Annotated in this window: 46 protein-coding genes and 2 pseudogenes; 29 read left to right on the plus strand and 19 right to left on the minus strand. The window is 72.5% G+C overall.

Annotated features, from left to right (window positions below):
- Positions 1–154: 154 nt before the first annotated feature.
- Together ABZU25_RS28165 and coxB are read right to left on the minus strand one after the other, a co-directional pair.
- Positions 155–580 (minus strand): cytochrome c oxidase subunit 4, encoded by a 426-nt coding sequence (locus ABZU25_RS28165; protein WP_355032381.1) that lies wholly within the window; start codon positions 578–580, stop codon positions 155–157.
- A 9-nt stretch (positions 581–589) separates the two neighbouring features.
- Positions 590–1,561 (minus strand): cytochrome c oxidase subunit II, encoded by a 972-nt coding sequence (coxB, locus tag ABZU25_RS28170; RefSeq protein ID WP_355032382.1) that lies wholly within the window; start codon positions 1,559–1,561, stop codon positions 590–592.
- A 171-nt stretch (positions 1,562–1,732) separates the two neighbouring features.
- Between coxB and ABZU25_RS28175 the strand changes: the two genes are divergently transcribed.
- The 4 genes from ABZU25_RS28175 (at position 1,733) to ABZU25_RS28190 (ending at position 4,383) form a co-directional block, all read left to right on the plus strand.
- Positions 1,733–2,884 (plus strand): aminotransferase class V-fold PLP-dependent enzyme, encoded by a 1,152-nt coding sequence (locus ABZU25_RS28175; RefSeq protein WP_355032383.1) that lies wholly within the window; start codon positions 1,733–1,735, stop codon positions 2,882–2,884.
- Positions 2,881–3,114 carry a sulfurtransferase TusA family protein gene (locus tag ABZU25_RS28180; protein ID WP_355032384.1) on the plus strand — a complete coding sequence of 78 codons (234 nt, stop codon included), beginning with the start codon at positions 2,881–2,883 and terminating at the stop codon, positions 3,112–3,114. The genes ABZU25_RS28175 and ABZU25_RS28180 overlap by 4 nt, the downstream gene beginning before the upstream one ends.
- A gap of 262 nt (positions 3,115–3,376) precedes the next feature.
- Complete coding sequence (locus ABZU25_RS28185) at positions 3,377–3,919, plus strand: phosphoribosyltransferase family protein (RefSeq protein WP_355032423.1); 543 nt, start codon at positions 3,377–3,379, stop codon at positions 3,917–3,919.
- On the plus strand, positions 3,916–4,383 hold the full coding sequence (locus ABZU25_RS28190; RefSeq protein ID WP_355032385.1) for a GNAT family N-acetyltransferase: 468 nt from the start codon (positions 3,916–3,918) through the stop codon (positions 4,381–4,383). Before ABZU25_RS28185 ends, ABZU25_RS28190 begins: the two co-directional genes overlap by 4 nt.
- A 156-nt stretch (positions 4,384–4,539) precedes the next feature.
- Here the strand turns inward: ABZU25_RS28190 and ABZU25_RS28195 are convergent, their stop codons facing one another.
- The 3 genes from ABZU25_RS28195 to ABZU25_RS28205 all read right to left on the minus strand — a co-directional run bounded on the left by ABZU25_RS28195 (position 4,540) and on the right by ABZU25_RS28205 (position 7,382).
- Positions 4,540–5,517, minus strand: coding sequence for a carbohydrate kinase family protein (locus ABZU25_RS28195; RefSeq protein WP_355032386.1), 978 nt, complete (start codon positions 5,515–5,517; stop codon positions 4,540–4,542).
- Positions 5,518–5,704: 187 nt separating this feature from the next.
- Positions 5,705–6,073 (minus strand): iron-sulfur cluster insertion protein ErpA, encoded by a 369-nt coding sequence (gene erpA, locus ABZU25_RS28200; protein ID WP_355032387.1) that lies wholly within the window; start codon positions 6,071–6,073, stop codon positions 5,705–5,707.
- A gap of 169 nt (positions 6,074–6,242) precedes the next feature.
- Positions 6,243–7,382 (minus strand): glycerate kinase, encoded by a 1,140-nt coding sequence (locus tag ABZU25_RS28205; RefSeq protein WP_355032424.1) that lies wholly within the window; start codon positions 7,380–7,382, stop codon positions 6,243–6,245.
- Between the two features lie 68 nt (positions 7,383–7,450).
- Here ABZU25_RS28205 and nadA point away from each other — a divergent pair, with 68 nt between their 5' ends.
- From nadA to ABZU25_RS28235, 6 genes are all read left to right on the plus strand, one after another.
- Positions 7,451–8,650, plus strand: coding sequence for a quinolinate synthase NadA (gene nadA, locus ABZU25_RS28210; protein ID WP_355032388.1), 1,200 nt, complete (start codon positions 7,451–7,453; stop codon positions 8,648–8,650).
- Between the two features lie 213 nt (positions 8,651–8,863).
- Complete coding sequence (gene murA, locus ABZU25_RS28215) at positions 8,864–10,219, plus strand: UDP-N-acetylglucosamine 1-carboxyvinyltransferase (protein ID WP_355032389.1); 1,356 nt, start codon at positions 8,864–8,866, stop codon at positions 10,217–10,219.
- A gap of 74 nt (positions 10,220–10,293) precedes the next feature.
- Positions 10,294–10,887: a DUF3043 domain-containing protein gene (locus ABZU25_RS28220; RefSeq protein WP_355032390.1), complete on the plus strand. Its 594-nt coding sequence runs from the start codon at positions 10,294–10,296 to the stop codon at positions 10,885–10,887.
- A gap of 186 nt (positions 10,888–11,073) precedes the next feature.
- Complete coding sequence (locus ABZU25_RS28225) at positions 11,074–11,634, plus strand: XRE family transcriptional regulator (RefSeq protein WP_355032391.1); 561 nt, start codon at positions 11,074–11,076, stop codon at positions 11,632–11,634.
- Positions 11,635–12,020: 386 nt separating this feature from the next.
- The gene (locus ABZU25_RS28230) at positions 12,021–16,697 is read left to right on the plus strand and encodes a WG repeat-containing protein (protein WP_355032392.1); all 4,677 of its coding nucleotides are present in this window, start codon (positions 12,021–12,023) and stop codon (positions 16,695–16,697) included.
- Between the two features lie 44 nt (positions 16,698–16,741).
- The gene (locus ABZU25_RS28235) at positions 16,742–17,740 is read left to right on the plus strand and encodes an aldo/keto reductase family protein (RefSeq protein ID WP_355032393.1); all 999 of its coding nucleotides are present in this window, start codon (positions 16,742–16,744) and stop codon (positions 17,738–17,740) included.
- A 70-nt stretch (positions 17,741–17,810) separates the two neighbouring features.
- On the opposite strand, the gene ABZU25_RS28240 is transcribed toward ABZU25_RS28235, so the two are convergent.
- Both ABZU25_RS28240 and ABZU25_RS28245 read right to left on the minus strand, forming a co-directional pair.
- Entirely contained in the window at positions 17,811–18,608 is a 798-nt protein-coding gene (locus ABZU25_RS28240; protein WP_355032394.1) for a site-2 protease family protein, read from the minus strand.
- Positions 18,608–18,808 (minus strand): hypothetical protein, encoded by a 201-nt coding sequence (locus ABZU25_RS28245; protein ID WP_030337978.1) that lies wholly within the window; start codon positions 18,806–18,808, stop codon positions 18,608–18,610. The genes ABZU25_RS28240 and ABZU25_RS28245 overlap by 1 nt, the downstream gene beginning before the upstream one ends.
- 144 nt (positions 18,809–18,952) lie before the next feature.
- On the opposite strand from ABZU25_RS28245, the pseudogene ABZU25_RS28250 reads away from it, so the two are divergent.
- From ABZU25_RS28250 to ABZU25_RS28265, 4 genes and pseudogenes are all read left to right on the plus strand, one after another.
- A pseudogene (locus tag ABZU25_RS28250) lies at positions 18,953–20,338 on the plus strand (serine/threonine-protein kinase); the annotation flags it as partial.
- A gap of 703 nt (positions 20,339–21,041) precedes the next feature.
- On the plus strand, positions 21,042–22,922 hold the full coding sequence (locus tag ABZU25_RS28255) for a bifunctional adenosylcobinamide kinase/adenosylcobinamide-phosphate guanylyltransferase (protein ID WP_355032395.1): 1,881 nt from the start codon (positions 21,042–21,044) through the stop codon (positions 22,920–22,922).
- A complete protein-coding gene (locus tag ABZU25_RS28260; protein WP_355032396.1) occupies positions 22,912–23,685 on the plus strand; it encodes an adenosylcobinamide-GDP ribazoletransferase in 774 nt (257 codons plus the stop codon). Before ABZU25_RS28255 ends, ABZU25_RS28260 begins: the two co-directional genes overlap by 11 nt.
- Before the next feature lie 67 nt (positions 23,686–23,752).
- Positions 23,753–25,042, plus strand: a complete 1,290-nt coding sequence (locus ABZU25_RS28265) for a DUF2314 domain-containing protein (protein ID WP_355032397.1) — start codon at positions 23,753–23,755, stop codon at positions 25,040–25,042.
- 140 nt (positions 25,043–25,182) lie between these two features.
- Here the strand turns inward: ABZU25_RS28265 and gcvT are convergent, their stop codons facing one another.
- On the minus strand, positions 25,183–26,313 hold the full coding sequence (gene gcvT / locus ABZU25_RS28270; protein WP_355032398.1) for a glycine cleavage system aminomethyltransferase GcvT: 1,131 nt from the start codon (positions 26,311–26,313) through the stop codon (positions 25,183–25,185).
- A gap of 162 nt (positions 26,314–26,475) precedes the next feature.
- Here gcvT and ABZU25_RS28275 point away from each other — a divergent pair, with 162 nt between their 5' ends.
- Complete coding sequence (locus ABZU25_RS28275; RefSeq protein WP_355032399.1) at positions 26,476–28,050, plus strand: leucyl aminopeptidase; 1,575 nt, start codon at positions 26,476–26,478, stop codon at positions 28,048–28,050.
- 52 nt (positions 28,051–28,102) lie between these two features.
- On the opposite strand, the gene ABZU25_RS28280 is transcribed toward ABZU25_RS28275, so the two are convergent.
- Positions 28,103–28,429, minus strand: coding sequence for a hypothetical protein (locus ABZU25_RS28280; protein ID WP_355032400.1), 327 nt, complete (start codon positions 28,427–28,429; stop codon positions 28,103–28,105).
- Positions 28,430–28,608: 179 nt separating this feature from the next.
- Here ABZU25_RS28280 and lpdA point away from each other — a divergent pair, with 179 nt between their 5' ends.
- Positions 28,609–30,000 (plus strand): dihydrolipoyl dehydrogenase, encoded by a 1,392-nt coding sequence (gene lpdA / locus ABZU25_RS28285; RefSeq protein WP_355032401.1) that lies wholly within the window; start codon positions 28,609–28,611, stop codon positions 29,998–30,000.
- A 67-nt stretch (positions 30,001–30,067) separates the two neighbouring features.
- Entirely contained in the window at positions 30,068–31,912 is a 1,845-nt protein-coding gene (gene sucB, locus ABZU25_RS28290; protein WP_355032402.1) for a 2-oxoglutarate dehydrogenase, E2 component, dihydrolipoamide succinyltransferase, read from the plus strand.
- Positions 31,913–31,976: 64 nt separating this feature from the next.
- On the opposite strand, the gene ABZU25_RS28295 is transcribed toward sucB, so the two are convergent.
- The gene (locus ABZU25_RS28295) at positions 31,977–32,912 is read right to left on the minus strand and encodes an SDR family NAD(P)-dependent oxidoreductase (protein WP_355032403.1); all 936 of its coding nucleotides are present in this window, start codon (positions 32,910–32,912) and stop codon (positions 31,977–31,979) included.
- Between the two features lie 209 nt (positions 32,913–33,121).
- On the opposite strand from ABZU25_RS28295, the gene ABZU25_RS28300 reads away from it, so the two are divergent.
- Both ABZU25_RS28300 and ABZU25_RS28305 read left to right on the plus strand, forming a co-directional pair.
- Positions 33,122–34,459, plus strand: a complete 1,338-nt coding sequence (locus ABZU25_RS28300; protein WP_355032404.1) for a low temperature requirement protein A — start codon at positions 33,122–33,124, stop codon at positions 34,457–34,459.
- Between the two features lie 90 nt (positions 34,460–34,549).
- On the plus strand, positions 34,550–35,053 hold the full coding sequence (locus tag ABZU25_RS28305) for a hemerythrin domain-containing protein (protein ID WP_355032405.1): 504 nt from the start codon (positions 34,550–34,552) through the stop codon (positions 35,051–35,053).
- Here ABZU25_RS28305 and ABZU25_RS28310 read toward each other — a convergent pair.
- Positions 35,043–35,456, minus strand: coding sequence for a MerR family transcriptional regulator (locus ABZU25_RS28310; RefSeq protein ID WP_355032406.1), 414 nt, complete (start codon positions 35,454–35,456; stop codon positions 35,043–35,045). The two genes, ABZU25_RS28305 and ABZU25_RS28310, sit on opposite strands and share 11 nt — an antisense overlap.
- Before the next feature lie 56 nt (positions 35,457–35,512).
- On the opposite strand from ABZU25_RS28310, the gene ABZU25_RS28315 reads away from it, so the two are divergent.
- A complete protein-coding gene (locus tag ABZU25_RS28315) occupies positions 35,513–36,511 on the plus strand; it encodes an aldo/keto reductase (protein ID WP_355032407.1) in 999 nt (332 codons plus the stop codon).
- A gap of 70 nt (positions 36,512–36,581) precedes the next feature.
- The gene (locus ABZU25_RS28320; RefSeq protein ID WP_355032408.1) at positions 36,582–37,481 is read left to right on the plus strand and encodes a TIGR01777 family oxidoreductase; all 900 of its coding nucleotides are present in this window, start codon (positions 36,582–36,584) and stop codon (positions 37,479–37,481) included.
- Positions 37,482–37,564: 83 nt separating this feature from the next.
- Here the strand turns inward: ABZU25_RS28320 and ABZU25_RS28325 are convergent, their stop codons facing one another.
- A complete protein-coding gene (locus ABZU25_RS28325; protein WP_355032409.1) occupies positions 37,565–38,818 on the minus strand; it encodes a PHB depolymerase family esterase in 1,254 nt (417 codons plus the stop codon).
- Positions 38,819–39,044: 226 nt separating this feature from the next.
- Between ABZU25_RS28325 and ABZU25_RS28330 the strand changes: the two genes are divergently transcribed.
- The 4 genes from ABZU25_RS28330 (at position 39,045) to ABZU25_RS28345 (ending at position 43,395) form a co-directional block, all read left to right on the plus strand.
- Positions 39,045–40,877, plus strand: a complete 1,833-nt coding sequence (locus ABZU25_RS28330) for a DUF2079 domain-containing protein (RefSeq protein ID WP_355032410.1) — start codon at positions 39,045–39,047, stop codon at positions 40,875–40,877.
- Positions 40,878–40,933: 56 nt separating this feature from the next.
- Complete coding sequence (locus tag ABZU25_RS28335; RefSeq protein ID WP_355032411.1) at positions 40,934–42,178, plus strand: hypothetical protein; 1,245 nt, start codon at positions 40,934–40,936, stop codon at positions 42,176–42,178.
- Between the two features lie 134 nt (positions 42,179–42,312).
- The gene (gene lipB / locus ABZU25_RS28340; RefSeq protein WP_355032412.1) at positions 42,313–42,954 is read left to right on the plus strand and encodes a lipoyl(octanoyl) transferase LipB; all 642 of its coding nucleotides are present in this window, start codon (positions 42,313–42,315) and stop codon (positions 42,952–42,954) included.
- 48 nt (positions 42,955–43,002) lie between these two features.
- Positions 43,003–43,395 (plus strand): VOC family protein, encoded by a 393-nt coding sequence (locus tag ABZU25_RS28345; protein WP_355032413.1) that lies wholly within the window; start codon positions 43,003–43,005, stop codon positions 43,393–43,395.
- A 50-nt stretch (positions 43,396–43,445) separates the two neighbouring features.
- Here ABZU25_RS28345 and aspS read toward each other — a convergent pair whose 3' ends face one another.
- The gene (gene aspS / locus ABZU25_RS28350; RefSeq protein ID WP_355032414.1) at positions 43,446–44,732 is read right to left on the minus strand and encodes an aspartate--tRNA(Asn) ligase; all 1,287 of its coding nucleotides are present in this window, start codon (positions 44,730–44,732) and stop codon (positions 43,446–43,448) included.
- A 445-nt stretch (positions 44,733–45,177) separates the two neighbouring features.
- Between aspS and lipA the strand changes: the two genes are divergently transcribed.
- A complete protein-coding gene (lipA, locus tag ABZU25_RS28355) occupies positions 45,178–46,173 on the plus strand; it encodes a lipoyl synthase (RefSeq protein ID WP_355032415.1) in 996 nt (331 codons plus the stop codon).
- A gap of 146 nt (positions 46,174–46,319) precedes the next feature.
- Here lipA and ABZU25_RS28360 read toward each other — a convergent pair whose 3' ends face one another.
- The 3 genes from ABZU25_RS28360 to ABZU25_RS28370 form a co-directional block, all read right to left on the minus strand.
- Positions 46,320–47,384, minus strand: coding sequence for a hypothetical protein (locus ABZU25_RS28360; RefSeq protein ID WP_355032416.1), 1,065 nt, complete (start codon positions 47,382–47,384; stop codon positions 46,320–46,322).
- A gap of 77 nt (positions 47,385–47,461) precedes the next feature.
- Positions 47,462–48,034, minus strand: coding sequence for a sigma-70 family RNA polymerase sigma factor (locus ABZU25_RS28365; protein ID WP_355032417.1), 573 nt, complete (start codon positions 48,032–48,034; stop codon positions 47,462–47,464).
- Positions 48,035–48,486: 452 nt separating this feature from the next.
- The gene (locus ABZU25_RS28370; protein WP_355032418.1) at positions 48,487–48,636 is read right to left on the minus strand and encodes a hypothetical protein; all 150 of its coding nucleotides are present in this window, start codon (positions 48,634–48,636) and stop codon (positions 48,487–48,489) included.
- An 80-nt stretch (positions 48,637–48,716) separates the two neighbouring features.
- Between ABZU25_RS28370 and ABZU25_RS28375 the strand changes: the two genes are divergently transcribed.
- The gene (locus ABZU25_RS28375; RefSeq protein ID WP_355032419.1) at positions 48,717–49,661 is read left to right on the plus strand and encodes an alpha/beta hydrolase; all 945 of its coding nucleotides are present in this window, start codon (positions 48,717–48,719) and stop codon (positions 49,659–49,661) included.
- Between the two features lie 70 nt (positions 49,662–49,731).
- Here the strand turns inward: ABZU25_RS28375 and ABZU25_RS28380 are convergent.
- Positions 49,732–49,887: pseudogene (locus ABZU25_RS28380) on the minus strand (IS30 family transposase); the annotation flags it as partial.
- Between the two features lie 406 nt (positions 49,888–50,293).
- Between ABZU25_RS28380 and ABZU25_RS28385 the strand changes: the two are divergent.
- Entirely contained in the window at positions 50,294–52,000 is a 1,707-nt protein-coding gene (locus ABZU25_RS28385; protein ID WP_355032425.1) for a hypothetical protein, read from the plus strand.
- 165 nt (positions 52,001–52,165) lie between these two features.
- Here the strand turns inward: ABZU25_RS28385 and ABZU25_RS28390 are convergent, their stop codons facing one another.
- Positions 52,166–55,177, minus strand: coding sequence for an AAA family ATPase (locus ABZU25_RS28390; RefSeq protein ID WP_355032420.1), 3,012 nt, complete (start codon positions 55,175–55,177; stop codon positions 52,166–52,168).
- Entirely contained in the window at positions 55,174–55,344 is a 171-nt protein-coding gene (locus ABZU25_RS28395) for a hypothetical protein (protein ID WP_355032421.1), read from the minus strand. Before ABZU25_RS28395 ends, ABZU25_RS28390 begins: the two co-directional genes overlap by 4 nt.
- Positions 55,345–55,550: 206 nt before the next feature.
- Here ABZU25_RS28395 and ABZU25_RS28400 point away from each other — a divergent pair, with 206 nt between their 5' ends.
- Positions 55,551–56,237: a DUF4191 domain-containing protein gene (locus ABZU25_RS28400; RefSeq protein ID WP_355032422.1), complete on the plus strand. Its 687-nt coding sequence runs from the start codon at positions 55,551–55,553 to the stop codon at positions 56,235–56,237.
- The last annotated feature ends 237 nt before the right edge of the window (positions 56,238–56,474 follow it).

The following is a 56,474-nucleotide window of genomic DNA, read 5'->3' on the forward strand; positions in this document are numbered from 1 at the left end:
GCCAGCCCCGCACCGCCCGGCCACCGCACCGCCCGGCCAGCCCCGCACCGCCCGGCCACCGCACCGGCTGGGGCGCGCGACGACGAAGGCCCGCTCCCCAGTGGGATGCGGGCCTTCGTGGCGGACGGGTCGGTCGCGACGGCGACCGGGTGGATCAGTGTTCGGCGGTGCGCCGGGTGCCGCTGTAGTACTCGAACAGCAGCCCGCAGGCGGAGAAGACGACCGCCAGCAGGCCGGCGCCGATCAGCCAGTACTGCCAGAACACCATGCCGAGCGCGGCGGTCGCGGCGGCCAGTGCCAGACCGAACGGCCAGTAGCTGCCCGGACTGAAGAAGCCGACCTCACCGGCGCCGTCGGCGATCTCGGCGTCCGGACGGTCCTCGGGGCGCAGGTCGATGCGGCGGGAGACGAACCAGAAAAAGCCACCGCACATCGAGCAGAGCAGGAACGACAGCAGCAGGGCCACGGTGCCCACCCACTCGACGCCGCCGGACTCACCGTTGGTCCACGCGCCGTAGAGGATGGTGGCACCGAAGAGGAACCCGGCGATGATCAGGAAGATACGCCACTCGGTCTTCATGCGGCTGCCTCAGCTTCCCGTGCTGGCCGGAACTTTGTCCGGGTTGAAGTTGTCCTGCGTCCGCCGGGTGTCGAACGGCTGCGTGGTCTCCGCGTACGGCTGCTCGCCGATCTGGGCCAACGCGTCCTGGGTCGACTTGCCGCTCTGCTTGGCTGCCAGGAACTGGTCGTACTTCTCCGGCGAGACCACCCGCAGCTCGAAGTTCATGAACGCGTGGTAGCTGCCGCACAGTTCGGCGCAGCGTCCGACGTAGGCGCCCTCGGCGTCCAGACTGGAGACCTCGAACACGTTGCGGATCTTGCCCGGCATGACGTCCCGCTTGAACAGCAACTCCGGCACCCAGAACGAGTGGATGACGTCGCGGCTGGTCTCCTCGAAGCGGATGGACCGGCCGGTCGGAAGCACCAGCACCGGAATGACCTCGCTGGTGCCGAGCGTCGACGCGGTGGTGCGGGCCTCCGTGCCCTGGCCGTCGCGGTAGTTGAACTGCCAGTTCCACTTGAAGGCGACGACCTCGACAGTGACGTCCGGGTTCTTCGACAACTTGTCGACGTCGGTCTGCACGATCGCCGTGTAGTAGAAGAGCACGGAGACGATCAGGATCGGCGCGATGGTGTAGAGGAACTCCATCGGCAGGTTGTAGCGGGTCTGCACCGGCAGCGCGTTGCCACGCTTGCGGTAGCGCACGACGCACCAGAAGATCAGGCCCCACACGAAGACGCCGACCGCGAGCGCGGCGATGCAGGAGGCGATCCACAGGTCGTACATCCGCTTGGACTCCGCCGAGATGCCGCCCTGCGGCCAGCCGAAGCCGTCAAACGCCTGGCCCACATCACAGCCCGTGAGCAGGATCAGCAGCGCGACGCCACTGAGACCGAGCCCGGCCAACCGACCAGCACCACGCCCCCGGCGTCCACCGACCCCTGGCGAAGCGCTGTGCCGTACGGCCGACGGCCGTACCTCCGAACTCCTTGCGACCACCTGGTCCTGCCTCCCTAGCGCGCCGCGGTGCGTCTTTCCTCAGCACCGGCGGCAAAGGCGTCACCGACGGTCGCAGATTACTCGACCATGACGGACTCGACAGTGGTGGGGTCACTGTCCGCCCCCCATTGGGGGGATGATGGGCATACCGCCGCGATAGCGTGTCGATCTGTGAGCGCATCCCCGGTCTACCTGGACGCGGCGACCGCCGCGCCGATGCATCCGGTCGCGCGGCAGGCCCTGCTGGCGGCCTTCGACGACGGCTGGGCCGACCCGGGCAAGCTCTACGCCCAGGCCCGCCGGGCACGACAACTGCTCGACGCCGCGCGCGAGGCCACCGCGCTGACGCTCGGCGTCCGCGCGGACGAGGTGTCCTTCACCCCCAGCGGTACGACCGCGGCGCACGGCGCGGTGCTCGGTGGCCTGGCTGCCCGGCACCGGGTCGGGTCGACGCTTGTGCACTCGGCGATCGAGCATTCGGCGGTGCTGCACGCGGCGGAGCGACACGTGGCGGCGGGTGGGACCGCGACCGGCGTGCCGGTCGACCGGTTGGGCCGGCTGGACCTGACCGCGTGGTCGGCCGCCGTTCGCGCGCCCGGAGTCGCGCTGGCCGCGCTGATCACTGCGAGTCACGAGGTGGGGACGGTGCAACCGGTCGCCGAGGCGGCCGCCGCCTGCGCCGAGGTGGGGGTGCCGCTCTACGTGGACGCCGCGCAGTCGGTCGGCCGGGTGCCCCTGCCGGTCGGCTGGTCGGTACTCAGCGCGAGCGCCCACAAATGGGGTGGCCCTCCCGGGGTGGGGGTGCTGGCGGTGCGCAAGGGCACCCGCTGGGAGTCCCCCTGGCCGGCCGACGAGCGGGAGGGTGGGCGTACCCCGGGGGTGGTGAACCTCCCGGCGGTGGTGGCGGCGGCGGCGAGCCTGCGGGCGGCGGCGGCGGACGCGGCGGCCGAGGCGACCCGGCTGGCCGCGCTGGTGGACCGGATCCGGACGCGGGTCGCGGTGGAGGTGCCCGACGTGGAGGTGGTCGGCGACCCGGTGCTCCGACTCCCCCACCTGGTCACCTTCTCGTGCCTGTACGTCGACGGGGAGGCGCTGCTGCACGCGCTGGACCGGCGGGGCTTCGCCGTGTCGTCCGGTTCGTCCTGCACGTCGTCCACGCTGCGTCCGTCACACGTGCTGGAGGCGATGGGGGTGCTCTCGCACGGCAACGTGCGCGTCAGCCTGCATCGGGAGACCACCGAGGCGGACGTCGAGCGGTTCCTCGGCGAGTTGCCCGGGATCGTCGCCGAGTTGCGTGCCGAGGCTGGGGTGGTGGGGCTGTGACGATGCCGGACGAAGTGATCGACTGTCGGGGGCAGCGTTGCCCGCTACCCGTGATCGCGGCGGCCCGGCGGCTGCCGCAGGTGCCGGTCGGCACTGTGGTCCGGGTGCTCGCCGACGACCCGGCGGCAGCGGTCGACATCCCCGCCTGGTGCCGGATGCGCGGTCAGGAGTTCCTCGGGTCGGTCGACGGACCCGACGGACCGGCGTACGACGTCCGCCGCTCGCACTGACCCGGCGGTTCGCGCCACGCACGCCCGCCGTTTCTGGCACTCATCACCACCGGCGGCGACCCACGATGGTCACCGCCGGCGATAGGTGACTCGTCGGGTCGCTTCCGCCTGTCCCGACGGCGGGGAAACAGCAATATCCGACAATGCCTCGGCTGTCAACCTTGCCGAGAATTCGCCGATTGTCGCGGCAGAGTGCGCTTCCCTGCGGTCGGTTACGATGCTGCGTCTACCTGAGCCTCAGACGGAGGACCCAGTGGCGATAATGAACGTGGTGTCATTGGTCATTTCGAGCATCGCCGGCCTCATCTCCATCTTCTTCTCGATCAGACTTGTGCGGGAGCGAAACAAGATCTCGTGGAGAATGGTCGAGACGTGCACCAGATCGCTGTTGGAAGAGATACAGGCGTCGAGCTTCGATCCCGACGTGGTGATCGGAGTGGGACGCGGCGGCGCCATCCTGGGCGGCATGTTGGCGGGGAACATGGGCCACCTCCCCTTGTTCGTGGTGGACACCATTCTCGACAGGACGGACGGAGTCAGCGCCGCCCATATCCGTTATCCGGGAGTGTTGCCCGATCTTGCCGGCAAAAAGCTGTTACTTGCCGTCGGGGAGCTGTATTCGGGTCAGGATCTCCGGGCGGCCCTTGACCTCGCCAAGTCCAAGTCACCGAGTATGATCAAGACGGTCTCACTCTTCTCACACCCGGCGAGTTCGATCAGACCGGACTATGTGGGACGGGAGACAAGGCAGCCACTGAGCGCCCCGTGGAGGATGAGCGATGTGTATCGAACGAGGCGTCTATGAGTCCTGACCTCACCGTACGTGCGGCTCAGCTGTCGGATGTCGACGACCTGGTCCGTCTGCTCGAACTGATGCACGACGGCGTTCGCGAGACACCCGCCTCCGCTCGTGAGGTCGAGTTACTCGAGGAGATCCTGAGCCAGCAGAATCGCCAACTGTTCGTAGCCGTCACGGGCGGGCAGACCGTCGGGACAGTCGACATCGTGGTGGTCAGCAATCTCTCCAGAGACGGCAGCCCGTGGGCCGTCGTCGAGAACCTGGTGGTGGACCCGAGCAAGCGACGGTTGGGCATCGGACGTGCCCTGATGACTGCCGCCATCGACTATGCGGAGGGCAGCGGCTGCTACAAGATCCAACTGGTTTCCAACAGCGCCCGCGCCAACGCTCAGGCGCTCTACCGATCCCTCGGATTCAGCGCACCGGTCGACGGGTTCCGGCGATACCTGAAGACGGTAGCCGTGGTCTGAACGAGCCCGTCCGGGCGCGGCGAGCCCCACGCCGCACCGCCTCGACGCCCGCTTTGCTCAACCGGAACGGCCACCGAGGCCACGGCCGGTCCGAGATTCACCACCCCGGACCAGGCCGCATAAAGCCCCTAGGCTGTCAATAATCGGACAACCGACTTACGGCAGCAGGTGTGGGCGGACCTCGTCGGCGGCGGCATCGCCGTAGGACTCGGCCAGGCGCTTGACGAACAGGTCGCGGCGGACGTCGTACTCCTGGGTCCCGACGGTTTCCAAAACGAGCGTGGCCAGCAGCGAGCCGACCTGAGCGGCCCGTTCCAGGCCGACCCCCCAGGAGAGCGCGGTGAAGAATCCGGCCCGGAAGCCGTCGCCCACCCCGGTCGGGTCGACCGCCCGGATCTCCCGCGCGATCGGTACGTGGATCGGGTCGATGCCCCGCCCGGCGATCTCCACACCGTGCTTGCCCAGCGTGGTGACCCGCACCTTGACCAGGTCCAGCAGTTGGTCGTCGCTCAGCTTCGCCTTGCTCTGCAACAGCGACTTCTCGTAGTCGTTTGTCATCAGGTACTCGGCGCCTTCGATCAGCGCCACCACGTCCTCGCCGGGCATCCGGGCGAGCTGCTGCGACGGGTCGGCGGCGAACGCGTACCCGCGGGTGCGGCACTCGGTCGAGTGCCGCAGCATCGCCTCGGGGTCGTTGGCGCTGACCAGCACCAGGTCCAGTCCGCCGACCCGGTCGGCGACCGGAGCGAGTTCGATGTTGCGGGCCTCGCTCATCGCGCCGGCGTAGAACGACGCGATCTGGCACATGTCGGTGTCGGTGGTGCAGACGAACCGGGCGGTGTGCGCCACCTCGCTGATGTGCACGGAGTCGCAGTCGACGCCGTGGCGCTCCAGCCAGGAGCGGTACTCGGCGAAGTCCGCCCCGACCGCGCCGAGCAGCACGGGGCGTAGACCCAACTGCCCCATGCCGAAGGAGATGTTCGCGGCCACACCGCCGCGACGGAGCACCAGATCGTCAACCAGGAAGGAGAGGGACACCTTGTGCAGCTGATCGGCGATGAGCTGGTCGGCGAAGCGACCGGGGAAACTCATCAGGTGATCGGTGGCGATCGAGCCGGTCACGGCGATCTTCATGTCAACCCTCGGGGTCGGGAGCAGGGCGCGGTCAGCCTACCGGCCCGGCAATTTGACGGTGGTTGTGTCCCGTCGGTCGGACACCGGTAACCGGCCCGCCACCGCCGCCTCGGGACCGCTCCCAGGCCACCACGACGACGGGGCCGTCCCGAAGGACGGCCCCGCCTGTGCTGGTGTGTCGTGTGACTCAGTTGAACGAGTCACCGCAGGCGCACGAGTTGCCCGCGTTGGGGTTGTCGATGGTGAAGCCCTGGGCGTCGATCCGGTCGGCGAAGTCGATCGTCGCGCCGGACAGGTACGGGGCGCTCATCCGGTCGACGACGACCTCGACACCGCCGAAGCCGGTGACGACATCACCGTCGAGCGAACGCTCGTCGAAGAAGAGCTGGTACCGCAGGCCGGAGCAGCCACCCGGCTGCACGGCGACGCGGAGCCGCAGGTCATCGCGGCCCTCCTGCTCGATCAGGGCCTTGACCTTCTGCGCCGCGACGTCGGTGAGGACGACGGAAGTAGGGGCCTGGGCCTCGGTCGACTCGGTCTGCGCTGGCGTGGTCACGTGGAAGTCTCCCTGCGCGGTGTGGGTCCGGACGCACTGGCCAACGCCGTGCGCCGTCCAGTGATTCCCGGTTGTGGTCCGGTTCCGATCGTACGCCGCCCCGGCCGGGCTCACCCGCGTGGCGTGATCGCCGCCGCAGGTCGGCCCCGGTGGTGGACCGTCGGCGGCCTCAGCGGCTCCACTGCCGGGCCAGCCGGGCGCCCAGCGCGTGCAGCCCCGCCGCCGGCCGGCTCAGGGCGGCGTCGAGCCCTCCGCGCTCCTCGCCACCGAAGTGCTCGACCAGGCTGTACGCGTCGGTCACCCCGGCCGAGGCGGCCTCCCGCCGGCCGGTGCTCACCTGCCCGGCCACCACCACGCAGGGAACCCCCCGGTCGCGGGCGGCGCCGGCCACCCCGGCGACGACCTTGCCGCGCAGCGACTGGTGGTCGAACGACCCCTCACCGGTGATCACCAGGTCGACGCTGTCCAGGGCGGCGTCCAGTCGGGTGGCCTGGGTGACCACCCCGATTCCCGACGCGCAGCCGCCGCCCAGGGCGAGGATGGCCGCACCGATGCCCCCGGCGGCCCCGCCCCCCGGCAACGTGCCGAGCCCCGTCGGGCAGCCGGCCAGATCCCGCTCCAGCACCTCCGCGAACCGTTCCAGCGCGGCGTCGAGCAGCAGTACGTCCGCACGGTCGGCGCCCTTCTGCGGACCGAACACGTTGCTCGCGCCGTGCAGCCCGAGCAGCGGGTTGTCCACGTCGGTGGCCGCGACCAGCCGGACGCCACGCAGCCGGGGTACGCCGTCGAGGGCGTCGACCAGGGCCAACGCCGCCCCGCCGTACGGCAGCGCGGCGCCGCTCGGGTCGAGCGGGCTCACGCCCAGCGCGGCGAGCATTCCTGCTCCCGCGTCGTTGGTGGCGGAGCCGCCCAGCCCGATCACCACCGTCCGCGCGCCGCTCTCCACCGCGGCGGCCACCAGCAGGCCCAGCCCGTACGAGGTGGTGGTCTTCGGGTCACGTTCGGCGGTGCCGAGCAGGTGCAGCCCGCAGGCCTGGGCGCTCTCCAGGTAGGCGGTCGCGCCGTCGGTGGTGAGCAGGATCTCACCGGCGGCCGGCCGGCCCAGCGGGTCGACCGTCGACACCGGCAACCGCTGGCCGCCGAGGGCTTCGGCGAGCACCTCCACGAAGCCGGGCCCACCGTCGGCGAGCGGCCGGATCAGCAGCTCGTCGCCGTCGGTGACGGTGCGCCAGCCGTCGGCCACCGCGGCGGCCACCTCCGGTGCGGACAGGGTGCCGGCGAACTTGTCCGGGCAGAGCAGCACGCGCATGCCGAGCAGTGTGGCAGCCCACACCGAGGGAAGCTGCGTCGCGCTCCTGCTGTGGGACCATGGGCTACGTGACTTCGACCTGGCTGGAACCCTCCAACACCGCGACGGCTCTGCTGCTGCTCGGCCGGGGCAGCGACCCCGACACCGAGCGCGGCGTCGAGTGTCCGGGTGACCTGCCGGCACCCAGCGATCCGGATCTGGTGGCCCGCGCCACGGCCGCGAAGGCGAAGCTGGGGAGCAGGGTCTTCGTGCTGGGGCACCACTACCAGCGCGACGAGGTGATCCAGTTCGCCGACGTGACAGGCGACTCGTTCAAGCTGGCCCGGGAGGCCGCGGCCCGTCCGGACGCGGAGTACATCGTCTTCTGCGGCGTGCACTTCATGGCCGAGAGCGCCGACATCCTCACCACCGACGCCCAGCGGGTGATCCTGCCGGATCTGGCGGCGGGCTGCTCGATGGCGGACATGGCGGTGCTGGGCCAGGTCGAGGCCGCCTGGGACACGCTGACCGAGCTGGGGATCGCTGGCCAGACCGTGCCGGTGACGTACATGAACTCGTCGGCCGACATCAAGGGCTTCGTCGGCCGCAACGGCGGCGTGGTCTGCACCTCGTCCAACGCCAAGCGGGCCCTGGACTGGGCGTTCGAGCAGGGGTCGAAGGTGCTCTTCCTGCCCGATCAGCACCTGGGCCGCAACACGGCGGTGCTGGAGATGGGCCTGTCGCTTGACGACTGCGTGCTCTACGACCCGCACAAGCCCGGTGGCGGGCTCACCCCGGAGCAGCTGCGCGACGCCAAGATGATCCTCTGGCGGGGGCACTGCTCGGTGCACGGCCGGTTCACCCTCGACAGCGTCAACGACGTACGCGAGCGGGTGCCGGGCGTCAACGTGCTGGTCCACCCGGAGTGCCGGCACGAGGTGGTCACCGCGGCCGACTACGTGGGTTCGACCGAATACATCATCAAGGCCGTCGAGGCGGCTCCAGCCGGTTCGGCGTGGGCGCTCGGCACCGAGTTGAACCTGGTCCGCCGGCTCGCGTTGGCGCACCCGGACAAGCAGATCATGTTCCTGGACAAGGCCGTCTGCTACTGCTCGACGATGAACCGGATCGATCTGCCACACCTGGTCTGGGCTCTTGAGGAGCTGGTCGCGGGCCGGGTCGTCAATCAGATCACGGTGGACGCGGACACCGCTCACCACGCCCGGGTCGCCCTGGACCAGATGCTCGCCCTGCCCGGTGCGGACACCCCGCCGCCGGCGGCGTCCTGATCACGATCCGTAGCGCTCTTGGTACGCAAAAGTGCCGCATCACCGATTAATGCCACACACGCCGATCTGACCGAGTCCTTTTTCGTCACCGAGGGCTATGCTGCCGAGGCGACGACATACGCGGGCCGTTTCAACCTGGCCGCATTCGGGGTAGCGACAACGTTCAGGCTCCCCACCAAAAAACACGGCAGCACCGACGCGCTGGAGGTTGCGTTGAGCGACGACGTCCTGGTCGTGCACGGAGGCACTCCGCTCGAAGGGCGGATCCGCGTGCGTGGCGCGAAGAACCTGGTTTCGAAGGCGATGGTCGCCGCGCTGCTCGGCGACAGCCCGAGCCGGCTGTTCGACGTGCCGAAGATCCGCGACGTCGAGGTGGTCCGGGGTCTGCTCGGCCTGCACGGCGTCAAGGTCACCGACGGCGCCGAGGACGGCGAGCTCGTCTTCGACCCGGTGAACGTGGAGAGCGCCAGCACCGACCAGATCAACGTGCACGCCGGTTCCAGCCGGATCCCGATCCTGTTCTGCGGGCCGCTGCTGCACCGGCTGGGGCACGCGTTCATCCCGGACCTGGGCGGCTGCCACATCGGCCCGCGCCCGATCGACTTCCACCTGCAGGCGCTGCGCGAGTTCGGTGCGACTGTCGAGAAGCGGCCGGAGGGTCTGCACCTGTCCGCGCCGAACGGGCTGCACGGCACCAAGTTCGCCCTGCCGTACCCGAGCGTCGGCGCCACCGAGCAGGTGCTGCTGACCGCGGTCATGGCCGAGGGCGTCACCGAGCTGCGCAACGCCGCGGTGGAGCCGGAGATCATCGACCTGATCTGCATCCTGCAGAAGATGGGCGCGATCATCAAGGTCCACACCGACCGGGTGATCGAGATCCAGGGTGTGCCGAAGCTGCACGGTTACACCCACCGGCCGATCCCGGACCGGATCGAGGCGGCGAGCTGGGCGGCCGCCGCGCTGGCCACCCGTGGCCACGTCGAGGTGCTCGGCGCGCAGCAGGCCGACATGATGACCTTCCTGAACATCTTCCGCTCGGTCGGTGGCGAGTACGAGGTCACCGACGCGCGTGCGCCGAAGCTGGGCGACCCGGGCCAGGAGGGCGGCATCCGCTTCTGGCACCCGGGCGGCGAGCTGAACGCGGTGGCGCTGGAGACCGACGTACACCCCGGGTTCATGACCGACTGGCAGCAGCCGCTGGTCGTGGCGCTCACCCAGGCCCGCGGCCTGTCGATCGTCCACGAGACGGTCTACGAGCAGCGGCTGGGCTACACCGAGGCACTGAACTCGATGGGCGCCAACATCCAGGTCTACCGGGACTGCCTCGGCGGCACCCCGTGCCGCTTCGGCCGGCGTAACTTCAAGCACTCCGCGGTGATCGCCGGGCCGAGCAAGCTGCACGCCGCCGACCTGGTCATCCCGGACCTGCGGGCCGGGTTCAGCCACCTGATCGCGGCGCTCGCGGCCGAGGGCACCTCCCGGGTGTACGGCGTCGACCTGATCAACCGGGGCTACGAGGACTTCGAGGCGAAGCTCGCCGACCTGGGCGCGCACGCCGAGCGTCCGTAACTCCGAACACCGTCCCGTAGTGCCCGGTGCACCGCGATGTGCACCGGGCGCGGGTCGTTGGCTACCCTTGCCGCGTGCCGTCGCTCTTTCGCCGCAAGTCCACTGACCTCGTTGACGAGGCCGTCTCCTCGCTGACCACCGAGGAGACCGCCGAGCGTTCCCGGGGTTACACCCCGACCAAGGGTCGGGAGACGCCGAAGCGGCCGACCGTAGGTCGCCGCCCGGCCGGCCCCAGCCGCCCCCTCACGAAGGAGGAGGAGCGGGAGCGTCGTCGCCGACTGCGCGCCGAGTCCGCGTCGGAGTTCCGCCGTGAGGGCGGCCCGCGTGACCGGGGCCCGGAGCGGCTGCTCGCCCGCAACGTGGTCGACTCCCGGCGTACCGTCGGCACCTGGTTCTTCGGCGGCGCGCTGATCGTGCTGATCGGGTCGAACGCGGCCATGCCGCCGCTGGTTCGGTTGATCTCCAACGTGCTCTGGGGCGCGTTGGCCCTGGGTGTGGTCGTCGACTCGGTGTTGATCTGCCGCAAGATCAGCAAGTTGGTCCGGGAGCGCTTCCCGAAGACCGGCCAGCGGATGGGCTCGCTCTACCTCTACGCGGTCATGCGGTCGATCACCTTCCGGCGGATGCGCGCCCCCGCCCCACAGGTCAAGCTCGGCGACAAGGTCTGACGCCGACCTCCCACGACCTCCACACCATCAGCGAACCGCTGTCCCCGGCGTCCCCGGCGGCAGCGGTTTCGCCGTAGCTGGGCGGATCGCTCCTGCCGAGGGGACGCTGGTGGTACGCAGGGTTCATCCTGCTGAACAGGCTGCCGCTGTTCGCCACGACGAACGCCGAACCGATGGAGCGAACGCATGCCTCCGGAACCGGCCGCTCCGCTGGCCACCATCGCCGCCGCCGTGCGCCGGGAGCGGGAACGGGTGGGCATCTCGCTGACCGAGCTGGCCCGGCGCGCGGGGGTGGCCGAGTCCACCCTCTCCCAACTGGAGTCGGGCACCGGCAACCCGAGCGTGGAGACGCGCTGGGCGCTGGGCGTGGCGCTCGGCGTGCCGTTCAGCCGGCTGGTGGAGCCCGCCGACGACGCCGTACGGGTGATCCGGGCCGGGGACGGGTCCCGGGTCCGCTCCGAGCAGGCCGACTTCACCGGCACGCTGCTCAGCGCGGGGGCGGCACACCTGCGCCGGGACGTCTATCTGATCGAGCTGGAGCCGGGCGCGGCCCGAGCCGCGGACGGGCACACCCCGCGCAGCATCGAACACGTGGTGGTCGCCGCCGGCCGGTTACGCGTCGGCCCCGAGACGGCCCCTGTCGAACTCGGGCCCGGTGACTACGCGGCGTTCCCCGGCGATGCCCCGCACCGCTACGAGGCGCTCGCTCCCGGCACGTTCGCCGTCCTCATCCTGGAGCATCCCTGACCGGCGACGACGATCAGCCCGAGCCAGGCGGCCGTCGAATACGGTAGGGTCGGAGACCAGATTGCCTTATAGGACCAAATGTCCGAAACCATTGGGATAACGTTTGCGCCCGTGGGCCGCACCACAGTGGCGGTGAGCGAGCCCACGCCGTTACCCTCCATCCGCAGCCACAGCCTGCCGGCGCAGGCGACCTGACCGGCACGCGCGAGGCCCCAGCACGACAATTTGCAACGAGGTGACAACGCCGTGAGCGAGCGGACGCGAGCCGGCCACCGGGGCGTGGCAGGCGGCGACCGGACGCCCGGCGATCACCCGGCGACGGCTGCGGAAAGCTCACCTCCGGCGAGAATCGGCCGAGTGGCCGGGTGTGGCGACGGGCGCGGCCAATGAGCGGCCGCTACGCCGACCGGTGGTCAGACCCGAACGAGCCGTCCTGGGTGGTCGAGCCGACCACCGAGTGGCACCCCCAGTTCCCCGGCCAGCGCTATCCCGGCGACATCGGCGTGGCCCACCAGCCGCCACCGCGTGGCCGGGCGACGGTGACCGGCCGAGCCGAGGTGCCACCGCTCGCGCCCACCCGCCCGGACGGCACCTACCTCGGCCGGTCCTGGTCCGACGAACCGCCGGAAGAGCCCGCGGTCCACAACCGGTCCTGGGTGGATGACGAGCCGGGTGAGACACCGACCTACGGCCGGCCCCGGAGCGACGCGCGCTCGGCCGACGCGTCCACCTACGGCCGCAACGACAGCGCCGACCCCCGCGCCTACGACCATGAGCCGTACCGCCGGCCACTACCCGAACCGCCCCGGCGCGACGACCGCCGCTCCCCCGAGTCGGACCGGCGTACCGCCTGGTCCGACCGACGCCCCGTCGAGGAGCGAGGACCCGCGCGGGAGGCCGCCTGGCACCGGGACCAGCCCTCCTCCGAGCGGTACGACAGCCGCCGCCAGCGGCCCGAGCCCACCGACCGGGACCGTGGTTACCCCGGCACGCCGGTCTCCCCCGCGCCCCGCTCCGATTCCGGTTGGGTGCCGGAGCCGGACGACGCACCGCGTCGGCGCGGTACGCACGAGCGACCGGCCGCCGGTTACGACCGCCACCCCGTCGACGGATACGGCGCACGACCCACCCGGGACCGCGACGGCCGACTGGCCGACGACCGGGTCGCCGACGGCACCGACCAGTGGGCACCCGCGGACGGCCGCACCCGGTACCGCGCCGACGGCTACCCGGACCGGGCCGCCGACGACGTTCGCCGCCCGGAGCGGCGCTACCGCGCGGACGAGGGGGCCGGCGCAGCGCCGTCGCCAAACGGTGGACGACGGCACCGGCCCGAGCCGGAGATGCCCGACCATCCCCGCCGCGACGAAGATCGGCGCCGGCCCGACAGCGACCCGCACCGGCAGCAGCCCCGCGAGACCGCGGCCCGCGCCGAGGCGTACCCGGACCGGCGTCCCCGCGAGGAGACCCGACCGGACGCGTACCGCGAGGACGGACATCGCGAGCGCGCGTACCGCGAGGAGCGGCCGCACGACAACGCGTACCGCGATCCTCGGCCGCAGCCCGGCCAACGGCCGGACGGCACCCTGCCCTGGCCGCCGCCGGGTCCGGTGCGCCCGGACCGCACCCGGGAGCCGGGCCACCGCACCGAACCGCACCGCACCGCGGACCCACAACGCGGCGTCGAGCCGGGTACCCCGTCGCGGCCGGACGCGCGGCCCGAGCGGCCGGCGGTCACCCCGTCCCGCTACGACGAGCGACCGGTACGCCCGGCCGCCGCGGCCCCGTCGGCGGCCGGCCACGCCACGCCGGTCCCCTCGGAGCGAACGGTGCCGCCGTCACCCGTCTCCCCCGCTGCGCCCAACCGGGACCGACCCATCTTGGCCGCCCCGGTTTCCCCCGCCTCCGACGTGCCCGTCTCGGGTCCACCCGCCGCACGCCTCCGGCTGGAGTACCTGCCCGCGCCGGTGGACCCGCCCACCTCCGACGAGCGCTCGGAGGTGCCACCCGCGCCGGAGCGCCGGACACCGACCGAACCGGCACCGGCCGTCGGTGCACACCCCAGCGCACCGCCGCGTTACCCCGGCCCGGACCCCACGGACCGCCCAATCGACAAGCGGCACGGCGGCGAGCCGACCGCGGACCGCCGCCGGTTCGGTGACCCGTCGGGCAGCACCGCCCCGACCGACCACCGCCCGACGCCGCACTCCCCAGACCGGACCGCCTCGGAGCAGCGCCCGCCCTCCCCGGACCGGCCGGCCTCCCCCGACCGGACCGCCTCGGAGCAGCGCCCGCCCTCCCCGGACCGGCCCGCCTCGGAGCAGCGCCCGCCGGAACGGACGGCTCCGACGGCGGACGCACGCCCGTCGGTCGCGCCGCCGCCCACCTGGCAGGTCCCGAACCCGGCGGCGGCCCCGCCCGCCCCGACAGCGCCAGCCCCGGAGCCCCCGGTGCAGGACCCCGGCGCGGCACTCCCGCCCGCCCCTGGCACGCCGCGCCGCTACGTACCGCCGCCACCCTCAGAAGGGCCGCTCGACGCCGTCCAAGACCCGGACGAGGTTACGGGCACCCGTGGACCGGACGCGTGGTTCAGCTCCGCTCAGCCCGCCGACTCGGATCCGGGCGGGCCTGCGCCGGACCGGCAGTCGTCCGAGTCGGCCGACGATGATTCGACGGCGGGCGACCGCGACCTGTCCACCACACCGACACCCGACCTGTCGGCGGCGCCGGCCACCGCGGACCGGGATCTGTCGACACCGACCACCGTGGACCGGGATCTGTCGGCGTGGACCACCGACGTCCGTCCCGATCCGAGTGACGAGCACGGGGACAGGCCGACACCGACCGACGCTCCCCAGCCCGTCTCCGCGTCGCCCGCACGCCCGACCGTCGACGCCTGGGCCGACGACCCGCAAGACGACGCACAAACACCTGTCGGACCGGAATCGGCGTACGACGACCAGCCCGTCTCCGGCGCGCCTGCCCCCGCGACACCACACCATCAGGCCGACGTCCTCGCCGAGGCCGACAAGAATTTGGTCACCGCTCATCTGGTCGGGGACACCGATCCCGTCGCGCACGACCCCACTCACGACGCCGAGCCGTACGCCTGGCCGTCCGACGCCGAGGGCGATCCGGACACCAGCGGGTCGACGGACGGCTCGCGAGCCGACGACTGGTCGGATGACGTCGTTCTACCGGCCCCGTCCGCAATGTCTGATGACAACGATTCTCCCGTCTCGGCCCCACCGGTCTCGGCCCCACCGGTCCCGGCTGACCACACGCCACCGGCCCTGACGCCCGTCTCCGCACCCCCAGCGCCCGCGCCGCCGGTCGCCGCAGCACCCGTTTCCGCGCCGCCCGCCTCCGCAGCACCGGTCTCCGCAGCACCGGTATCCGCGCCGCCCGCGTCGGTGCCACCGCCCGTCTCCGCCCCGCCGACCGCCCCCACGCCCGTGTCCGCGCCACCCGCGTCGACAGAGCCGGCCCACGCGCCACCCGCCGCCGCCCCGCCGACACAGCCGACCCAGGCACCACCCATCTCCGCGCCACCCGCGTCGGCAGAGCCGACCCACGCGCCACCCGCCGCCGGCCCGCCGACACAGCCGACCCACGCACCACCCATCTCCGCGCCACCGGCGTCGGCGGTGCCGACGTCCGCACCACCCGCCTCCAGCGTTCCCGGCCCGAGGACCGGCTCGCGCGCGGAGGAGGCGCCCGTCTCCGCGCCACCCGGCGACACTCCACCGGCGGCGACCCGCCCGTCGCTGGCCGACCCGGGCGACCCGGAGCAGGTCCTCGCGGCGTACCGCTGGCGGTTGGACCCGGTCACCCTGCGCGAGGAGCTGACGGAGCCGGACGACCTGCGGGCCATCCGGCGGCGGCTGACCGAGAAGCTGGGCTCGGCGATCGACAACCGCGCCCGGGCCCGGCTGCTCAGCCTGCGGGCGGTGGCCTCGCGGATCCTCGGCGACCTGGACGACGCGCTGGCCGATGGTCGGCTCGCCCTCACCTACGCCGAGGCCACCGGCGAGCTACGTCGAACCTCGTTGGCCCAGGCCCGGCTGGCCCACGTCCTACGCTGGCGTGGCAGCTTCGCCGAGGCGGACCAACTTTTCGCCCAGGCCAACTCGATCGAGCTACCCGACCGGTTGCGGGCCGCACTGCACGAGCACGCCGGACGGTCGTGTTACGACCAGGGACGGCTCATGGAGGCCTGCCAGCACTTCGAGCAGGCGCTCGACCTGCGCGGTGCCGGCGACGCGGAACTGCTGGACCGGGTCCGGGTGGCCCTCGACGCGGTCGCCGTCCGGGCCACGGCCGACGGCTTCGGGCCGTACCGCCGGGGTCGGGACGAGGTGCTCGACCGGGACCGGCCCCCGGTGCCGGAGCGGAACGGGCCGCTGTGGGGTTACACCGGCCAGGACGGCGAAATGGTCATCCCCGCCCGGTACGCCGAGGCGCAGCCGTTCCACGACGGGCTGGCCTGGGTTCGCCGGCCGGACACCGACCGGTGGTCGCTGATCAACCTGCTCGGCACCACGGTGATCCCGCCGTCCTACCGGGCGCCGCACCCGTTCAGCGACGGCCTGGCCTGGGTGGTCGGCGACGGCGGTTGGACGGCCATCGACGCGACCGGCGCGGTGCAGGTCCCGCCCAACTTCGCCGAGGTACGACCGTTCCGCCGCGGGTTGGCCGCGGTTCGACGCGAGGGGTGGGGGGCGGTCGACCGGACCGGTCGGATCGTCGTGCCCACCCGCTACCACGGGTTCCTCACCGAGTTGGCCGACGGCCAGCAAATCGACGGCTTCACCGACGAGGGGCTCGCCGTGGTCGACGTGGCCGGCCGGCGCGGGGTGGTGGACCGCACCGGCGCGGTGCTGGTCCCGCCGACCCACCCGCAGCTGGTCATCCACCCGGTGGCGTTCCTGGTCGGCAGCGGCGGGCGGTGGGGTGCGCTGGACCGGCGCGGCGAGCCACTGATCGATGTGGTGCACCGCGATCGCGCCGAGGTGTTGGCGGAGATCGATCGGCTGCTCACCGACGCCAACCCGGTGCTCTGAGCCGCCGGTCGACGACGGTGATCCACCGGGGCTAGGGTCGGTACATGGAATTCCGACACCTGGGCCGTTCAGGTCTACTGGTCAGTGAAATCTCGTACGGCAACTGGATCACCCACGGTTCACAGGTCGAGGAGGACGCGGCGTTCGCCTGCGTCCGGGCCGCCCTCGACGCGGGGATCACCACCTTCGACACCGCCGACGTGTACGCCGGCACCCGGGCCGAGGACGTGCTCGGCCGGGCGTTGCAGAACGAGCGTCGCGAGGGCCTGGAGATCTTCACCAAGGTCTACTGGCCGACCGGGCCGGGTCGCAACGACCGGGGCCTGTCCCGCAAGCACATCATGGAGTCGATCAACGGCTCGCTGCGCCGGCTGCGCACCGACTACGTGGACCTCTACCAGGCCCACCGCTACGACAGCAGCACCCCGCTGGAAGAGACGATGGAGGCGTTCGCCGACGTCGTGCACTCCGGCAAGGCGCACTACATCGGCGTCTCCGAGTGGACCGCCGAGCAGCTGCGCGCCGCCCACCCGCTCGCCCGGGAGCTGCACATCCCGCTGGTCTCCAACCAGCCACAGTATTCGATGCTCTGGCGGGTCATCGAGGCTGAGGTCGTGCCGGCCAGCGAGGAGCTGGGCATCGGGCAGATCGTCTGGTCGCCGATGGCACAGGGCGTGCTCTCCGGCAAGTACCTTCCGGGGCAGCCGCCGCCGGCCGGTTCCCGGGCCACCGACGAGAAGTCGGGTGCGAGCTTCATCTCCCGGTTCATGAACGACGACGTGCTCACCCGGGTCCAGCAGCTCAAGCCCCTCGCGGAGCAGGCCGGGCTCAGCATGGCCCAGCTCGCCGTGGCGTGGGTCCTGCAGAACCCGAACGTCTCGTCGGCGATCATCGGCGCGTCCCGCCCCGAGCAGGTGCACGACAACGTCAAGGCGGCCGGGGTGAAGCTCGACTCCGGGCTGCTCAAGGCGATCGACGAGATCGTCGAGCCGGTCACCGAACGAGACGCGGCGAAGACCGAGTCCCCCGCACAGCGTCCCTGACGCCGGACCGGTCCGGTCGGCGCACCCACGCGCCGACCGGACCGGTCAGCTCAACTCCGCCCGTCGCCGGTCAGCTCTGCCAGAACCGGATCAGGTCGAGACCGACGGCGTAGAGCCATGAGGGCAGGCCGAGCAGGTCACCGACCGCGAAGACCGCGTCGAAGAACCAGCCGCCGATCCGCGGGTTCCACAACAGCGCGAAGAGCAGCAGGAAACCGTACGGCGCGAACAGGTCGTACATCTTGCGCCACTGCGGGTTGAGCCACGGCTGGATCATGTTGCCGCCGTCCAGGCCGGGCACCGGAAGCAGGTTCAACACGCTCGCGGTGAGCTGGAGGAAGGCGAGCAGCGCCACCCCGGCCCAGAACTCCACCGGGCCACCCGACTGGGTGCCGATCCGTATCGCCGCCACCAACACCAGCGTGAACAGCACGTTTGTCGCCGGGCCGGCGAGGCTGACCAGCGTGTGCCGCAGTCGGCCCGGGATGGCGTGCCGGTCCACCCAGACCGCGCCGCCGGGCAGGCCGATGCCACCGAGCAGCACCACCACCACCGGCAGCACTATCGACAGCAGCGGGTGGGTGTACTTCAACGGGTTGAGCGTCAGGTAGCCGCGGTGGGCGATGTCCCGGTCGCCGGCCCGGTAGGCCACCACCGCGTGGGCGTACTCGTGCAGGCAGAGCGAGACCAGCCAGCCGGACACCACGAACAGGAACACGTTGAACCGGACGCTGCCGTAACCGTTCCACGCCAGCACCCCGCTGACCGCGAAGAGGGCGACCAGGCCGAGGAAGACCGGGCTGGGCCGAAACGCCGCCTTGGGTACGCCGAGGACCAGCCCGTCGGCTCCCGGCCGGTCGTAGGCCATCACTCGGCCGTGGGCAGCAGGCTCATCCGGTACTCCACCCGGTCGTCCTCCACCAGTGCGACCGAGGTGACGCCGGACGCCGCGAGCTCCCGCCAGGTCTGACCGATCCAGGATTCGGCGTCGGCCTGGCTGCCGAACGACTCCGCCGGTCCCTCGACCGTCTGGCCGTCCGTGCCCTCGTACCGCCAGCTCCACGCCATGCCGCGTCTCCCCTCGCCGCTGATGTCCCCGTGGGACGAACCCTCGCCAGCGTAGTCGGCCCGGCGCGCAACGGCCGCTCGCTCGCCCCGGCGGGACCCACGGGGTGGATCAATCCGATCGACGCCGGCCGGTACGGTGGCTCGGTGCTGACACGGGGAGTACTGCTCGGCGACCGGTACCGGCTGGGCGAGCGGGTGGCGACGGGTGGGATGGGCGCGGTCTGGCGCGGCACGGACGTGCTGCTGGAACGCGAGGTCGCCGTGAAGGTGCTGCTGCCGTCTCTGGTCGCCGATCCGGAGTTCACCGCCCGGTTCCGGGCCGAGGCGCGGATGCTGGCCGCGCTGCGGCACCCCGGCGTGGTCCCGGTGCACGACGTGGGGCAGGCCGCGCTCGACGACGGCAGCCAGGTCGACTACCTGGTGATGGAGTACGTCGAGGGCGAGCCGTTGTCCGCCCGGGTACGCGCGGCGGGGCGGCTGGATCCGGCCACCACCATGTCGGTGCTGGCCCAGGCCGCCGACGCGCTGCACACCGCCCACCTCGCCGGCATCGTGCACCGGGACGTGAAGCCGGGCAACCTGCTGGTCAAGGCGGACGGCACTGTGGTGCTCGTCGACTTCGGCATCGCCCGGTCGCGCGGCATGGCCGGGCTCACGGCGGCGAACATGGTGCTCGGCACCGCCTCGTACATGTCCCCGGAGCAGGCCAGCGGGCAACCGGTCTCGGCCGCCACCGACGTCTACGCGCTCGGCGCGGTGGCGTACTTCTGCCTCGCGGGGCAGCCGCCCTTCCACGGTGACAGCCCGCTGGCGGTGGCGTTGCGGCACGCCCAGGAGGAGCCGGCGGCGCTGCCGGCGGACACCCCGCCGGCGGTCGCCGCCGTGGTGGCCCGCGCACTGGCCAAGCGCCCGGCGGACCGGTTCGGCAGCGCCGCCGAGCTGGCCGCTGCCGCCGCCGACGCCCGCGACTCGACTCTGGCCCGCATCCCGGTGTCCGCCCGCCCACCGTGGGCGTTGGCCGCCCCGCCCGTGCCGACCGCCACCCCGCCCGCTCCGCTCGCCGTCGCACCGCCGGCCGTCGCACCGCCCGTCAAGGGCGCCACGCCGGCGGCCCTCGCACCGGCCAACGCAGGCCCCCACTCGGCCGTCCCGAGCCCCACGCCGCCCGGGTCGGCATCCGCGCCGACACCGCCGGTCCCGCCCACGGACCCGGGTTCTGCCCTGCCAGCCTTCGACGCCCGACCGGCCCGAAGCGGGGCGACCCGCGAGGACCCGCTGCTGCCGTCGGCTCGGCGGCGCGGGCCACTGCTGGTCGGCGTGGGCGCGATCGTCCTCGTCGCGCTGGTCGCCGGAGCCGTGGCGGCGCTGCGACCCGATGCCGGCGTTGGCAGGACGACCAGTCCAGCGGCGCTGACGGGTGGATCGACGTCGGGTGCCGGCGTCGCGCCACCGACCGCAGACACCACCACCCCGGGACCCCGACCCAGCGGCCCGCCGAGCGCCGGCCGGACCGCGACCGCCACACCGACCGGCGGTGGCCGATCGGGTACCCCCGCCGGCGGCGGCCCGGCCACCCGCAGCGCGGCACCGGGGACCAGGCCGACCGGGGCGGCCAGCGGCAGACCGACTCCCAGTGGCAGCGCGGCGAGCCGGCCCAATCCGTACACGGCGGCGCAGGCGTGCGGCAGCGGCTATCAGGTGATCGACTCGGCGACGCTGACCGACGGGGGCAGTCGCCGGCAGGGCCGGGTCTACCTGCTCTACCACTCGGGCAACGGCAACAACTGCGTGGTCACCCTGAAGGACACCGCGGTCGGCACGAAGTCGGCGGTGTCGGCGTACCTGGAGGTGCAGGGACGGGTCCGCGGCACCGACAGCGGGTCCTTCGACTACTACGCGGGACCGGTGCGGGCGTCCGCCGCCGGTGCGTGCGTGAAGTGGGGCGGCGCGACCGGCGGGGTCAGCTACGGCAGCGGCTTCGAACACTGCGATTGACCGCCGGCCCTCCCGCGTACGGGAAGGAGCTGGCAGGCCAGATCTTGGACACTTTCCGTTCCGCGCTAACGGAAACGGTCCAAGATTGCCAGCGATCGCGGGCGAAGCGGCGCGGGGTGGAAGAGCTCGTGCAGGGGAAGCGGACGCTTGCCAGCAATGGACGCGGAACGGACTTTCGATCTCCGGGAGGGCTGGGGCGACGTGCCCAGACTCCGAGGAGGCGAACTAAGGTACGGGCATGTCCGTAGACGGGTGGAACACGGTCCTGGTGCTCGGCGGGACCCGGTCCGGCAAGTCCGAGTTCGCCGAGTCCCTGGTCACCGACGCTCCGGTGGTCCGCTACCTCGCCACCGCGCCCGAGGGCGACCCGGAGGACACCGAGTGGGCGACCCGGCTGGCGGCGCACCGCGTCCGGCGGCCGGGCAGTTGGACCACCGAGGAGACCTCCGAGGACCCGCGCCGGCTGGCCGACGTGCTCGCGTCCGCCGAGCCCAACGAGACGCTGCTCGTCGATGACCTGGGCGGCTGGGTGACGGTGCTGCTCGACCCGGATCACCAGCCGGCCGACGACGTGGCGACGATCGCGGAGCTGGCCGAGGCGATCCGCACCTGCCCGGCCCGGGTGGTGCTGGTGAGCCCCGAGGTGGGGCTGTCGCTGGTGCCGACCACCCCGCTGGGTCGGGCGTTCACCGACGCGTTGGGCGCTGCCAACCGCGCGGTCGCCGACGCCTGCGACGCGGTGGCTCTCGTGGTCGCCGGCCAGCCGGTCTGGCTGAAGCCGACCGCCAGCGTGACCGCCCCGGCGGTCCCCGCCAGCGCGCGCGCCCAGGTGGTGGCGGCGCACCTGGCCGACGCCGAGCCCACCCCCGAGGTGCAGCTGCCCGACGTGCTGACCCACACGCCGCCGGTCGTGCCGAGCCAGGAGCCCGGCAACCCCTGGGCCGCCCCGACCATGACGCTGCCGATGGTGGCCACCGGGCTGGTCATCCAGCCGGGCATGGAGCTGCCGATGCCCGACGAGTACGCGGGCCCGCAGGCGGTGGACCGGCTGGCCACGCTGGACGTACCGGGCGCCGGGCTGGGCGTGCTGGACCGGGTGGTCGGTTTCGCCGCCGCCACCCAGGGCACCGCCACCCCCCAGGCCTGGGGGTCGGTGCGGGTGTTGCTGCTGCACGGCGACCACGCCGGCGGGGCGTCGGCCGGCACCGTCGCCGGTGAGTCGGCGCGGCGGGCCGCACAGGCCCGCGCCGGCCGGGGCGCGTTGGCGCGACTCGCCGCCGAGAGCGGCGCCAGCCTGCAGGTGGTGGACACTCCCGCCGCCGCGCCGATGGAGGACCAGCCGGCGCTCTCGCTCGACCAGGTGGAGTCCGCGCTGCGCTACGGCTGGCGGCTCGCCGAGCAGGCCGCCGACGCGGGCGTACAGCTGCTGGTGCTGGGGGCGTGCGGAGCCGGCACCGAGGCGGCGGCCGCGGCGGTGCTCGCGGCGACCGCGGGCGCGGAGCCGCCCGCCGTGCTGGGCCGGGTCATCACCGAGTCCGGCGAGATCGACGACGCGGCGTGGATGATCCGCTGCGCGGCGGTACGCGACGCGCTGCACCGCACCCGCCGCTCGTCGCGCGGTGCCAAGGACATCCTGGCCGAGCTGGGCGGCGGCGACGTGGCGGTGGCCAGCGGCGTGCTGCTCGGCGCCACCGCCCGCCGGGTGCCGGTGCTGCTCGACGGGCCGGTCGGGCTGGCCGCCGGCATGGTCAGCCGCGACCTGGCCGGGCAGGCCCGGCACTGGTGCCTGCTCGCCGACCATGGCGGTCACCCGGCGGTGCGGCTCGCCGCCGACGTGCTCGGCCTCACCCCACTGCTCGACCTGCGGATGGATCTCGGCGAGGGCGCGAACGCGCTTGTCGCGCTCCCGCTGCTGCGCTCGGTGCTCGCCCTGGCCGCCGCCCTGCCGGTCCACCCGTCGCTCGGCGGCGACGAGGACCAGAGCCCGAGCGCCGACGAGCCGGCCTACCCTGACGCGACTCTCGACGAGTCCGACTTCGCCGAGCCGGAGCCGGCCGGTCCGGGTCCGGCGAGCACCGGGGCGGACGAGCAGCCGGCGTCGGGTTGGCGTGCCGGCTGAGTCGCGGTTCCTCGCGGGAACCCGGCTGGCGGTCACCACGTTCACCACGCTGCCGGTGCGGGCCGGGCGGATCGACCGCCCGGTCGCCGGCATCGCGATGGCACTCGCCCCGCTGGTCGGCGCGCTGCTCGGCGCCCTGCTGGCCGGTGTGCTGCTGCTGACCGGCGCGTTCGCTCCCCCGCTGGTGGCCGCGGGTGTGACGGTCGGCGTGGCCGCACTGCTCACCCGCGGGCTGCACCTGGACGGGCTGGCCGACACCGTGGACGCGCTCGGCTCGTACCGGCGGGGGGCGGCCGCACTGGAGATCATGAAGAAACCGGACGTCGGCCCGTTCGGGGTGGTCGCCCTGGTGGTCGTCCTGCTGGTGCAGGCGGCGGCGCTGGCCGACCTGGCGGGGCGGTCCGGGCCGGCGACTCTCGCGGCGGTGGTCGCGGCGACCGCCGCCGGGCGGTTCGGCGTCACAGTGGCCTGCCGGCGGGGAGTGCCGGCGGCCCGACCGGACGGGCTCGGCGCGCTGGTGGCGGGCACGGTCGGCCCGGTGGCACTGGCCGTCGGCGCGGTCGCCGTCGCGCTGCTGGCGGTGCCCGCGGTGCCGGGCCGCCCGTGGCAGGGGCCGCTGGCCGTCGCCGCCGCACTCGCCGTCGCCCTCGCGCTGCTGACCCACGTGGTACGCCGGCTCGGCGGGATCACCGGCGACGTGCTCGGAGCGACAGTCGAAGTGGTCACCACGCTGGTCTACCTGGGTGTGGTGCTGTCCGCCTGAACCGGGCACGGCAGGCCGGGTAGCGTTCGGCTCGACAGCACCGGCACGGCCCACCGGGGGACCCAGCATGCTCATCACTGACGACTTCCTGCCCGTACCGGTGCCGGAGTCGCTCAGCGCGACCTACCTGGTGCCGATGGCGGGGCTGCCGAAGGTCAGCGCGAAGACCGCGGTGGCGGCGTTGAGCGGCCGGCTGGCCGAGCCGGTGCACGGGCTGGCCCGGCAGATGCTGGACAGCCCGCTGATGAGCGTCGACACCCGGCCGATCGCCGATTTTCCCGAGCTGCCACCGGACCTGCTCACCGCGTTCGGCGCCACCGAGGAGCAGTTGGCCCGGCTGGCCGCGGCGACCCACCTGGTGGTCGTGCAGGCCGAGTACCGGCCCGGCTGGCCACCCGCGCACGAGTGGGCGGCCCGCGCTGTCGCGGCCGCGGTGGCGGAATCCGCCGACGGCGACGTGGTGGACGTCTTCGGGTTGCAGTTCCTCGACCCGGCGACCGCGCTGCGCTCACTCCCCGACGAGCAGGGCCGCATCCGACTTGTCGACTGGGTGCTGGTGCCGTACTCCTCGGACACCGAGGGGCTGTGGTTCACCACCAAGGGGCTGCGCCGCTTCGGGCTGCTCGAACTGCAGACCCAGGGGGTGCCCGACCACCTCACCCGCGCCTGGGGTGCGGTGATGACCGGGGCGGCCCGTCGGCTGCTGCGGGACTGGACCGACGGGCTCACCGGCGAGGAGGTGCCGGCGTTCGTGCAGCTGCCGGTGCTGGCCACGGTCACCGGGCACGACATCGCGGTGGCGTACGGCAACCCGGAGCAGCACGGCGCGACGGCCCCGGTGCTGCTGCGCCTGGAGTTGGACCCGGCGACCGACCCGGAGGCCGACTCGTTCCTGAGCCTGCGCCCGCCGGCCGGGCACCCGGGCCCGGACGGGCGCTACTTCGCCGCCGCCTGCGCCACCCTGTTCTCCGGGATCCAGCCGGACGTGCGCTACGCCCGCTCCGGTGACGCGATGAGTCGGGCGGTCGCCACCGCGCGAAAGGCGCTGGGCGACGCGCGGGCCCGGTTCGTGGCCGCTCAGTTGCCCGCCGAGTCGCAGTTGGTGGTCAAGTACGGCCTGCCCGGCGACGACGGCCCGGAGTACGTCTGGGCGGGCGTGACCTCGTGGGAGACCCCGGAACGGATCGTCGGCGTGAGCGCCAGCGACGCCAACACCGATCCGAGCGTGCGGATCGGCGCCCCGGTCGTGGTGGAGGCCACCGACGTGGTCGACTGGGCGATCCTCGACGCCACCGGCGTCATCGAGGGCGGCTGGACCCAGGCCGTCCTGGACTCCGGCACCCCCCCGACCCCCTAACCCCCCACCCGCCCCGCCCCGCCCCGCCCCTGTTGATCAAGAGGTTTGCGTCAGGTTCGCGGGCGCGGATGACGCAAACCTCTTGATCAACGGTCGAAGCCCCGGTGGGCGGAGCCCCCGGGGTGGGGGTGGGGTGGGGGTTAGCGCACCGAGGGGGTCACGAAGGGGGGTTTGGTCAGGGTCAGGGGGGCTCGGCGGCCCCGGATGTCGATCTCGACCTGGTCGCCTTCGGACAGGTTGGCGTCGGTGTCCAGCAGGGCCAGCGCGATGCCCTGCTTGCGGGTCGGCGAGAAGGTGCCGCTGGTCACCTCGCCGACCTGCCGGTCACCCACGTGCAGGGTCATGCCGGGGCGCGGAATGGCCCGGTCGACGGCGACCAGGCCGCGCAGCGTACGACGAGGGCCGGCGGCCTTCTCGGCGAGCAGCGCGTCGCGGCCCCAGAAGGCCGGCTTGTCCCAACCGACGGCCCAGCCCGAGCGGGCCTGCACCGGGGTGATGTCCGCCGAGAGGTCCTGCCCGTGCAGCGGGTACCCCATCTCGGTACGCAGCGTGTCCCGGGCGGCCAGCCCGCAGGCCCGCAGCTCGAACGCCTCCCCCGCGGCGAACAGCGCGTCCCAGACGGTCACCGCGTGCTCCGCCGGCACCACCAGCTCGTATCCCAGCTCGCCCGTGTAGCCGGTGCGGCAGACGGTCAACTCCACCCCGGCCAGGCTCGCCGCGGAGAAGCTCATGTAGCCGTGCTCGGTGGGCAGGCCGAGGGCGGCCAGCAACTCGGCAGAGCGAGGGCCCTGCACGGCCAGCACGGCGTACCCCTCGTGCTCGTCGGTGACGGTGACCTGCGCGGGCGCGGCGGCGCGCAACCGGCGCACCACCTCGGCGGTGTTCGCCGCGTTCGGGATGAGGAAGACGTGGTCGTCGGCGTACAGGTAGGCGATGATGTCGTCCACCACACCACCGGTGGCGTCGTCGCAGCAGAGCGTGTACTGCGCCCGGCCCGGACCGATCCGGCCCAGGTCGTTGCTGAGGCAGGAGTTGACGAAGCCAGCCGCGCCGGGCCCACTCACCCGGGCCTTGCCGAGGTGCGACACGTCGAAGACCCCGACCGCGGTACGCACCGCGGTGTGCTCCTTGAGCACCCCGCCGCCGGCGTACTCCAGCGGCATCTCCCAGCCCCCGAAGGGGGCGAACTTGGCGCCGGCGGCGATGTGCCGCTCGTGCAGCGGGGAACGGCGCAGCCGGGTCGCGGCGGCGTCGAAGGTCACGTCGGTCATGGGTGGCAACTTACCGGGGACACGGTCGCTGGTTAGCATCGGCGGGAGCCCGCTGGCACTGTCGGCGGGACAGCCATGACGTTCGGCGGGTACGTTCCGCCGGAGACCTTCACCGCTGGTACGCGACGCCGCGACCGGCCCGGCCCGCCCGGAGTAGCTTCAGTGACATCACCCCGCACGACCAACCTGAGCCTGGTCGACACCGACCCGGCCGAGCTCGCCGTCGACGCGATCGTGATCGGCGTGCACAGCCAGACCGGAGAGCAGGGCGCCACCAGCGGCCTCGCCGGCACCCTGCTGCTCGCCAGCGGCGCGGAGAGCATCGCCGTCGCGTTCGACGGAAAGCTGACCGAGACGCTGGCGCTGCTCGGCGCGACCGGTGGGCCGGGTGAGGTCATCAAGTTGGCCACGCTGGGCACCGTGACCGCCCCGCTGGTCGCCGCGGTGGGGCTCGGCCCGGAGCCGTCGGGCGCCGCTCCGGCCCCGGAGGCGTTGCGCCGGGCCGCCGGTTCGGCGATCCGGGCCCTGGCGGGCGCGTCCAGGGTCGCGCTGTCCATGCCGCTGCCGGACGACACGGACGCGTCGGCTGAGCTGCGCGCGGTCGCCGAGGGCGCGCTGCTCGGTGGGTACCGGTTCGCCGGTTACAAGACCCGGCCGCAGCCGACCCGGCGGGAGCCGGTGACCGAGGTGCTCATCGCGGTGCCGGACGCGGGCGACGCGGGCGCCCAGGCGGAGATCACCCGGGCGCAGGTGGTGGCGGGTGCGGTCCGGCTCACCCGGGACTGGGTGAACACCGCTCCGAACGAGTTGCGTCCGCCGTCGTTCGCCGACGCGGTCGCCGGTGCCGCCCGGGACGCGGGCCTCGGCGTCGAGGTGCTGGACGAGGCGGAGCTGGCCGCCGGCGGTTACGGCGGCATCGTCGCGGTCGGGCAGGGCTCGGAGGCCCCGCCGCGGCTGGTGAAGCTCACCTACACGCCGCAGGACGGCGGCAACGGCAAGCGGGTCGCGCTGGTCGGCAAGGGGATCACCTTCGACACCGGCGGCATCTCGATCAAGCCGGCGCAGGGCATGTGGGAGATGAAGTCCGACATGGGCGGCGCGGCCGCGGTGGGCGCGGCCATGCTGGCGATCGCCGCGCTGAAGCCGGCGGTGGCGGTCAGCGCCTACCTGCCGATGGCGGAGAACATGCCGTCGGGCACCAGTTACCGGCCGGGTGACGTGATCACCATGTACAACGGCAAGCGGGTCGAGGTGCTCAACACCGACGCCGAGGGCCGGATGATCCTGGGCGACGCGATGGCCCGCGCCTGCGAGGACGGCACCGACTACCTGTTCGAGACCTCCACCCTGACCGGCGGCCAGGTGGTCGCGCTGGGCAAGCGGGTGGCGGGCGTGATGGGCACTCCGGAGCTGTGCGAGCGGGTCCAGGCGGTCGGCGACGCCGTCGGCGAGCCCGCCTGGCCGATGCCGCTGCCCGACGACGTGCGCAAGGGCATGGAGTCCGACGTGGCGGACATCTCGCAGGTCAACGCCGGGATGGACCGGGCCGGTCACATGCTGCAGGGCGGGGTCTTCCTGCGCGAGTTCGTGACCGACGACGTGGCGTGGGCGCACATTGACATCGCCGGGCCGAGCTACCACTCGGGCGAGCCGACCGGCTACTGGACCAAGGGCGGCACCGGCGTCCCGGTCCGCATGCTGGTGCAGCTCGTCGAGGATGTCGCCGCCAACGGCTGACGATCTGCCGACCCGGGGCGTCCTCCTCCTGGGGGCGCCCCGGTCGCGTTCACTACCGCTCGGGGCGGCGTTTACGCCGTTCGTTGAAGTCGCGCATCCGCTGCGGGTAGCCCATCAGCCGGACGTCGTACACCGGGATGCCCATCCGGTACGCGAAGCGCCGCGCGCCGTCCGGGCCGTCGATGCGACGCCGGGTCCACTCCCCGTCGTCGGCGATCAGGATGACGGTGGTCTCCGTCACCGTCGTCCGGGGTTCGATGAACGCCTCGACGCCGCGCCGGCTCCGGATGAAATTCTCCAGATGCTCCAGGTCGCCACGATCGGCGGCACGGTCACGGCTCGACACAGCCGTCTGTTTGCGGCGCCGGAACAACCCCACCGGATCTCTCCCCCATGGTGCGTCAATCGACAACGGTGCCAAGGGTACGTGTCGCCGACGTGTCGTTGGGCACCTCGGTACGCACCCTGTGCCCGGTGGTGACAAGATGACCGAGGTGGGGTGTGCCTGTGTTACACCCCCGTGACCCCCGATGCAGCGACGCGACCTGGGAGTTGGACGTGAGCGAGCCGAACGAAGCGACCTTCGACATTGTCATCCTCGGAGGTGGCAGCGGCGGTTACGCGGCGGCGCTGCGCGCCGCCCAGCTGGACCTGAAGGTCGCGCTGATCGAGAAGGGCAAGCTCGGCGGCACCTGCCTGCACAACGGCTGCATTCCGACGAAGGCGCTGCTGCACGCGGCCGAGATCGCCGACCAGGCCCGCGAGTCGGAGCAGTTCGGTGTGAAGGCCGAGCTGATCGGCATCGACATGGCCGGGGTCAACGCGTACAAGGACGGCGTGATCTCCCGCCTGTACAAGGGCCTGCAGGGCCTGGTGGGCGGTTCGAAGAACATCACCTTCGTGGCCGGCGCGGGCAAGCTCGTCGGCAAGAACGTCGTCGAGGTCGACGGCAAGCGCTACACCGGCCGCAACCTGATCCTGGCCTCCGGCTCGTACGCCAAGAGCCTGCCCGGCCTGGAGGTCGACGGCGAGCGGATCATCACGAGCGACCACGCCCTGACGATGGACCGGGTGCCGTCGTCGGTGATCGTGCTCGGTGGCGGCGTGATCGGCGTCGAGTTCGCCAGCGTGTGGAAGTCCTTCGGGGTGGACGTGACGATCGTCGAGGCGCTGCCCCGGCTGGTCGCCGCCGAGGACGAGGAGTCGTCGAAGGCGTTGGAGCGGGCGTTCCGCAAGCGGAAGATCAACTTCAAGGTCGGCAAGCCGTTCGAGAAGGTCGAGAAGACCGAGAGCGGCGTCAAGCTGACCATCCAGGGCGGCGACACCGTCGAGGCGGAGCTGCTGCTGGTCGCCGTGGGTCGCGGCCCGAACACCGCCAACCTCGGGTACGAGGAGCAGGGCGTCACGATGGACCGCGGCTACGTGCTTACCGACGAGCGGCTGCGCACCAGCGTGCCCAACGTCTACGCGGTCGGTGACATCGTGCCTGGCCTCCAGCTCGCGCACCGCGGCTTCCAGCAGGGCATCTTCGTCGCCGAGGAGATCGCCGGGCAGACCCCGGCCGTGATCGACGAGGTCGGCATCCCGCGGGTCACCTACTGCGACCCGGAGCTGGCGTCGGTGGGTCTCACCGAGGCGAAGGCCAAGGAGCAGTACGGGGCCGACAAGGTCCAGGCGTACAACTACCCGCTGGGCGGCAACGGCAAGAGCCAGATCCTCAAGACCACCGGCTTCGTGAAGCTGGTCCGGGTCGAGGACGGCCCCGTCGTCGGCGTCCACATGGTCGGCGCGCGGGTGGGTGAGCTGATCGGTGAGGCGCAGCTCATCTACAACTGGGAGGCGTACCCGGCCGAGGTCGCCCAGCTCGTGCACGCCCACCCGACCCAGAACGAGGCCCTGGGCGAGGCGCACCTGGCCCTCGCCGGCAAGCCGCTGCACGCGCACGCCTGATCACCCAAACCGCGGCGTCCGGCGACGGGCGAAGATCCCCCAAGGGGAATGAAGGAGTCTGGAGAACATGCCGGTATCGGTCACCATGCCCCGGCTCGGCGAGAGCGTCACCGAGGGCACCGTCACGCGCTGGCTCAAGCAGGAGGGCGACACCGTCGAGGTCGACGAGCCCCTGCTCGAGGTCTCGACCGACAAGGTCGACACCGAGATCCCGTCGCCCGCGGCGGGCGTGCTGAGCCGGATCGTGGTCGGCGAGGACGAGACCGCCGAGGTCGGCAGCGAGCTGGCGGTCATCGCCGGTGAGGGCGAGTCGACCGGCGGTGGCGAGGCCGCCGCTCCGCAGGAGCAGGCACCGGCCGAGGCCGTCGAGCCGGCCACCGAGCCGACCGCCGCCGCCGAGGGCACCGCCGACGAGGTGGCCCAGGACGAGGCCCCGGCCGAGACGCCGGCTCCGGCCGCCGCCTCGTCGGGCGAGGGCACCGCGGTGAAGATGCCGGCCCTGGGTGAGAGCGTCACCGAGGGTACTGTCACCCGCTGGCTCAAGCAGGTCGGCGAGACCATCGAGGTCGACGAGCCGCTGCTGGAGGTCTCCACCGACAAGGTCGACACCGAGATCCCGTCGCCGGTCGCCGGCACCGTGCTGGAGATCAAGGTCGCCGAGGACGAGACCGCCGCGGTCGGCGCCGACCTGGCGATCATCGGCGTTGCCGGCGCGGCCCCCGCGCCGGCGAAGACCGAGCCGAAGCCCGAGCCGAAGGCGGAGGCCAAGCCGGCGCCGAAGGCCGAGCCGAAGCCGGCGCCGAAGGTCGAGGAGCCGACGCCGGGCCTGTCGTACAACGAGCCGGCCGCGGAGACCGAGAGCTCGGCGCAGCCGGCGAAGACCGAGCAGGCCGCCCAGCCGGCCGCGCCGGCCTCGACGCCGCCGCGCCCGTCCGCCCCGGCACCGGGCGGCGGCGAGGAGGCCGCCGGGTACGTCACGCCACTGGTGCGCAAGCTGGCCAGTGAGCACGGCGTCGACCTGGCCGCGCTCAACGGCACCGGCGTGGGTGGCCGGATCCGCAAGCAGGACGTCCTCGACGCGGCCGAGAAGGCGAAGGCCGCCACTGCCGCTCCCGCCGCCGCGCAGCCGGCCACCGCGTCGTCGGCAGCCCCGGCCAAGCCGGCCGCGAAGCCGCAGCCGAGCAACAAGCGGGGCACCACCGAGAAGCTGCCGCGCATCCGGGCGACAATCGCCAAGCGGATGCAGCAGTCGCTCCAGGAGACCGCCCAGCTCACCACCGTCGTCGAGGTGGACGTCACCCGGGTCGCCAAGTTGCGGACGCGGGCGAAGGAGTCGTTCCAGGCCAAGCACGGCGTGAAGCTGTCCTTCCTGCCGTTCTTCGCGCTCGCCGCCATCGAGGCGCTCCAGACGTACCCGATCATCCAGGCCAGCATGGACCTGGACGGCGGCACGATCACCTACCCGGCGGCCGAGCACCTGGGCATCGCCGTGGACACCGAGCGCGGGCTGCTCGTGCCGGTCATCCACAACGCCGGTGAGCTCAACATGGGCGGCATCGCCAAGCGGATCGCCGACCTGGCCGAGCGCACCCGGGCCAACAAGATCACCCCGGACGAGATGGCCGGGGCGACCTTCACGGTGACCAACACCGGCAGCCGGGGCGCGCTCTTCGACACCCCGATCGTGCCGTCGCCGCAGTCGGCGATGCTCGGCACGGGTGCCGTGGTCAAGCGGCCGGTCGTGGTCAACGACCCGGAGCTGGGCGAGGTCGTCGCGATCCGGTCGATGGTCTACCTGGCCATGTCCTACGACCACCGGCTGATCGACGGCGCCGACGCGGCCCGCTTCCTGACCGCTGTCAAGGAGCGGCTGGAGGCCGGCAACTTCGAGTCGGAGCTGGGCCTGTCCTGATCCCCCGCCAACGCCGACAAGGCGCCCCGGTCGTCGACCGGGGCGCCTTGTCGTTGGGCGTGCCTCAGCCCTTCAGCAGATCGGTCGAGACCTTCCAGAGCCGCTCGGCGGCCTCCGGGTCCAGCGCGTACGCCGCGACTCCCGTCCGCCCGCCGGGCTGGGCGGGGGCGGCCTCCTGACAGTCCTCGAAGTAGCGCCCACCCACGCCGTCGAGCAGCGGCGACGCGGCGACCAGCACCGAGGTGGCGGCACCCTGCTCGACGGTCTTCCAGGCCGCCGCGTTGCCCGCGCGCAGTCGGTCCAGCTCCTCCTCGCTGACGTAGCGCTGCAGGTTGGTCCGGATCGCGCCGGGCATCAGCGAGTTGGCCGTGATGCCGTCGTCGGCCCAGCGGCGGCTCGCCTCCACGGCGAAGAGCACGTTGGCCGTCTTGGACTGCCCGTACGCCTGCCACGGCTCGTACTCCCGCCTGTCGTACTGGATGTCCTCGAAGACCACCGGTGAGCGCAGGTGGGCGGCGGAGCTGACCGAGACGATCCTTGCCCCGCCGTCGGCGGCGAGCGCCGGGCGTAGCCCGGTGGCGAGCGCGAAGTGCCCCAGGTGATTGGTGGCGAACTGCATCTCCCAGCCCTGTGGGGTGCGGGACAGGGGGGCCGCCATGATGCCGGCGTTGTTGACCAGGATGTGCAGCGGGCCGTCCCAGTTGGCGACGAAGTCGGCGACGGACCCCTGGTCGACGAGGTCGAGCGGCGCGACCATGACCCGGTCGTTGCCGGTGGTGGCGGTGATGTCGTCGGCGGCCTGCTGGCCGGCGTCGGGGTTGCGGACGGCCAGTGTGACCTCCGCGCCGGCGCTGGCCAGGGCGCGGGCGGTCTCCACGCCGATGCCGGACGACCCGCCGGTGACGATCGCCCGCCGGCCGACGAGGTCCACGCCCCGGATCACGTCCATGGCCGTGGAGGTGTGGGCGAACGAAGTGGTGATCGGGTTTTTCGTCGTCATGATCCATCCTTGTCCAGGGTGGGTCGGACCGGCCGGCCCGCTGCCGGAGGCCGCTGGCGGCCATAATTCGGCCTCCACGCCGACAGATGCGCTCCGGACCGAATGAAGGTTGGTCCAGGCGTTCCCGCCCGGGGCCGGAGGTAACGCTCGGCCGCGCTGCCATCGCCGTTCGGGCCTTCGACCAGGCCGGACGCTGCCACAGTGGGACCGTGGGCAGCTACCGGCGGGGTGGGCAACTGGGCCCCGCCGTCCCGATCGCCCCCGGTGCCCGGGTCGACAAGTTCGAGGTCTTCTTCGACCTGGTCTTCGTCTTCTCGTTCTTCATCATCACCCGAGCGACCGCCGCCAACATCTCCGGCCGACAGTTGCTGCACGCCGGCCTGGTGCTCGCCGTGCTCTGGTGGATCTGGGTGGTGCACAGCCTGGTCGCCACCCGGGTCCGGCTCGGTGAGGGCTACGTCCCGGTGCTCATGGTGATCGCCATGGTGGCCCTGTTCGCGTTCGCGCTGGCGCTGCCGCAGGCGTTCAGCGACCCGAAGGGGAGCGCTGGCGGCCCGATGCTGGTGGCCGTCAGCTACGTCGTGGTCCGCGCCGTCCACATGATCCTTTACCAGCACGTGGTGAAGGACAGCCCGCAGGAGCGGCGACAGCTGCGGCGCTTCGCCCCGGAGCTGGCGGTGAGCATCGTGCTGTTGCTGGCCGCCGCGTTGATCCCGCCGCAGATCGCCGACCCGGACCGGGCCGCCATGGTCCGCGACGGGCTGTGGATCTCCGTGGTGGTGGTGCAGTACGCGACCGGCTTCATCGTCGGCACCTGGGGCTGGGGGGTGACCAGTGCCGAGCACTGGACGGAGCGCTACGACCTCATTTTGATCATCGCGCTGGGTGAGTCCATCATCTCCACCGGGGTGGGCGGCAATCTGCTCGGCAAGCCGGTGACCTGGCCGGCGGTGGCGGCCGCGGCGCTCGGCATCGTGATCACGGCCGCCCTCTGGTGGGCGCACTTCGACTTCATCGGGCCGGCGGCCCGGATCGCCCTGCACGCGGCGGAGGGTGGCCCCCGGGTGGCCATGGCCCGCGACGCGTACGCGTACCTCTACTTGCTGATGATCGCCGGGGTGATCCTCTTCTCCATCGGCAACGAGGAGGTTCTGCACAAGATCACTGACCCGGCCGGCGGAATCGCCGAGAAGGTCGAGGGACCAGCGGTGCCGATGCTCTTCGGCGGGTTGATCTGCTACTTCGCGGTCAACCTGGCGTTCCAGCTGCGCACCCTGCACACCGTCAGCTGGACCCGCGTCGGCGTCATCGTGGTGCTCACGGCGGCTCTTCCGATCGGTCAGCACCTGCCGGCGCTGGGCACACTCACCCTCGCGACAGTGATCTGCGTGGGGCTGATCATCGTGGAGGTGATGGTGATGTCGGGTTCCCGGCACGCGCTACGGGCCGCCGTCTTTCAGGAGCGGACCACCCACGAGGCCCACGAGGCCGCCTGGCGGGCCCGCTGGCACGACGTCCGGGAGACCGACGAGCCGACCACCCCGTGACCCACGGGATAGACTCCGGCGCAGCGTCGCAGTGCACCCGGCCCGAAGGCCGCCGTGGGCATGGAGGCGCGGGGACAGCATGGGACGAACGTGCACCCGAGCGATTCACCGGCCGGCCGGCTCGCTGCCGTCGGCAATCAGATGATCGAGATCCACCTCTGGCTCAGCGCGGAACTGGCCCGTCTGCGGGCCAGCCTCGACACCGCTGGCGACGCGCGGGCGTCCCGGGACCTGCGGGCGCACTGTCTGACCTTCTGCGCCGCGCTCGGTCGACACCACACCGGTGAGGACACCGGCGCGTTCGGGCTGCTGGCCGAGCAGGTCCCCGAGCTGCGCCCGGTCATCGCGAACCTGATCACCGACCACGAGGTGGTGGCGGGGATCCTGGAGCGGGTCGAGGCGCTGCTCGCCGGCGACACGGCAGTGCCGCGCCCCCAGCTGCGCGCCGAGCTGGACGGTTTGGCCGCGCTGCTGGAGTCGCACTTCCGCTACGAGGAGAAACGGCTGGTCAGCGCACTGAACGCGCTCACCGGCCAGCCCGGGACGACCGAGGGACTCCTCGGCCTGACCGCGCCGCCGCACGTCACCGGCTGACGGCTGGGCCGATCCCGGTGGCGTGCTCGGTCGCCGAGACCGGCTCGGGCAGCCGCTCGTAGAAGCGGATCTTCTCGCGGAGGTGGTCGTACTGGCGCTGGAGCAGGCGCATCTGCTCCTCCACCCGCACCGCGTGGTGTCGCAGCAGTTCGCGCCGCTCGTCGGCGGTGTGCTCGCCCTCGCGGGCCAGTTGCGCGTAGCGGCGCATCTGCGCGATCGGCATCCCGGTGTCACGCAGGCAGCGGAACAGCACCAGCCAGCCGAGGTCGTCATCGGTGAAGACCCGCTGACCGCCCGCCGTCCGCTCCACGTCGGCGAGCAGGCCGATCTTCTCGTAGTACCGCAGGGTGTCCAGGCTGAAGCCGCTGCGGCGGGCGGCCTCGGAGGGGGCGTAACCGCTCATGTCGCGAGATCGTAGTGCTTGACCTGGAGTGCGCTCCAGGTTGGAGGCTGGTCGCCATGACGACGACACGAACGCTGGGACGCAGCGGCATCACGGTGAGCGCCATCGGGATGGGGTGCTGGGCGATCGGCGGGCCGCTCTGGGGCGACGACGGGCAGCCGTTCGGCTGGGGCGAGGTGGACGACGACGAGTCGATCCGCACCATCCACCGGGCGCTCGATCTCGGGGTGACAGTGTTCGACACGGCCAGCAACTACGGTGCCGGGCACAGCGAGCGGATCCTCGGCCGAGCCCTGGCCGGCCGGCGGGACAGCGCGGTGATCGCCACCAAGTTCGGCAACGTCAGCGAGGAGACCACCCGGCTGGCGCTCGGCACCGACAGCAGCCCCACGTTCGCGGTCCGCAGCCTGGAAGACTCGCTGCGCCGGCTCGGCACCGATCACGTCGACCTGTACCAACTGCACATCAACGAGCTGCCGGTGCCCGCCGCACTCGACCTGGTCGACACCCTGGAGGGCCTGGTCGACCAGGGCAAGATCCGGGCGTACGGCTGGAGCACCGACAACCCCGCCTCGGCGGAGGCGTTCGCGGCTGCCGGCCCGCACTGCGCCGCGATCCAGCACGACGAGTCGGTGCTGCGCGACAACGCGTCGGTGCTGGCGGTCTGCGACAGCCACGACCTGGCCAGCCTCAACCGCGGCCCGCTCGCGATGGGGCTGCTCACCGGGTCGACCCGGGCGGTCGGGGCGGACGACGTGCGCGGGCGGGCGCCGGAGTGGCTGGAGTGGTTCACCGACGGTCGGCCGACGCCGCGCTGGGCGGCCCGGGTGGACCAGGTCCGGGCGGCGCTCACCGCCGACGGGCGAACCCTCGCGCAGGGCGCGCTCGGCTGGCTGCTGGCGCGTAGCCCGCGTACCGTCCCGATCCCGGGCCTGCGCACCGTCGCGCAGGCCGAGGAGAATCTGGCCACCCTGGCGCTCGGCCCGCTGAGTGCCGAGTCCTACGCGGAGGTGGAGCGGCTCCTGGCCGATCTGCGTCCCGCCCAGGCGGCCTGACCACCGACCGGGCCGGTGGCGTCGGCCGCCCCACGCATCCGGCGGCGGCATTCTGGGCAAGGATGTGGGCATGCGGATCCTTCTGGCCGGCGCGTCCGGCTTCCTCGGCACCCGGCTGGCCGACCGGCTCACGGCAGACGGGCACCAGATCACCCGGCTGGTCCGTCGGCCGCCGCGCGACCCGCAGGAGCGGCAATGGGACCCGGCCGCCGCACAGCTCGACCCGGCCGTGGTCGCCGAGGCGGACGCGGTGGTCAACCTGGCCGGCGCGGGCGTCGGCGACAAGCGCTGGGACGACGACTACCGGCGGTTGATCCGCACCAGCCGGGTGGACAGCACCACCACGCTGGCGACGACAGTCGCCGGGCTTCCCCCCGCCGACCGCCCCCGGTCGTTGCTCAACTCCTCGGCGGTGGGGTGGTATGGCAACACCGGCGACCGGGCGGTCGAGGAGGACGCGCCGGCCGGCGAGGGGTTCCTGGCCGACGTCTGCCGGGTGTGGGAGGCCGCGACCCGGCCGGCCGAGGACGCCGGGGTACGCGTCATCCGGCTCCGCACCGGCCTCCCGCTGCACCGCGACGGTGGGCTGCTCAAGCCGCAGCTGTTGCCGTTCAGGCTGGGCATCGCCGGCCGGCTGGGCAGTGGCCGGCAGTGGCTGCCGTGGATCTCGTTGGCCGACTGGCTAAACGCAATGTGCTTCCTACTGGACCACGACGAGGTCGCCGGCCCGGTCAACGTGGTGGGCCCGAACCCGGTGACCAACGCCGAGTTCACCCGGGAGCTGGCCCGACAGCTGCACCGCCCGGCGATCATCCCGATCCCCGCGCTGGCGCTCAAGGTGGCCCTCGGCGGCTTCGCCCACGAGGCCCTAACCAGCACCAGAGTCCTCCCCGGCGCCCTAACCAGAGCCGCCTACCGCTACCAGCACCAAACCCTCCCAAGCGCCCTCCGAACAGCCCTGACCGCCTGAACAGCCCGTTGATCAAGAGGTTTGCGTCAGATTCCGGCTCCCGGATGACGCAAACCTCTTGATCAACAGAGTGGGGGTGGGGGTCAGCAGCCGATCACCCAGTAGTTGGGGGCGGTCTGCTTCAGGGCGCTGGTGTAGAAGGTGTTGTAGAGGCCCATTCGCTGGTTGGAGCCGTTCGCGTAGGCGTAGCCGCCGGACTGGTACGCCCGGCCGGCCGTCACGTGGGCGTAGTTGCTGGCCGTCACGCAGGTCGGCGGCGTGGTGGGCGTCGGGGTCGGGGTCGGGGTGGCCGTGGGGGTTGGGGTGGGGGTTGGGGTGGGGGTCGGGGTGGCCGTGGGGGTCGGGGTCGGGGTGGTGCCTCCGCCGTTCAGGCCGAAGAAGAGCGCGTCGCGGTACGTCGAGCAGATGGTGTCGAGGAAGTACGCCCCGGCGGTGCCGCACTGGTCGACCCCGGAACCCGGGTCGACCGGAGTGCCGTGGCCCATGCCGGAGACCCGGTACAGACGCACCTCGTCGTTGCCGTACACCTCCAGGCTCGTGTTGGCGGGCAGCGACGAGGAGCTGGTCGGCGTCTGCGAGATGCCGCGCACGTTGGTCCACTGGTCGCGGGACTCGGTGCCGTTGAGCGGGGTGACAGTCGAGTCCGAGGTGCCGTGCCAGATGGCCACGCGGGGCCGCGGGCCGGTGTAGCCGGAGTACGCGCCCCGAACCAGGTCGCCCCAGGCGGCCGGGGTCTTGTCCGCGCCCGGATTCATGCAGCTGAAGGCGTTGACCATGCTGGTGGCGCAGCGGTACGGGATGCCCGCGATGATCGATCCGGCGGCGAAGACGTCCGGGTACGTGGCGAGCATGACAGCGCTCATCGCCCCACCCGCGGAAAGCCCGCTGACGAAGACCCGGGAGCCGTCCACAGCGAAGTTCGCCTTGGCGTGGTCGACCATCTGCTTGATGGACAGCGCCTCGCCCTGGCCCCGGGCCGTGTCGCCGGCCTCGAAGAAGTTGAAGCAGGAGTTGGCGTTGTTGCCGGCCGGCTGCTGGGCGACGATCACTGAGAACTTCCACTGGTCGGCGTACTTCTGCCAGCCGGAGTTGGCGAAGTAGCCGGAGGCGTTCTGGACGCAGCCGTGCAGCAGCACCACGGCCGGGGAGTTGGCCGGCAGGTTGTCCGGCCGGTAGGCGTACATGGCGAGGTTGCCCGGGTTGGAGCCGAACCCGGTGACCTGCGTGAGGGTCGCGGCCTGGGCGGGTGCGGCGACGGCGACCGCGCCGGCTGCGGCGAGGACGAGCCCGGCGCCCACGCCGATCAGCCGGGTGAGGATGGACGAGGAGCGGCGCACGACGGGCCTCCTGAAGGGGCGGACTGTGAACTGGGTCACTGGCGAATTGCCGTGACGTTACGACGATGTGTCGCCGCCATGACATGGGCCGCGCTCACACATTCACGAGCGCCAAGGTGTACGCCGAACCGTCGACACGAGTCCTCCCCAACCCCACGCGACAACAACGGTCCCCTCCTTGCAGGTCTGACCGGCCTGTCCAGGTCCGGTTGGTAACGTCCGCTGCGTGCCGTCCTCCCCGTCGCTGGCCACCGGGCCCGCACCCGCGTCACCGCCGCGCGTCATCCGGGACCGCCGGGCCGACCTGATCGTCGTGCTTGTGGCGTCCGCGCTCGCCGTGTGGGTGACAAGTGGGCTGTGGCGGGACCCGAACGTCCGCACCATCACCGTCAACTCCAGCGACCAGGCGCTCTTCGAGTGGCTGTTGGCCTTCGGCGGGCACGCGGTCACCCACGGGGACAACCCGCTCTTCACGTACCTGATCAACGTCCCGGACGGCGTGAACCTCGCGGTCAACACCTCGATCACGGTGTACGCGGTGGTCTTCGCCCCGCTCACGTACCTGATCGGGCCGCCGGCCACCTTCCTGGTGATCCTCACCCTGAACCTGCTCGCCACCGCGCTGGCCTGGTACTGGCTGCTCTCCCGGCACCTGGTCCGCAGTCGGCTGGCCGCCGGGATCGGCGGCCTGTTCATCGCCTACTCCCCCGGCATGGTCTCGCACGCCAACGCGCACCTGAACTGGACCGCCGGCTGGCTGGTGCCGCTGCTGATCTGGGGGCTGTTCGCGCTGCGCCGAGCAGGGCACTGGCTACGCGACGGGGTGATCCTCGGCGTGCTGGTCGCGGTGGCCTTCTCGATCGCCGCCGAGGGGCTCTTCTTCACGGCGCTGGCGCTGGGAGTGTTCGTCGCCATCTGGGCGCTGCACCCGGCCAACCGGGCCGAGGCACGCGTCGCGCTGCCCACCTTCCTGCGCGGGCTCGGGGTGACCGCCGTGGTGGCCGGCGTGCTGCTGTCGTACCCGCTGTGGTTGCACTTCGCCGGGCCGCAACGGTTCCACGGCACCGGCTTCGACCCGGTGATCCACTCCGAGGACATCGCCGCGTTCGCCGCGTTCCCGCGCCGCTCGCTGGCCGGCGAGGCGGGGCTGGGCACCTCGTTGGCGCCGAACCCGACCGAGGAGAACTCGTTCTTCGGCGTCCCGCTGCTGGTGCTCACTGTCGTCTGCTTCGTCGCGCTCTGGCGGCGGGCCGACCCGAGCCGCCGGGCCACCCTCTGGGCGCTGGGCGTCCTCGCGCTGATCTTCTCGGTGCTCTCCTTCGGCCCGATCGCCAAGGTCGACGGGCGGCGCACCGACCTGCCCATGCCGTTCGACCTGCTCGGACAACTGCCGGTGGTGAACGCCGCACTGCCGGCCCGGCTGGCGCTGGTGGTCGCGCCGGTGATCGGGCTGCTCCTGGCGTACGCCGTCGACCAGTTGCGCGCTGCGCCACCCCGGTACCGCCCCACGGAGCTGGCCTGGGTGCTTGGGTTCGCGGCGGCCCTGGTGCCGCTGCTGCCCACCCCGCTGCTGACCGACGAGCGTGAACCGATCCCGCGGTTCATCACCTCCGGCACCTGGCGGGACTACGTCTCACCGGACGGCGTGCTGACCCCGGTGCCGTTGACAGTGGACATCTACCCGGACGGCCAACGCTGGCAGGCGTACGCGTTGTCGCACCGACAGGGCGAGTTCGCCATTCCGGGCGGCTTCTTCCTCGGCCCCGGCGGGCCGGACGGGCGCGGCCGGATCGGCCCGGTGCCCCGCACCCTGAGCGCGTTGATGGACCAGGCCGGCCGGACCGGACTGGTGCCGATCGTCACCGACGGGACGATCCGGGAGGTCCGGTCGGACCTGCGGCACTGGCGGATCGAGACGGTGGTGCTCGCCGACCGGGTGCACGGCGCGAAGTTCGAGGTCGACGAGGAGGCGCTGCGGCGGACCGGCATCGCCCTGTTCGGCCAGCCGCAGCGGGTCGACGACGTCTGGCTCTGGCGCATCCCGCCGACTGACCGGTAGCCGCGACGCGACCGACCGGGACGTCGTGACGGCCCTTCGTCGCGTCTAATGGACCGATGGGAATGACAGGCCGGCGACTGTGGCGCGCCGCCGTGGCCGGGGCTGCGCTGGGGCTGGTGACCCTCAGCGCGCCAACCGCCACGGCCGCGACCGGCACTGTCGCCGACCCCACGACCGGCGTGGTCCCGGCCCGGGTGCACGATCCGTGGCTGTGGCAGGCCACCGTGGGGCAACGCTCGGCCGGTCCGGCAGCGCTGGTGTTCTTCACCGACCGCACCCGCTACTTCGAGTCGACCGGTGTGCTGGTCGACCGGGACGGCGCGTACCGGCTGATCCCGATCGACATCGGTGAGGGGCACGGGTCGCTCTCCCCGGACGGGCGGCACTACCTGCGGCCGGGCTCCGGCCAACTGCTGGACCTCACCACCGGCCGCCAGCGCCGCACCGTGCCCCCCGGGGTCGCCCCGCTGGCCTGGTCGGCGGATGGGCGGCGCGTGCTGGGCACCCGGGACAACGACGACACGGTGATCACCTACGGGCCGGAGAATCAGCAGCTCAACAACCCGGAGAAGCCCGACGACCTGCTCGTTGTCGACCCGTTCGGGGGCACCGAGCAGGTGGTGGCCGCCGGCACCTTCGCCGCCCACCACGCGGCGGCCTGGTCGCCCGGCGGTGACGTGCTGGCGGTGGCCGGCCCGCCTGACGAGGCGGCGTCGATCGCCGCGCGACAACGGCTGGTGGTCGTCGACCCGACCGGCGGCACCCCTCGGTGGCAGGTCGACCTGGGCGATCGGCGGATGTTGGCCGGGCCGGCCGCCTGGCACCCGGACGGTCGACGGATCGCCCTGCTCGCCTTCGACGGCTGCGCCGGGCTGATGTGCACGGCGGAGCAGACGGCGGCACGCGCCCTGCGGATCGAGTTCCTGGACGCCGCCACCGGCCAGACCGTCGGCCAGCCGCTGACGGTCGCCGCCTCGACCAGCGAGATCGTCGGCTGGCGCGGCGACGACCCGGTGGTGGAGGAGGTGCGCGGGACGGGGCCGGACACGGACCGGCAGGCCGTTCTCGCCGCGCTGTCGCCCGGCGGCGGCCGGGAGGTGCTGGTGACCGCGCCGGTCGGGTCGACCGACCTGCTGGTGCCGGGTGACCTGCTGACCCGTGACGCGTTCGGTGGCCCGGAACGCCGGCCGTCGCCGTTCGCCGCCCCGGTCTGGCTGTACCTCGCGCTGGCCGTACCGCCGCTGCTCGCCGTGGCCCTCGTCGTTCGGCGCGTTCGTCGCCGCGGCGCGGTGTCGACGTGACGCCGAGCGGCCCGACCGGGCCGGGCGGACGCGGTCAGCCAACGCCACGGGCCCGCACCGGCAGCGGGCGCGATCCTCGCTGGTGAGGCGGCTCACCAGGGAAGATCGCCGGGTGCGGGACTAGGCTGGAGACCGTGACAACGACGATCTCCGGCCTCACGGCCGTCCGCGCCGGCCTGCTCGACTACCAGGCCGCCTGGGACGAGCAGCGGCGCCTGCACGAGTCGGTGGTGGCCGGCGAGCGTGGCGACACCGTGCTGCTGCTGGAGCACCCGAGCGTCTACACCGCGGGCAAGCGCACCGAGCCGTGGGACCGGCCGACGGACGGCACCCCGGTCGTCGACGTGGACCGCGGCGGCAAGATCACCTGGCACGGGCCGGGGCAGCTCGTCGGTTACCCGATCGTGCGGCTGCCCGACCCGGTGGACGTGGTCGCCTACGTCCGCCGGACCGAAGAGCTACTCATCGACGTGTGCGCCGAATTCGGGCTGGCCGCCGGGCGGATCGAGGGGCGCAGCGGGGTCTGGGTGCCCGAGGACGACCGGGGGCCGGCCCGCAAGGTGGCCGCCATCGGCATCCGGGTCGCCCGGGGCGTCACCCTGCACGGCTTCTCGATCAACTGCGACTGCGACCTGACGTACTTCGACCGGATCGTGCCGTGCGGCATCCGGGACGCGGGCGTCTCCTCGCTCACCGCCGAGCTGGGCCGCCCGATCGGCGTCGCCGACGTGCTCCCGGTGGTCGAGCGCCGGCTGTCCACCCTCGTCACGGTCTGAGACCCGGCCGAACGCCGGGATGACCGAAGGTCGGCCTACCCTCGGTCTGTGCAGATCGATCTCATCACCGTCGTCGTCACCGAGTACGACCCGGCCATCGCCTTCTTCACCGGCGTACTCGGCTTCGAGCTGGCCGAGGACACCCCGTCGCTGACCAACGACGGGCGGCCGAAGCGCTGGGTGGTGGTCCGCCCGCCGGGCGGCGGCACCGGGCTGCTGCTGGCCCGCGCCGACGGCGAGCGGCAGGAGGCCGCGGTGGGCGACCAGACCCACGGCCGCGTCGGGTTCTTCCTCCAGGTCGACGACTTCGACGCCACCTACCGCCGGATGGCCGAGATGCACGTCGAGTTCGTCAAGCCGCCGCGCACCGAGCCGTACGGCCGGGTCGCCGTCTTCCGGGACATCGCCGGCAACCTCTGGGACCTGCTCGGCCCCGCCTGAGCCCCCGCCGGCCCACTCGACCCGATCGAGTGGGCCGGCAGGGCACCCTCCTACGGAGTCAGGCGGTGCAGGTCGCGCGGGAACGCGGTGACCTCCCGGATGTTGGCCGCGCCGACCAGGCGGGCCACGAAACGTTCCAGGCCGATGGCGAAGCCACCGTGCGGCGGCATGCCGTGCCGGAACGCGTCCAGGTAACCGGCGTACGGCTCGACCGGTTCACCGCGTGCCGCCAGCGCCGCCAGGTAGTCGGCGTGGCGGTGCAGCCGCTGCCCGCCGGTGACCAGCTCCAGACCACGGAACAGCAGGTCAAAACCGTTCGAGTACGCCGGCCGCGCCGGGTCCGGGTGGGTGTAGAACGGCCGCTTCGCCATCGGGTAGCCGGTGACGAAGACGAAGTCGGAGGCGTGTTCGCGGCGGGCCCACTCGCCCAGCGCCCGTTCGTGGGCGGGCGCGAGGTCCGGCTCGTCGGCGGGCGCGCCGGCGATCGTCAACGCCTCGGTGAAGTGCACCGCCGGGATCTCCGTGGGCACGTCCGGCGGCGTGACGCCGAGCGTCGCCAGGGCGCCACCGGCCCGCTCGCCCACGGTGCCCAGCATCCCGGCCACTGTGTCGCGCAGCACCCGCATCACGTCGGAGTGGTCGGCGACGAAGCCCAGCTCCGCGTCGAGCGAGGTGTACTGCGCGAGGTGCCGGACGGTGTCGTGCGGCTCGGCCCGGAAGACCGGCCCCACCTCGTAGACGCGTTCGAAGACGCCGACCATCAACTGCTTGTAGAACTGCGGCGACTGGGCCAGGTACGCGGGCCCGCCGAACCAGTCCAGCGCGAAGACGTTCGCCCCGCTCTCGGTCGAGGAGCTGACCACCTTCGGGGTGTGGATCTCCACGAAATCGTGGGCGTCGAGGGTGGCCCGGAACCCGGCGACCGCCGCCGCCGAGATCCGCAACGCGGCCGACCGGGTGGGGTGGCGCAGGGCGGTCGGCGCGTTGTCGAGTTGGGTGGGCAGGCTGGCGGTGAGCGTCGGCCGGTACAGGTCGAACGGTGGCGGCACGGCGGGCGGCCCGAGCGGGCGTACCTCCGGGTCGGTCAGCTCGACCCCGGCGGGCGCCGTTTCGTTCGCGGTCACCGTGCCGATGACCTCGACGACCGTCTCCTCGGGAAGTTTCTCCAGCTCGGCGCGGATGGCCGGGTCGGTCACGACCACCTGGGCCAGGCCGGCGGCGTCCCGCACGATCAGGAAGGCCACCGACTTGAGCAGTCGGCGGCGGTGTACCCACCCGGCGATCCGCACTGTCGCGCCGATCTGGGCGGGCAGGTGGTGGGACAGGGTTCGTTGCATGGCGGGCTGCTCCTCGGTCGATCGCCACGCCGTCGCCGCCCTGGGGAAGCGATGCGTCGCATCAGCCCCAGGGAGGTGTGGGCGAGCGGGAACCTCGCGGTGCCACCACACCTTCACCCCCGCCGGAACGGGGGCCTCTTTCGTCGCCTGGTGACCGGGGCCAGCCGGGCGGGCTCTACTAGGCGTTCCGGCCGTTCTGCCCGCAGCTCGGGAGGGTCTTCGCGCACCGGCGCCAGACCGCCTCTCAGCACCGGCGGCTCTCTGCACTGGCGGGTCGGCGCGCTACTTGGCTCCGTCGTCGCTGTTGGCGGTGACCGTAGCACCGGATCTCCCCGTGTGTGACGCCCTTTTTCGACTATCCGGTGTCCGGCGTCACAACGTTTGGGGCGTGACGCCGGTCGCCTGGCGTACATAGACACCTGCCGTCCGGCGTAGGCTCATTTTCGTGACGATCGAGCACTCCGCGCCGACGACCGGCCAGGCAGCGCGCACCGCGACGGCCGCCCCCGAGGGGCGGCGTCTGCTGCGCATCGAGGCGCGCAACGCCGAGACGCCGATCGAGCGCAAACCGCCGTGGATCAAGGTGAAGGCCAAGATGGGCCCGGAGTACACCCAGCTACGCGGGCTCGTCTCGCGCGAAGGGCTGCACACCGTCTGCCAGGAGGCCGGCTGCCCCAACATCTACGAGTGTTGGGAGGACCGGGAGGCCACCTTCCTCATCGGTGGCGACCAGTGCACCCGGCGCTGCGACTTCTGCCAGATCGACACCGGCAAGCCGGCCGAGTTCGACGCCGACGAGCCGCGCCGCGTGGCCGAGTCGGTGGTCTCGATGGGGCTGCGCTACGCCACCATCACCGGTGTCGCCCGGGACGACCTGCCCGACGGCGGCGCCTGGCTGTACGCCGAGACCGTTCGACAGATCCACGCCCTACAGCCCGGCTGCGGCGTCGAGCTGCTGATCCCGGACTTCAACGCCGTGCCCGAGCAGCTGGCCGAGGTCTTCGGCTCGCGCCCGGAGGTGCTGGCGCACAACGTGGAGACCGTGCCGCGCATCTTCAAGCGCATCCGGCCGGCGTTCCGCTACGACCGTTCGCTGGACGTGATCCGGCAGGCCCGCGCCGACGGTCTGGTCACCAAGAGCAACCTCATCCTGGGCATGGGCGAGGAGCGCGCCGAGGTCTCCCAGGCGCTGCGCGACCTGCACGAGGCCGGCTGCGAGCTGATCACGATCACGCAGTACCTGCGCCCCTCCCCCCGGCACCACCCGGTGACCCGCTGGGTCAAGCCGGAGGAGTTCGTGGAGCTGCGCGAGGAGGCCGAGGAGATCGGCTTCGCCGGGGTGATGAGCGGGCCGCTGGTGCGTTCGTCGTACCGGGCCGGTCGGCTCTACAAGCAGGCGCTCGACGCCCGCGCCGCCACCCCGGTCGTCACCGCGGGCTGACCAGCCTTCTGCCAGGTGCACACAACCCTCGGCGGTGTGAACAACAAAACGACGGTGCGGGCCGCCTCCAGGCGGCCCGCACCGTTACCGAACGCCGGGCGCGTTACGCCCGTCTGCCGGAATGCTGGTGGGTGGGAGTTCCCGGCCTACAGGTCGGCCTTCGTCACGCGGGAGGATTCGTACGTCGTGGAGGCCTCGGTGAGGCCCGGCACTGTGGAGACGTCCTTGACCAGCATGCCGGTCTTGGCGTCGATGGTCAGCACCTCGCTGCCCTCGCCGCCGAACACCTCGGGGCCGGCGGTGATCGTCAGCGTGGCCTTGCCGTGGGTGGTCGAGTTCTTGACGCTGACCGCGGAGATGGTGGACAGCAGACGCAGCACACCGGCCCGGACCTGCGTGTTGCCGTCGCCAGCGGACAGCGCCTGGGTGCTGTACGACCACAGGGCGTTGTCGAAGTGCCGCTCAACGGCCTGGGGGCTGTACGGCTTCGGCTGGGCGTTGCCGCCCTTCTGCTCAATAATCACCTGGGCGGCCGCCTGCTGCTTGTCCCACACCACCTTCTGCGCTGCGGGGTCGAGGCCCACCAGCGGATCCTCGGCTGCCTTGAGCATCTGGGTCCGGCCGTCGGCCGGGCTGCTGTCCGCCGCGGCGACGGCTGCCTTGAGGAGCGGAGCGTAGCCGCCGTCCATCATCTGGTCCTGGTGACGCACGATCGCACGCTTGATGTCCTTCACGCTGTTGCCCGTATAGATCGCGTGATCGTCGGTGTACAGCGTGTAGACGACCTGCATGGTCTTGGTGCCGTGGACCTGCGTCGCCTTCACCAGCCACGCGTCGCCCGCCGACGGGGCGACCGTCTTGATGGAGCCGGCCAGGGTCATCAGCGGCGCGCGCTCGGCGGACCCGTCGACGGTGGTCGAGCCCGCGGTGGCGGCCGACGAATCCTTGCCGGCCTCCGTGCCCCCGGTTGCCGACGAGTTGAGCACCACAGCGACGACTGCCGCCGCGGCGGTAACCGCCACCCCGGCGCCGATGCCCAATCGGCCCGCGATACCGATCCGGCGGCGTCGCTGAATCGCCGGGCTGGATTCGAGGTCCTGCGTGGTTGTCGTCGTTTCCATTGTTGAAGTCGCCTCCATAGTCGTGTCCTCCGCTGATATCGCGCCCAGCAGCCGCACGGTTCCGGGGTCGGCCATAGCCGCCCGCAGCACCGCCCGCGCCCGCTGATACGCCTCCGGGCGTAGTGGTTCTGCGCTGCCCAACGCACCGACCAGATCGAGCTCGTCGGTCATCGGTGTCTCTCCTTCGCGCTGTTGCGGTCCTTCAGAAGCGCGGACACCCCCGGCGCGTCGCGCAATGCCGTCCTGGCCTGGCTCAGCAGCCGCCGCGCGGTGCCGGCCGGTATGCCGAGTGCCCGCGCGGCGTCGGCTGCGGTCAGGTCCTCCCAGGCGACAAGCCTCAGGACCTCCCGCTCTTCGGGTTTGAGCCGCATCAGGGCCGACCGGAGCACCGCCCGGGCGTCCATGCCGAGGTCCACCGCGGACCACGGATCCCATCCAGTAGCCACGTCCGGCACGTCCGCGACCAGGTCCTCGACCGGCCGGGAGCGCCAGTAGCGCCGCAAGCGATTCAATGCCACCCCGTACAGCCACGGCCGCGCATCGCTGTACGACCGGTCGTACGATCGCCGCGACTCGAACGCCGCAACCCAAACCTCGCCCAGGAGGTCCTCGGCCGCATCCCGCCCCGCCCGGCGAACGAGGTACGAACCGACGGCGGCTTCATGACGCTCGACCACCTCCACGAAGGCGTCGACATCGCCATCCAGCGACCGGCCTATCAAATCCCCATCCGAATCCATGGCCCTCCTCGGCAAAGCCCGCCCTTCAACCTGACATTGCCGATCAGGCGGGGAAGTGTTCAGGCACCGAGGTCCGAGGGCGAGCGGTGCTGTCGCCGCACCTGCCCGCGGATCGGCCGTCGAGGTCGATCTCAGGTCGCCCCGCCCCGCGTCGCCTTGACGCCCGAAAGGACTGCCCTGATGTGCTCCCAACCGCTCGGGAACTGGTCAAATGCCTTGGCAGCACAGCGCCGGGGACGGCGTTCACGTCGCGGGCCGCGCCGGGCAGCGGGGCCCCAGCCCAGACGAGACCGTGCCGGCATGCGGCTCCTCGCGGACGTCGCCGATGCCACCGGGTTGACCAGCGCGTTCAGCGACGCCCTTGCTGTATTGAGGCAGCGGCGGTCCGGGCATGACCCAAAAGAAGACGCCCCTTCCTGGAAACCGTGCAGTGCCTGTCATCAGGTTCCGGTCTACGGGGTGCGGCGGGTGGCGAGGGTGGCGGGCATGACGGCGGCGGCGCCGAAGCGGCGGCGGGCGGTGTCGGCGGCGGCTTCGATCAGCCGGGCCCGGGGGCTAACCCCATGGTGCTCACTGGCGTCAGCTTCATCACCAACAGACATGCCAGCCGGGTCGGGTAAGCGATCAGGATCCCGAATGCTTGGACAGGTACAGCAGCACCCTCTTCCGTCGAAGGATCCTCATGTCCCGCACCCCCCGCAAGCACCGCAAGCACCGGTCCACGTATCGCGTTCTGTCGTCTCTCGCCGTACTGACCCTGGCTGCCGGTGGCGTCACGGCGTGTGGCGACGACGGTTCCTCCGCCACCTCCTCGACCTCGAAACCCCCCACATCGTCCGCCTCGCCGTCGACCAGCCGGGCGGCCGCAGCGAAGCTGCACATGGTCAACAACGGGGGACATCGCCTGGCCTTCTACGTCACGCAGGGCAGCGGTTCCACCATCGTCCTGGACTCCGGCGGCGGCGAATACTCCTCGCAGTGGAAGAACATCGCCCCCAAGCTTCACGCGGCCACCGGCGCCACCGTCATCACCTACGACCGGGCCGGCCTCGGCGAGAGCGACGTGGTGCCCGGCGCGTGGAAGGTCGAGAGCGCAGTCAGCGACCTCAAGGCAGGTCTCAAGCAGCTCGGCGTCACCAGGGACGTAACCCTGGTGTCCCACTCCCAGGCCGGCGAGATCGCGAACAACCTTGCCCAGGACAACCCTGAGATGCTCTCCGGCGCGGTCCTCGTCGACGCCAACCTCCCCCAGTTCTTCACCGACGAGCAAATCCCCCGCCTCGTGGCCGCGGGCCAGCCGGACGTCGACGCGGCGAAGAAGGATCCCGAGAAGCCTGCGAACCGCCAGCTCATCTCCACCGCGGAAGGCTTCGCCGCCGCCCACCAGACCTTCCACAAGGTGAAGTGGCCCGCCTCCGTGCCGGCCACGGTCATGGTGTCGGAGAAGACCCCCTTTGCCGGGTCTCCCGAGGACGCTCAGCGCTGGCGCGACGCCGCCGCCTCGTTCGTCAAGGAAGCCCCCAACCGCGAGCTCGTCACCGCCAAGGGCACCTCCCACGAGATCCCGACAGATCGCCCCGACCTCGTCATCAAGGCGATCGAAGACATGTTCGCGGCACAGCACTGACCGCAAGGAGAGGGCCTCCCCCACCGGCGGGGCGGTTTCTAGGGGTCGTCGCAACACGTGGTCGTGTTGATCAGGCCGTGAGCAGTCTATGCAGGCGCTCGACTGGGGTTTCCCAGTCGAGCGTTTTGCGTGGGCGGCCGTTGAGCTGGGTGGCGACGGCGTCGAGGTCTGTGCGGGTGTGGACGGTCAGGTCGGTGCCCTTGAGAAAGTACTGCCGGACCTGGCCACCGCCTTCGAACGCCTCGCCGCGCTGCCACGACCGATCACCTAAACCGTGACCCCGCAGCCCGACAAGCACTGTGGAGGACCCCGGCCAGCGCCCCGGGCCGTCAGCGCGCCCGAGACGCCGGCCATCGACTTCCGAAGATCAACCGACCGAATCCCACCTTGATCAAACAGCTAAGGCCAGACCGAGGCTAGAGACGCGGGACGCGGGACGCGCCAGCACGTTTCGACGTGACAGCCCGATCGATAGCGCTTCTTCAGCCACATCAGCCCCGGTCACGCTACGACCGCTCGCGCCGCGCGGCCGTTCGGCGTCCGGATGCCATGATCGTGGAGTGACCCTCGGCGTACGTCACCAGCCGCGCGGCGCGGACTCCCCGCGCCCGCGGCCCGGCGCGCGTCCCGGGTTGGTCGGCTGGCTCACCGGGTTGGCCCTGTTCGCGGGGGTGGGTTACCGGCTCTGGCTGCTGGGGCACGCCGCGCCGCCGACGAACAGCGACGAGGCCGCCATGGGGTTGGCGGCGCTGCACATCTCCCGGGGCGAGGACTTCCCCGTCTGGTTCTACGGCCAGCAGTACATGGGCCCGCTGGAGGCGTACCTGGCCGCGCCGGTGTTCGCCCTGGCCGGTGGGCCGTCGCTGCTCAATCTGCGACTGCCCACCCTCGCGCTGTACCTGCTGTTCCTGCTGCTGGCCTGGCGGTTGACGCTGCGACTGACCGGGGACCGGTGGTTCGGGCTGCTGGTGGTGGCGCTGCTGGCCCTCGGCTCCGACCGGATCATCAAGAACCAGTTGATCGCCGGGGGCGGCTATCCCGAGATGAACGCGGCAGGGATGGCGCTGGCCGCGCTCGCCGTGGATCTGGCCACCGGGAGGCCGGGGTGGCGGCTGACGCGTTGGGCGGTGTGGGGGTTCCTGGCCGGCCTGATGGTCTGGGTCGACCCGCTGGTGCTGCCGTACGTCGTGGCGACCGGCGCGGTGCTTGTCGGGTTCTGCCGTCGGGAGCTGCGGGGTGCGGCCGGGGCGCTGCTCGGCGCCGCCGCCGTGCTGGGCGCCGCCCCGCTGCTGCTGGACAGCCTGCTGACCGGACGGAACCCCCTGGACGCGGTGCTCGCCGCCAGCGGTGCGAACGCCAGCGCGGGATGGGCGGAGCGGCTGCACGGCGGCCTGCTGCTCGGCCCGGCGCTGGGCATGGGGTTCTGCGGTCCCGGGCGGTGCGCCAGCTGGCAACTGTGGTGGGCTTTCGCCCTGCCGCTGCTGCTGGCCCTCGCCGCCGCCACCGCCTGGTACACGCTGCGCCGCGCGCCCGCAATCCCGACCAACCGCGCAGCCCCCGCCGCTGGCGGCCCTGGCGGACCTCGCGACGCTGGCGGACCTCGCGACGCTGGCGGACCTCGCGACGCTGGCGGACCTCGCGACGCTGGCGGACCTCGCGACGCTGGCGGTCCTGGCGGCGCTGCCGAGGTGCCGGCTCGGGTGGCGGCGGCGATCTGGCTGGCGCTCGTGCTGGCCGCGGTCGCCACCCTCGGTGCGTACACCGTGAGCAGCTCCGCCGGGCTCACCCCGGTGGAGAGTTCCCGCTATCTGTCCTGCCTGCTCATCTCCCTGCCGGCACTGCTGTGGCCGGTCTGGGCGACGGCCCGTGGCGGGCTGCGACAGTCGGCGAGCGACAGTCGCGGCGTCGGGCCTGCGCTGGCCCGCCCGGTCGCGCTGGCGTTGCTCGTGGCCACCCTGGGCACCGCCGCCCACGCCACCTGGCAGGCAGCGCGGACCGTACCCGCGACCCGGGCCGCCGAGGCCCGGTACACCGAGTTGGTGACCACCCTGCGTCAGCTCGGCGTACGACACGTCCGCGCCGGCTACTGGACCTGCAACCGGCTCACCTTCGCCACGGCGGAGCAGGTGGTCTGCGCGGTCGTCGACGACGGGCTGCGCCCCGGCTTCGACCGCTACCCCGCGTACCGGCGGGAGGTGGACAGCGCGGTGGCGCCGGCCTGGGTCGCGCCGACCGGCTCGCCGCTGGCGCACACGCTCGACGAGCGGCTGCGTACCGCCCCGGGCAGCCTGGACCTGGTCACGATCGACGGCTGGCGGATCTACCTGCCGTCGACCTGACGCCGCCCCCGGCCCGCCAGTCCGGTGCTCCCGGCCCGACGATGACCACCGCGCCCGGCCCGCCAGTCCGGTGCGCCCGGCCCGACGATGACCGCAGCGCCCGGCCCGCCAGTCCAGTGCTCCCGGCCCGACGATGACCGCAGCGCCCGGCCGCCGACACGCTCGTCAGCGGGGCGGCGCGGGCTCGGCGAGCAGGCCGAGGCGGTGGGCCAGCGCGGCGGCCTCCCCCCGGTTGGTCACGTCGAGCTTCGCGATGATCCGGGAGACGTGCACGCTTGCCGTCTTCGGGGAGATGAACAACTGCTCGGCGATCCGGCTGTTGCTGTGCCCCTCGGCGACCAGCCGCAGCACCTCCCGCTCCCGGGCGGTCAACAGATCGGCGCCCGCCCCGCCCTGACCCGTCCCGCGCAGGCCGACCCGCCGCGCCAGGGTTGCGGCCGCCTCGGCCAGCGGCGCCGCGCCCAACCGCCGGGCGATCTCCGCGGCCTCGGTGACCGCCGCCGGCACCTCGTCCCGCTCGCCTGCGGCGGCGGCCGCCTCGGCCAGCGCCAACAACGCCCGACCGAGCGGGTACGGCTGCCCGTCGGCACGCCACGCGTCCACCGCCGCCCGCCAGGCCGGCAGCACCTGATCGCCGACCGCCAGCAGGGCGCTGACCTGGGCGGCGTGCGCCCGCGCCGCCGGATGCCGGGCCGGCAGGTCCGCGGCGAGCAGGGAAGCGGCGGCGGCCAACTCCCGGTCACCCACCCGGGCGGCGGTACGGGCGACGGCGCTGAGCACCGGCCAGCCCTCCCGGGCCAGTTGCGGCAGATGCGCGTCGGCCAGCGCGGCGCGGGCGGCGCGTACCGCCTCGATCTTGTCGTCGGCGGCCAGCGCGGCCTCGATCCCCAGCTCGTGCAGGGGCAGCCGGTGGTTCGGCCACAGGTAGGGCCGGCCGAGGAAGGCCAACGCCCGGCCGACCAGCTCGTCGGCGCCCGGGTGGCCGCGGGCCAGCCGCAGCCCGGCGCCCAACTGGAGCCAGTGCAGCCCGGTGACGCCGGACAGGTCGATCCGGGCGGCCTCCGCGCACACCGCCTCGGCCTCGTCCCACCGACCCAGGGCGATCAACGCCTCGGCCCGGTTCGACAGCAGGTACGCCCCGGTCGAGCGGCTGATCCCCACCCGCCGCGCCTCGGCCACACCGGCCTCGGCCGCCTGCGCGGACTCGGCGTAGCGGCCCAGCTCGCAGAGCATGTCCGACTGGAACACCTGGGCGAGCACCAGCGCGGGCGTGTCCCCGGCCGCCCGCGCGACGGCCTCCACCTCGGCCAGCCCGGTCAGCCCGCGCTCCAGATCCCGTTGGCCGTGGCAGAGCAGGGCGATCCGCGTCGGCAGCAGGGCCAACTCCTCGCCGAGGGCCGCGGCGGCGGTACCCGCCTCGGCGGCCACCCGGGCGGCCTGCTGAGGGGCGATCTTGGCCAGGTGGGAGGCGATGTCGGCGAGCAGCCGGACCCGCTCAACGCCGACCGGGCCACCGGCCGCCAACCGGTACGCCTCATCCAGCTCCCGGCTGCCGTCACTCTTGCCGAGCAGGGCCATCAGTCGACCCCGCTGGTCCAGCAGGCGGGCGGCACGCAGCGGCGCGGCGTCGGCGTCCACCTCGGCCAGCCCGGCCCGGGTCAGGGTGATCGCCCGGCTGAAGTCACCGGCGGTGATCGCGGCGTCCAGGGTCTGTTCCAGCAACGCCAGGTGGTCGAGGCCGAGCAGGTCGGCGGCGTCGGGCACCAACTCCCACAGCTCCAGCGCCCGCTCCAACAGTCGGCGCTGCTCGGCATAGGCGTACCGGTCGGCGGCGGCGCGGGCCGCCGCCAGCGCGGCGACCAGGGCGCGCGGGTGATTGTGGGCGGCGTACCAGTGGTGGGCGATCTCGGCCGGGGCCCGGCCGACGGCGACCAGGTGCGGCTGCGCCTCGATCGCGGCGGCGAAGCGGGCGTGCAGCCGGGCGTGCTCGCCGGGCAGCAACTCGTCGTGCACGGCCTCGCGGACCAGCGCGTGTCGGAACTCGTAGTCACCGTCCGGGTCGGCCACCACGAGTTGGGCGGCGACGGCGACACGCAGCGCGTCCTCCAACTCGGTGTCCGGCAGCCCGGCGACCTCGGCGAGCAGGTCGTGGGCGAACCGGGTGCCGCCGGCCGCGGCGATCCGCAGCACCCGCTGGGACGGCTCGGGCAGCTGGTCCACCCGGGCCAACAGCAGGTCACGCAGGGTCTCGGGAAGCGCCGCGCAGCCGACCGGATCGCCGGCGACGGCCAACTCCTCGATGAAGAAGGGGTTGCCCTGGGTGCGCTCGTGGACGTCGTCGACGGCACGTGTGGACGGCTCGGCACCGAGCAGATCCGCGAGGATCGCGCCGGTGCCGTCGCGGTCCAGCCGGCCCAGCTCGACGCGGTGCACACCGCGGACCCGGTCCAGCTCGGCCAGGAACGGGCGCAACGGGTGGCCGCGCTGCAACTCGTCGGTGCGGTAGGTGCAGACCAGCAGCAGCCGGCCCGGTCGGGCCGCCCGGACCAGGAAGCCGATCAGGTCGCGGGTGGAGCGGTCGGCCCAGTGCAGGTCCTCGATCAGCAGCACCAGCGGCCGGGCCTCGGCGAGCCGTTGGAACAGCTCGGCGACCAGGTCGAACAGGTAGCCGCGCGGTGCGTCACCGACCGGCGCGGCGCTCGGCGGGACCAGCGTCGCCCGGCCCAGCTCCGGCAGCAGCCGGGCGAACTCGGCCTCGTAGCCGGAGAACACCTCCGGGCCGTCGACGCGCAGCACCGCGCGCAGGGCGGCGGCGAACGGGGCGAACGGCAGACCCGCCTCGCCCAACTCCAGGCACTGGCCGACCAGCACCCGCGCCCCGCCGTCGACGGCCCAGCCGGAAAACTCCTCCAACAGCCGGGTCTTGCCCACCCCCGCCTCGCCACCGACCAGCACTGTGGTCGGCTCCCCCGCCCGTGCGCGAGCCAGCGCCTCGCGCAGCGTCGTCAGCTCAGGCTGACGGCCGACGAGGACGGAACTGGCGGCGCGTACGGTCACGGAAGCGAGCATGCCATGACGGCCGCCCGCCCCGACCCCGCCGACCGGCGGGACGGCCTCCGGTCGACCGTCCCGCAGGGTGGGTGCCGTGGGCGTGGCCGCCGGGGCCGGCACGGTCACCGGCGGTCGTCGCCGAGGCGGCGGGTCTGCTGGCGGCGGCCCAGCCAGGTGCGGCCGGGGCGTCGCGACACCGCCCGGGCGAGCCGGTCCGCGGCCACCTCGGCGCGCAGCTCGGCGGCGTGCGTACGGTGCAGGGAGAGCAGGAATTCCGCGTCGTTGCCGAACATGTCGGTCTCCTTCGTCGTGGTGTCGTCCGCTGCTGACGACTCTCCGCGCGAAGGCCCCACCCGAGCATGGGCACAGTGCCTGATCTTCACCGTCGGCACCCTCCTTACTCGCCCGGCCGGCACCGGCGAGGCGACGTAAGGTACTCAGTCGGCCGGCACCCGGACGCGGATCAACGGGGCCGGCGGCGACCACTAGACTCTGCGACATGGCAAAGCCCCAGGAGAAGGTCTCGTTCGGCCAACGGCTGAAGCAGATCGGGATGGTGTTCCAGTTCACCGCCAAGCAGGACCGGTGGTTCGCGCCGTTGGTCGCCGCCGCGGTGCTCATCCCGCTCGCCCTCACCGTGGTCGCGGTCATCCTCTGGAGCTGGATCTGGCTGCCGATCGGCATCCTGTTCGTCCTGCTCGCGGTGCTGATCGTGCTCAACCTGCGGTCCAACAAGGCGATGATGAACGCCGCCGAGGGCCAGCCCGGCGCGGCGGCGCAGATCATGGAGAACATGCGCGGCGACTGGCGGGTGACCCCGGCGGTCAGCTCGACCACGCAGATGGACATGGTCCACCTGGTGATCGGCCGGCCCGGCGTGATCCTGCTGGCCGAGGGCAACCCGCAGCGGGTGCGTGGCCTGCTCGGGCAGGAGAAGCGGCGGCTGTCGAAGGTGATCGGTTCCGCGCCCCTGCACGACTACGTGATCGGGCAGGAGGAGGGCGAGCTGCCGATCCGCAAGCTCCGCACGACGTTGCTGCGTCTGCCCCGCGCGCTCTCCGGCAAGGACGTCAACTCGCTGGACAAGCGGCTCAAGGCCCTCACCGCCCGTCCGCAGATGCCCAAGGGCGCGATCCCGAAGAACATGCGACCGCCGGGCGCCTCCCGCCAGTCGCGGGGCCGCTGACCCCTTCGCCGTACGCCGATAAGAGCCGGACCCGTGCGGGTCCGGCTCTTTCGCGTCGGGGCCCCGGACGCCAACCGCCGCGCGCCCCGACGCCCCGGCACCTTGCGCCCCGCGTCCCGGCGCCCCGGCGCCCCTGCACCTTGCGCTGACGCAGCTACACGCGACTCGTCCGAACCCGCCGGCGATTGCAGGAGCAGACCTTCCGCAATCGCCGCTAGCGTCCCTGTCGACGACATC

Origin of the sequence: Micromonospora sp. NPDC005215 (assembly GCF_040607915.1) — a bacterium.
Classification (GTDB): Bacteria; Actinomycetota; Actinomycetes; order Mycobacteriales; family Micromonosporaceae; genus Micromonospora.

Excerpts from the sequence above, each read along its gene's own strand:
- ABZU25_RS28395 (WP_355032421.1), bottom strand. The coding sequence starts at position 55,344 with ATGTTCGGCAACGACGCGGAATTCCTGCTCTCCCTGCACCGTACGCAC.
- ABZU25_RS28400 (WP_355032422.1), top strand. The coding sequence starts at position 55,551 with ATGGCAAAGCCCCAGGAGAAGGTCTCGTTCGGCCAACGGCTGAAGCAG.
- ABZU25_RS28190 (WP_355032385.1), top strand. The coding sequence starts at position 3,916 with ATGAGTCCTGACCTCACCGTACGTGCGGCTCAGCTGTCGGATGTCGAC.
- ABZU25_RS28335 (WP_355032411.1), top strand. The coding sequence starts at position 40,934 with ATGGGAATGACAGGCCGGCGACTGTGGCGCGCCGCCGTGGCCGGGGCT.
- ABZU25_RS28295 (WP_355032403.1), bottom strand. The coding sequence starts at position 32,912 with ATGACGACGAAAAACCCGATCACCACTTCGTTCGCCCACACCTCCACG.
- ABZU25_RS28375 (WP_355032419.1), top strand. The coding sequence starts at position 48,717 with ATGTCCCGCACCCCCCGCAAGCACCGCAAGCACCGGTCCACGTATCGC.
- ABZU25_RS28225 (WP_355032391.1), top strand. The coding sequence starts at position 11,074 with ATGCCTCCGGAACCGGCCGCTCCGCTGGCCACCATCGCCGCCGCCGTG.
- ABZU25_RS28205 (WP_355032424.1), bottom strand. The coding sequence starts at position 7,382 with ATGCGCGTGCTGCTCTGCCCGGACAAGTTCGCCGGCACCCTGTCCGCA.
- ABZU25_RS28370 (WP_355032418.1), bottom strand. The coding sequence starts at position 48,636 with ATGTCTGTTGGTGATGAAGCTGACGCCAGTGAGCACCATGGGGTTAGC.
- ABZU25_RS28315 (WP_355032407.1), top strand. The coding sequence starts at position 35,513 with ATGACGACGACACGAACGCTGGGACGCAGCGGCATCACGGTGAGCGCC.
- ABZU25_RS28320 (WP_355032408.1), top strand. The coding sequence starts at position 36,582 with ATGCGGATCCTTCTGGCCGGCGCGTCCGGCTTCCTCGGCACCCGGCTG.
- ABZU25_RS28165 (WP_355032381.1), bottom strand. The coding sequence starts at position 580 with ATGAAGACCGAGTGGCGTATCTTCCTGATCATCGCCGGGTTCCTCTTC.
- aspS (WP_355032414.1), bottom strand. The coding sequence starts at position 44,732 with ATGCAACGAACCCTGTCCCACCACCTGCCCGCCCAGATCGGCGCGACA.
- ABZU25_RS28265 (WP_355032397.1), top strand. The coding sequence starts at position 23,753 with ATGCTCATCACTGACGACTTCCTGCCCGTACCGGTGCCGGAGTCGCTC.
- ABZU25_RS28365 (WP_355032417.1), bottom strand. The coding sequence starts at position 48,034 with ATGGATTCGGATGGGGATTTGATAGGCCGGTCGCTGGATGGCGATGTC.
- ABZU25_RS28230 (WP_355032392.1), top strand. The coding sequence starts at position 12,021 with ATGAGCGGCCGCTACGCCGACCGGTGGTCAGACCCGAACGAGCCGTCC.
- ABZU25_RS28240 (WP_355032394.1), bottom strand. The coding sequence starts at position 18,608 with ATGGCCTACGACCGGCCGGGAGCCGACGGGCTGGTCCTCGGCGTACCC.
- gcvT (WP_355032398.1), bottom strand. The coding sequence starts at position 26,313 with ATGACCGACGTGACCTTCGACGCCGCCGCGACCCGGCTGCGCCGTTCC.
- ABZU25_RS28195 (WP_355032386.1), bottom strand. The coding sequence starts at position 5,517 with ATGAAGATCGCCGTGACCGGCTCGATCGCCACCGATCACCTGATGAGT.
- sucB (WP_355032402.1), top strand. The coding sequence starts at position 30,068 with ATGCCGGTATCGGTCACCATGCCCCGGCTCGGCGAGAGCGTCACCGAG.
- ABZU25_RS28255 (WP_355032395.1), top strand. The coding sequence starts at position 21,042 with ATGTCCGTAGACGGGTGGAACACGGTCCTGGTGCTCGGCGGGACCCGG.
- ABZU25_RS28310 (WP_355032406.1), bottom strand. The coding sequence starts at position 35,456 with ATGAGCGGTTACGCCCCCTCCGAGGCCGCCCGCCGCAGCGGCTTCAGC.
- ABZU25_RS28245 (WP_030337978.1), bottom strand. The coding sequence starts at position 18,808 with ATGGCGTGGAGCTGGCGGTACGAGGGCACGGACGGCCAGACGGTCGAG.
- ABZU25_RS28235 (WP_355032393.1), top strand. The coding sequence starts at position 16,742 with ATGGAATTCCGACACCTGGGCCGTTCAGGTCTACTGGTCAGTGAAATC.
- ABZU25_RS28185 (WP_355032423.1), top strand. The coding sequence starts at position 3,377 with ATGAACGTGGTGTCATTGGTCATTTCGAGCATCGCCGGCCTCATCTCC.